Origin of the sequence: Streptomyces yokosukanensis, assembly GCF_001514035.1 — a bacterium.
Lineage (GTDB): Bacteria > Actinomycetota > Actinomycetes > Streptomycetales > Streptomycetaceae > Streptomyces > Streptomyces yokosukanensis.
Genome location: NZ_KQ948215.1, coordinates 1 through 57671 on the forward strand (window position 1 = coordinate 1; position 57671 = coordinate 57671).

Genomic DNA, 57671 nt, shown 5'->3' on the forward strand with positions numbered 1-57671 from the left:
TAGGGTCTTTCTTTCGGATCAGGCCGGCCTTGGGCGACAGTGCCTTCCGGTCGTCCCGAGCGGGGTCTGGTGCGTGCAGCTGCAAGGCGGAGGAGGGAGTCGACGCGGGGCGTCGGCGAGTGACGACAACGCGGCAGATGCGCGTGCCAGGGCCCGCGACCCCGGCAAGATTCGAAAGAGAGGCCCTGAGCGCCCCGTCCGCCTGTCCCGGATGCCCAGGTCTGCGCCGACGGTTTGTCGCCCGGGCCCCGGATCACCGATGATGATCGCGGCAAAGGACGGGGCAGCACCCGTGGGCCGGGCCGTGAACGGCCGGTGAACAAGGGCTCTGGCGCATCCGATAGCCTCTGCCGTCATGCCGCCCGGGTGCCGCACGCAGGGCGCCCCACCATGCAAGAGACCGGCGCCCGCGCGCCGGCACCCAGGGAGTGAGTTCGGTTGCCGACCGCCATCGTCACCGGTCAACCGGTCCCCGGATCGTCCCTCGAGAACGATCTGCGGTCGCTCGGCTTCGACGTCCGGGTGGCTGCGGACGCCACCGAGGCCGAGACCCTGCTCGCCGCCGCTCCGGCGGGCGAGCGCGTGGCCCTGGTCGACGCCCGTTTCGTCGGCCACCCGCACGCCCTGCGCCTCGGCCTGACCGACCCGCGCTTCCCGCTCTCCGCCGTCCCCGGCGCCGTCACCGCCCAGTCGGCCGCCCGGCAGGAGCTGACCCGGGCCGTCGCCCGCGAGACCTCGGCCGGCGGCGGTACGGCGCTCGCCGTGGACAGCCTCGCCGACCGCGTCGCCACCGCCCTCGACTCCGACGACTGCGCGGTGCACCGGCCCGAGCTGGGCAGCCTGGTCGCCGCCGTACCCGCCGACCCGCAGGCCCGCAACGAGGCCCGCCAGGCCGTCGCCGCCGTCGATGACGAGGCCGTACGCCTGAAGTCGGCCGTGAAGTCCCGTGACGGTTTCTTCACCACCTTCTTCATCAGCCCTTACTCGCGCTACATCGCCCGCTGGTGCGCCCGCCGCGGCCTGACCCCGAACCAGGTCACCACGGCCTCGCTGCTCACCGCCCTGATCGCGGCGGGCTGCGCGGCGACGGGCACGCGCGCGGGGTTCATCGCGGCCGGTGTGCTGCTGATCGCCTCCTTCGTGCTGGACTGCACCGACGGCCAGCTCGCCCGCTACTCCCTGCAGTACTCCACGCTCGGCGCCTGGCTCGACGCCACGTTCGACCGAGCCAAGGAGTACGCCTACTACGCGGGCCTCGCCCTCGGCGCGGCCCGCGGCGGCCATGACGACGTATGGGCGCTCGCGCTCGGCGCGATGATCCTGCAGACCTGCCGGCACGTGGTCGACTTCTCCTTCAACGAGGCCAACCACGACGCCACCGCCAACACCAGCCCCACCGCCGCCCTCTCCGACAAGCTGGACAGCGTCGGCTGGACGGTGTGGGTGCGCCGGATGATCGTCCTGCCCATCGGCGAACGCTGGGCGATGATCGCGGTCCTCACCGCCGCCACCACGCCCCGGATCACCTTCTACGTCCTGCTCGTCGGCTGCGCCTTCGCGGCGACGTACACCACGGCCGGCCGGGTGCTGCGCTCTCTGACCCGCAAGGCGCGGCGGACCGACCGGGCCGCGCAGGCCCTCGCCGACCTCGCCGACTCCGGCCCGCTCGCCGAGGCCGTACGACGCGTCCTCGGCCGGGGCCTGCCCGGCCTGGCCGTGCCCGCCGCCTTCCTGGGCGGTGCCGCGGTCGTCGCCTGCTCGGCCCTCACCGGCTACGGCTCGGTGATGCCGGTCATCGGCGCCCTCGTCTACGTCCTCACCTCGGCCCTCGCCACCGCCCGCCCCCTCAAGGGCGCCCTGGACTGGCTGGTCCCGCCCTTCTTCCGGGCCGCCGAGTACGGCACCCTCCTCGCCCTCGCGAGTGAAGCAGGCGTGAACGGTGCCCTCCCTGCGGCTTTCGGCCTGGTGGCCGCCGTCGCCTACCATCACTACGACACGGTGTACCGCATCCGCGGTGACGCCGGGGCGCCCCCGGCTTGGCTGGTGCGCGCCATCGGGGGGCACGAGGGGCGGACGCTGCTCGTCACCGTCCTTGCCGCGGCGCTCACCGCCTCGCAGTTCACGGTCGCGCTCACGGTCCTCGCCGTGGCCGTGGCCCTCGTGGTGCTCGTCGAGAGCATCCGCTTCTGGGTCTCCGCCGGGGCCCCAGCCGTACACGACGAAGGAGAACCCGCATGATCGGCCTCGTGCTGGCGGCCGGCGCCGGACGGCGTCTGCGCCCTTACACCGACAGCCTGCCCAAGGCACTGGTGCCGGTGGGGCCTGCGGGCATAGAGGACTCGATCACGGTGCTCGACCTGACCCTCGGCAATTTCGCCGAGATCGGGCTGAGCGAGGTCGCGATCATCGTCGGCTACCGCAAGGAGGCCGTCTACGAGCGCAAGGCCGCCCTGGAGCAGAAGTACGGCCTCAAGCTCACCCTCATCGACAACGACAAGGCCGAGGAGTGGAACAACGCCTATTCCCTGTGGTGCGGGCGTGACGCCCTCAAGGACGGTGTGATCCTCGCCAACGGCGACACCGTGCACCCGGTCTCCGTCGAGAAGACGCTGCTCGCCGCGCGCGGCGAGGGCAAGAGGATCATCCTCGCCCTGGACACCGTGAAGTCCCTCGCGGACGAGGAGATGAAGGTCGTCGTCGACCCCGGCAAGGGGATGACGAAGATCACCAAGCTGATGGACCCCGCCGAGGCCACCGGCGAGTACATCGGCGTCACCCTGATCGAGGGCGACGCCGCCCCCGAGCTGGCCGACGCGCTGAAGACGGTCTGGGAGACCGACCCGCAGCAGTTCTACGAGCACGGGTACCAGGAGCTGGTCGACCGCGGCTTCCGGATCGACGTGGCGCCGATCGGCGACGTCAGCTGGGTCGAGATCGACAACCACGACGACCTCGCCAAGGGACGGGAGATCGCGTGCCGCTACTGACCCGGCTCATTCCGTCGCCGGTCGTCGTGGACATCCGCCCGGGTGCCCTGGACGACCTGGCCTGTGTCCTCGCCGACGAGCGCATCGCGCACTCCGGCCGGCTCGCCGTCGCCGTCAGCAACGGCTCCGGCAGCAAGCTGCGCGAGCGCATCGCCCCGACACTGCCCGGCGCCAGCTGGTACGAGGTCGGCGGGGGCACCCTCGACGACGCCGTCCGGCTGGCCGGAGAGATGAAATCCGGCCACTACGACGCGGTGGTCGGGCTCGGCGGCGGCAAGATCATCGACTGCGCCAAGTTCGCCGCGGCGCGCATCGGCCTGCCCCTGGTCGCCGTGCCGACGAACCTCGCGCACGACGGCCTGTGCTCGCCGGTCGCCACCCTCGACAACGACGCCGGGCGCGGCTCCTACGGTGTGCCGAACCCGATCGGTGTCGTCATCGACCTGGACGTGATCCGCGAGGCCCCGGCCCGCTTCGTCCGGGCCGGCATCGGCGACGCGATCTCCAACATCAACGCGGTCGCGGACTGGGAGCTGTCCAACCGCGTCAACGGCGAGAAGATCGACGGTCTCGCCGCGGCCATGGCCCGTCAGGCCGGCGAGGCGGTCCTGCGCCACCCCGGCGGCATCGGCGACAACGACTTCCTCCAGGTGCTCGCCGAGGCGCTGGTCCTCAGCGGTATCTCGATGTCGATCTCCGGCGACTCCCGGCCGTCCTCCGGCTCCTGCCACGAGATCAACCACGCCTTCGACCTGCTGTTCCCCCAGCGGGCCGCCGCCCACGGCGAACAGTGCGGACTCGGTGCGGCCTTCGCGACGTATCTGCGCGGAGCCCACGAGGAGGCGGTCCACACCGCCGAAGTGCTGCGCCGGCACGGGCTCCCCGTGCTCCCGGAGGAGATCGGCTTCACCGTGGACGAGTTCGTCCGCGCTGTGGAGTTCGCCCCGGAGACCCGGCCCGGCCGCTACACGATCCTCGAACACCTCGACCTCAAGACGAACCAGATCAAGGACATCTACGCCGACTATGTCAAGGCCATCGGTAGCTGAACTCCGTCCGGTCGTCCACCCCGCGGGGGTGAAGGACCGGCGCAGCGGTGAGCACTGGGCGGGACGCCTCTACATGCGCGAGGTGTCCCTGCGCGTCGACCGCTACCTGGTGAACACCAGGGTCACGCCCAACCAGCTCACGTACCTGATGACTGTCTGCGGCGTGCTCGCGGCCCCGGCGCTGCTGGTGCCGGGGATCTGGGGCGCCGTGCTCGGCGTGGTCGCCACCCAGCTGTATCTGCTGCTGGACTGCGTCGACGGCGAGATCGCCCGCTGGAAGAAGCAGTACTCGCTCGGCGGGGTCTACCTGGACCGCGTCGGTGCCTATCTGACCGACGCGGCCGTCCTGGTGGGCCTTGGCCTGCGCGCCGCCGACCTGTGGGGCAGCGGCCGTATCGACTGGCTGTGGGCCTTCCTCGGCACGCTCGCCGCGCTCGGCGCCATCCTGATCAAGGCCGAGACCGACCTGGTCGGCGTCGCCCGGCACCAGACCGGCAAGCCGCCCGTGCAGGAGGCCGCCTCCGAGCTGCGCTCCTCCGGCATGGCGCTGGCCCGCCGGGCCGCCGCGGCGCTGAAGTTCCACCGCCTCATCCTCGGCATCGAGGCCTCGCTGCTGATCCTGCTCCTCGCGATCGCCGACCAGGTCCGCGGCGACCTGTTCTTCACCCGGCTCGGTACGGCCGTCCTCGCCGGTATCGCCCTGCTGCAGACCCTGCTGCACCTGGTGTCCATCCTCGCCTCCAGCAGGCTGAAGTGAGTGCCGTGAAGGTCGGCGCCGTCATCATCACCATGGGCAACCGGCCCGAGGAGCTGCGCGCCCTGCTCGACTCGGTCGCCAAGCAGGACGGCGACCCGGTCGAGGTGGTGGTCGTCGGCAACGGCTCGCCCGTCCCGGACGTCCCCGACGGGGTGCGGACGGTGGAGCTGCCCGAGAACCTGGGCATCCCCGGCGGCCGCAACGTCGGCACCGAGGCCTTCGGGCCCAGCGGCCGCGATGTCGACATACTGCTCTTCCTCGACGACGACGGCCTGCTCGCCCGGCACGACACCGCCGAGCTGTGCCGCGAGGCCTTCGCCGCGGACTCCCGGCTCGGCATCGTCAGCTTCCGTATCGCCGACCCCGACACCGGCGAGACCCAGCGCCGCCATGTGCCGCGGCTGCGCGCCTCCGACCCGATGCGCTCCTCGCGCGTCACCACCTTCCTCGGCGGCGCCAACGCCGTGCGCACGCGGGTCTTCGCCGAGGTCGGCGGCCTGCCGGACGAGTTCTTCTACGCCCATGAGGAGACCGACCTGGCCTGGCGGGCCCTCGACGCCGGCTGGATGATCGACTACCGGTCGGACATGGTGCTGTACCACCCGACGACCGCGCCCTCGCGGCACGCGGTGTACCACCGCATGGTCGCCCGCAACCGGGTCTGGCTCGCCCGCCGCAATCTCCCCGCCCCCCTGGTCCCGGTCTACCTCGGAGTCTGGATGCTGCTCACGCTGCTGCGCCGCCCGTCCCGGGCGGCCCTGCGGGCGTGGTTCGGCGGATTCCGGGAGGGCTGGACCTCGCCGTGCGGCCCGCGCCGTCCCATGCGCTGGCGGACCGTGTGGCGGCTGACCCGGCTGGGACGGCCTCCGGTGATCTGAGAAGCTTCTCTTACCCGAAGAGAGCAAGCTTCTTACCGAGAGAGTCCGGATTTCCACTCGTGAGTCACATAACGCATGACGGCGGTGTCGCGGTGAGCGCGATGCCGTCGCCCGACGAGGGGCCGACGGCGGCGCAGCTCGCCGCCGCGCACGGGCTCGCCGTGAGCGGCGCCCGGCCCTCGCTGCCCGAGTACGTCCGCCAGCTGTGGGGGCGGCGTCACTTCGTCCTCGCCTTCTCCCAGGCGAAGCTGACGGCGCAGTACAGCCAGGCCAAGCTCGGCCAGCTGTGGCAGGTGGCGACACCGCTGCTCAACGCGGGCGTGTACTACTTCATCTTCGGCGTGATCCTGCACGCGAGCCGTGGCCTGCCCCAGGACGTGTACATCCCGTTCCTGGTCACGGGTGTGTTCGTGTTCACGTTCACGCAGAGTTCCGTCATGTCGGGCGTGCGCGCGATCTCCGGCAACCTGGGCCTGGTGCGCGCCCTGCACTTCCCGCGCGCCGCGCTGCCCATCTCCTTCTCGCTGCAGCAGCTCCAGCAGCTGCTCTTCTCGATGATCGTGATGTTCGTCGTGGCGATCGGCTTCGGCAGCTACCCGAGCCCGGGCTGGCTGCTGATCGTGCCGGTGCTGCTGCTGCAGTTCCTCTTCAACACCGGGCTCGCGCTGATCGTGGCCCGCATGGGCGCCAAGACCCCGGACCTCGCCCAGCTGATGCCGTTCATCCTGCGCACCTGGATGTACACCTCCGGCGTCATGTTCTCCATCAACAAGATGATGGAGGGCCGCTCCGAGATCGCGGTCCGGCTGCTCCAGGTCAACCCCGCCGCGGTCTACATGGACCTGATGCGCTACGCGCTGATCGACGGCTACGGCGCCTCGAACCTGCCCCCGCACGTGTGGGCCATCGCGCTGTTCTGGGCCGTGGCCGTCTTCGTCGGCGGTTTCGTGTACTTCTGGAAGGCGGAGGAGAGGTACGGCCGTGGCTGAGCAGAACGCCGAGCGCGACACCGAGCAGAGCGTCGCGCAGGACGGCGCACAGGACATCGGGCAGGCCGCCGGAGCGGGCGCCGGTGAGCGCCGTCCCACCGTCATCGCCGACGACCTGCACATCGTCTACCGGGTCAACGGTGCCAAGACCGGCAAGGGCAGCGCGACGGCCGCGCTGAGCCGGATCCTGAAGCGCGGCGAGGGGAGCGGGGTGCGCAAGGTGCACGCCGTGCGCGGTGTGTCCTTCGTCGCCTACCGCGGGGAGGCCATCGGCCTGATCGGCTCCAACGGCTCGGGCAAGTCCACGCTGCTGCGCGCCATCGCCGGTCTGCTGCCCGCCGAGAAGGGCAAGGTCTACACCGACGGCCAGCCCTCGCTGCTCGGCGTCAACGCGGCCCTGATGAACGACCTGACCGGCGAGCGGAACGTGATCCTGGGCGGTCTCGCCATGGGCATGTCGCGTGAGCAGGTCAAGGAGCGCTACCAGGACATCGTCGACTTCTCGGGCATCAATGAGAAGGGCGACTTCATCACCCTGCCGATGCGGACGTACTCCTCCGGTATGGCGGCCCGGCTGCGGTTCTCCATCGCCGCCGCCAAGGACCACGACGTCCTCATGATCGACGAGGCGCTCGCCACCGGTGACCGCAAGTTCCAGAAGCGCTCCGAGGAACGCATCCGGGAACTGCGCAAGGAGGCCGGCACGGTGTTTCTCGTCAGTCACAACAACAAGTCCATCCGCGACACCTGCAACCGCGTCCTGTGGCTGGAGCGCGGTGAGCTGCGTATGGACGGACCGACCGAAGAGGTTTTGAAGGAGTACGAGAAGTTCACGGGCAAGTAGTCCGTTTCGGCCAGAGCCCCGCCGGAAGCCGTCCGGCAGGGCTCCGCGTCCGTAAAGGAACTGTCAACTCCGGTCTGAGCCAGGAATCTTGGAACCAATCGGTGTGTTGTTGTGATGTGCAGGACACCCCGACGGACCTTGCTGCGTTGTACAACGTAAGCTGTACCGGTGCCGGAAAGCGGCAAGTGGGGCGATATTGCGCGACACCCTGTGTCAGGGCGACCCCGCGAATTGCCGGGCGGCGTGTCCGAAATAGTGTGTATTGGGTCGGCAGTGTAGAACGGGAGATGTGACGGCAATGGCTACGGAAACTCCCCAGCTCAACGCAGCATGTGCCGTCCCCGCCCCGGGCAGCGCCCGATGACGGCCGGCCTGATGGCGCCCGACCTGGAGAGCGCCACCCTGGACAAAGCCGCGAGCGAGAACTTTCCCGTGGCCCCTTTCTTCCTGCCCCGGGCGTGGCGCGACGACCTCATGGCCGTCTACGGCTTCGCCCGTCTGGTCGACGACATCGGTGACGGCGACCTCGCCCCCGGCGGGGCCGACGCCCGCGCGCTCGGCGTGTCGCCCGACGAGGCGGAGGACCGCCTGGTCCTCCTCGACGCGTTCGAGGCCGATCTGCGCCGTGTCTTCGACGGCACCCCGAGCCATCCGCTGCTGCGCCGGCTGCAGCCCACCGTCCGCCGCCGCTCCCTCACCCCCGAACCCTTCCTCGGCCTGATCGCGGCCAACCGCCAGGACCAGCTCGTCACCCGGTACGAGACCTACGACGACCTCCTCGCCTACTGCGAACTGTCCGCCAACCCCGTCGGCCGCCTCGTCCTCGGCGTCACCGGAACCTCGACCCCCGAGCGGATCCGCCTCTCCGACGCGATCTGCACCGCGCTGCAGATTGTCGAACACCTCCAGGACGTCGCCGAGGACCTCGGCCGGGACCGGATCTACCTCCCGGCCGAGGACATGAAGCGCTTTCACGTCCAGGAAACGGATCTTGGCGCAAAAACCGCAGGCGCATCGGTGCGCGCCCTGGTTGCATACGAAGCACAACGCGCCCGTGATCTGCTGAATGAAGGCGCCCCCCTGGTGGGTAGCGTCCACGGCAGGTTGAAGCTGTTGCTCGCGGGGTTCGTGGCGGGGGGAAGGGCGGCGGTCAGGGCGATCGCCGCAGCCGAATACGACGTACTTCCCGGCCCGCCCAGACCCGGCAAGGTCCAGTTGCTGCGTGAGGCGGGCGTGATCCTGCGAGGAGAGGGGTGATCCGGACCGTGGATTCTCCATCACACGTGTCCGCACCGGTACTCGCCGCCTACAGCTACTGCGAGACCGTCACCGGGCAGCAGGCACGTAACTTCGCCTACGGCATCCGCCTGCTGCCGACGCCCAAGCGCCGCGCCATGTCGGCGCTGTACGCGTTTTCCCGACGCGTGGACGACATCGGCGACGGCGATCTGGTCGACGAGGTGAAGCTGAAGCGGCTCGAGGACACCAGGGCGCTGCTCGCCCGGGTGCGGGAGGGCGAGGTGGAGGAGGACGACACCGATCCGGTCGCGGTCGCTCTCGCCCACGCCGCATGCGCTTTCCCGATCCCGCTCGGCGGCCTCGACGAGCTGATCGACGGCGTCCAGATGGACGTGCGCGGCGAGACGTACGAGACCTGGGACGACCTCAAGGTCTACTGCCGGTGTGTCGCCGGTGCCATCGGCCGCCTCTCGCTCGGCGTGTTCGGCACCGAACCGGGAGCGCGCGGCGCCGAGCGCGCCTCCGAGTACGCCGACACCCTCGGGCTCGCGCTGCAGCTGACCAACATCCTCAGGGACGTCCGCGAGGACGCCGAGGGCGGCCGTACCTATCTGCCCGCCGACGACCTGGCCAAGTTCGGCTGCTCGGCCGGGTTCGACGGGCCCACTCCACCCGAGGGCTCCGACTTCGCGGGCCTCGTGCACTTCGAGGTACGGCGGGCCCGTGCCCTTTTCGCCGAGGGCTACCGGCTGCTGCCCATGCTCGACCGGCGCAGCGGCGCCTGTGTCGCCGCCATGGCCGGCATCTACCGCCGGCTGCTGGACCGCATCGAACGCGATCCGGAGGCGGTGCTGCGCGGCCGGGTCTCGCTGCCCGGGCGCGAGAAGGCCTACGTCGCCGTGCGCGGACTGTCCGGTCTGGACACCCGGCACGTGACCCGCCATGTCTCCCCGCGGTCCGTCAGGAGGCGCGCCTGATGGACCTCGCAGAACCAGGGGACACGCGGCAGGCAACCCTTGTCCGCGGCGTGGCGTCCCTGAGTGCGACAGCCGACCGTGCACCGTTCGATCTGCACGCTCGGCACGCACGGAAGGACGCACGATGAGCGACGGCTCGCGCCCCGCGCAGGCGCACGGCACCGCGGTCGGAGAGCACGCGGCGGGCCGCAGCGCCGTCGTGGTCGGCGGCGGGCTCGCCGGGATCACTGCCGCGCTCGCGCTCGCCGACGCGGGCGTCCGCGTCACCCTGCTCGAAGGCAGGCCCAGGCTGGGCGGCCTCGCCTTCTCCTTCCAGCGCGGCGAGCTGACCGTCGACAACGGCCAGCACGTGTACCTGCGCTGCTGCACCGCCTACCGCTGGTTCCTCGACCGGATCCGGGGCGCGGCACTGGCACCGCTGCAGGAGCGCCTGGACGTGCCCGTCGTCGACGTCGCCAAGCCCGAGGGCAGACGGCTCGGCAGGCTGCGGCGCGACCCACTGCCCGTCCCCCTCCACCTGGGGCGCAGCCTGGCCGCCTATCCGCACCTCTCGCTCGCCGAGCGCGCCGCGGTCGGGCGGGCCGCGCTCGCGCTGAAGGGGCTCGACCTCGCCGATCCGAACCTGGACACGCAGGACTTCGGCAGCTGGCTGGCCGCACACGGCCAGTCGGCGCGTGCTGTCGAGGCCTTGTGGGACCTGGTCGGGGTCGCCACCCTCAACGCGGTCGCGGGCGACGCCTCGCTGGGGCTCGCCGCGATGGTGTTCAAGACCGGTCTGCTGTCCGACCCGGGCGCGGCCGACATCGGCTGGGCCCATGTCCCGCTGGGCGAACTGCACGACCGGCTGGCCCGCAAGGCGCTCGACTCCGCGGGCGTCCGTACCGAGGTCCGTACACGCGTCACCTCCGTCTCTATCAACGAGAACGGCACCTGGAGCGTTCAGGTTCCCGGCGAGCGCCTCGAAACCGACGCCGTCGTCCTCGCCGTACCCCAGCGCGAGGCCCACGATCTCCTGCCGCCCGGTGCCCTCGACGCCCCCGAGCGGCTCTTGGGGATCGGTACCGCGCCGATCCTCAACGTCCATGTCGTCTACGACCGCAAGGTCCTGGCGCGTCCCTTCTTCGCGGCCCTCGGCACCCCCGTGCAGTGGGTCTTCGACCGCACCGACGCCTCCGGGCTCGGCGCGGGCCAGTACCTCGCGCTGTCCCAGTCGGCCGCCCACGAAGAGATCGACCTGCCGGTCGCCGACCTGCGCGAGCGCTATCTGCCCGAGCTGGAGCGACTCATCCCGGGTGCGCGCGGCGCCGAGGTGAGGGACTTCTTCGTGACCCGGGAGCGCACGGCCACGTTCGCCCCCACCCCCGGCGTCGGGCGGCTGCGGCCCGGCGCCCGCACCAAGGCCCCCGGCCTGTATCTGGCCGGAGCGTGGACCGCCACCGGGTGGCCCGCGACCATGGAGAGTGCGGTCCGCAGTGGAGTGAGCGCGGCCGACGCCGCCCTCAGTGCCCTGGGCCGGCCCCGCCCCCGCCATCTCTTCGAGTTCGAGGAGGCGGCCTGATGCCCTCCAGGCATGCGGCGGGCCCCCGCACCCCCGGTACCGCAACAAGAGGAGAGACTGTGCCCACTGTGCCCCCGGCCTCGACGCCCGTCCCACGGGCCGCGGTGGACGTGACCGCGCTGCTGGAGCGCGGCCGGACGCTGGCCACTCCGGTTCTGCGTGCGGCCGTAGACCGGCTGGCGTCTCCCATGGACACCGTCGCCGCCTACCACTTCGGCTGGATCGACGCCGCCGGCAACCCGGCCGACGGCGACGGCGGCAAGGCGGTGCGTCCCGCGCTCGCCGTTCTCTCCGCCGAGGTCACCGGTGCCGCGCCCGAGGTGGGCATCCCCGGCGCGGTCGCCGTCGAACTCGTCCACAACTTCTCCTTGCTGCACGACGACCTGATGGACGGCGACGAGCAGCGCCGCCACCGCGACACGGTCTGGAAGGTGCACGGCCCCGCCCAGGCGATCCTGGTCGGCGACGCCCTCTTCGCCCTCGCCAACGAGGTGCTGCTGGAGCTCGGTTCGGTGGAGGCAGGCCGTGCCACCCGCCGGCTGACCACCGCCACCCGCGCCCTGATCGACGGCCAGGCGCAGGACATCTCCTACGAGCACCGCGACCGCGTCAGCGTCGAGGAGTGCCTGGAGATGGAGGGCAACAAGACCGGCGCGCTGCTCGCGGCCTCCAGTTCCATCGGCGCGGTCCTCGGCGGCGCGAACGACGCCACGGCCGACGCGCTGGAGAAGTACGGCTACCACCTCGGCCTCGCCTTCCAGGCCGTCGACGACCTGCTCGGCATCTGGGGCGACCCGGAGGCCACCGGCAAGCAGACCTGGAGCGATCTGCGCCAGCGCAAGAAGTCCCTGCCGGTCGTCGCCGCGCTCGCGGCCGGCGGCTCCGCCTCCGAGCGACTCGGCGAGATCCTCGCCGCGGACGCCAAGAGCAGCGACTTCGAGAACTTCTCCGAGGAGGAGTTCGCGGCCCGTGCGGCCCTCATCGAGGAGGCCGGCGGTCGCGACTGGACGGCCGAGGAAGCGCGCCGCCAGCACACCATCGCCATCGAGGCCCTCGACGCCGTCGACATGCCCGGCCGGGTACGCGACTCCTTCACGGCGCTGGCCGACTTCGTCGTCGTACGAAAGAGATGATCACTATCGGTCGAACCATCGCGTAGTCGCCGGCCGGTGCCGCAGCGCATGCGGACACCGGCCGACGGCGGACCCACAGCAGCACGACTCGCACGACTGCACGAAGGGGAAGCCATGACAGCGACGACCGACGGAAGCACCGGGGCGACTCTGCCGACCCGCGCTGCCGCGGCCAGCGACACCACTCAGACCACCCCCGAGACGGCCGGGGTGCAAGAAGCCGCCGCACGCGCCGCACGGCGCGCCACCGACTTCCTGCTCGCGAGGCAGGACGACCAGGGCTGGTGGAAGGGCGACCTGGAGACCAACGTCACCATGGACGCCGAAGATCTGCTGCTCCGTCAGTTCCTGGGGATCCGCGACGAGGAGACCACGCAGGCCGCCGCGAAGTTCATCCGCGGCGAGCAGCGCGAGGACGGCACCTGGGCGACCTTCTACGGCGGGCCCGGCGAACTGTCCGCCACCGTCGAGGCGTACGTCGCGCTCCGGCTGGCGGGCGACGCGCCCGAGGCCCCGCACATGGCGAAAGCTTCCGCCTGGATCCGCGAGCGCGGCGGGATCGCCGCCTGCCGTGTCTTCACCCGGATCTGGCTCGCCCTGTTCGGCTGGTGGAAGTGGGAGGACCTGCCCGAACTCCCGCCGGAGCTGATCTACTTCCCGTCCTGGATGCCGCTCAACATCTACGACTTCGGATGCTGGGCCCGGCAGACCATCGTGCCGCTGACCATCGTCTCGGCCAAGCGCCCGGTGCGTCCGGCGCCCTTCCCGCTGGACGAGCTGCACACCGACCCCGCCCGGCCCAACCCGCCCATGTCCTTCGCCCCGGTGGCCAGTTGGGACGGTGCCTTCCAGCGGCTGGACCGGGCCTTGCACCAACTGCGCAAGGTCGTCCCGCGCCGGCTGCGCAAGGCCGCGATGAACTCCGCCGCCCGCTGGATCATCGAGCGGCAGGAGAACGACGGCTGCTGGGGCGGCATCCAGCCCCCGGCCGTGTACTCGGTCATCGCCCTGTACCTGCTCGGCTACGACCTGGAGCATCCGGTGATGCGCGAGGGCCTCGCCTCGCTGGACCGTTTCGCCGTGTGGCGCGAGGACGGCGCCCGGATGATCGAGGCCTGCCAGTCCCCGGTGTGGGACACCTGCCTCGCCGCCATCGCGCTCGTCGACGCCGGGCTGCCCGCCGACCATCCGCAACTGGTCAAGGCGGCCGACTGGATGCTCGGCGAGGAGATCGTGCGGCCCGGTGACTGGGCCGTGAAGCGGCCCGGACTGCCGCCGGGCGGCTGGGCGTTCGAGTTCCACAACGACAACTACCCCGACATCGACGACACCGCCGAGGTCGCCCTCGCACTGCGCCGGGTCCGGCACCACGACCCCGAGCGCGTGGACCGGGCCATCGGGCGCGCCGTGCGCTGGAACTTCGGGATGCAGTCGAAGAACGGCGCGTGGGGCGCCTTCGACGTCGACAACACCAGCCCGTTCCCGAACCGGCTGCCGTTCTGCGACTTCGGCGAGGTCATCGACCCGCCGTCGGCGGACGTCACCGCGCACGTCGTGGAGATGCTCGCCGCCGAGGGACTGGCGCACGACCCGCGCACCCGCCGGGGCATCGACTGGCTGCTCGCCGAACAGGAGGCGGACGGCTCGTGGTTCGGCCGCTGGGGCGTCAACTACATCTACGGCACCGGGTCCGTGGTCCCCGCACTGACCGCCGCCGGGCTGCCCGGCTCGCACCCGGCGATCCGGCGGGCCGTGGTCTGGCTGGAGAGCGTGCAGAACGACGACGGCGGCTGGGGTGAGGATCTGCGCTCCTACAAGCACGTCAAGGAATGGAGCGGCCGGGGTGCCTCGACGGCCTCGCAGACCGCGTGGGCACTGATGGCGCTGCTCGCGGCGGGGGAGCAGGGCTCCAAGGCCGTCGATCGCGGCATCCAGTGGCTGTCCGACACCCAGCGGGAGGACGGCTCCTGGGACGAGCCGTACTTCACCGGCACCGGCTTCCCCTGGGACTTCTCCATCAACTACCACCTGTACCGACAGGTCTTCCCGCTCACCGCGCTCGGACGGTATCTGCACGGCGACCCCTTCGAGCGCGATCTCCTCGCCGGGAAACCGCGGTCAGAGGCGAAGGTGAGCTGAATTGAGCATCCAGCCCGTCCCGCCCCCGCTGCTGATCGCCTGCGCGCTCGGCATCGAGCGTCTGGCCCTGCGCACCGGGGACAGAAGCGGGGCGGACGGGCCGGTCTCCATTCTCCGTACGGGCATGGGCCCCCGTGCGGCGGAACGCTCCGTCACCCGCCGGCTCGCCGGTCCGGCTCAGGTCGACGCCGCCGTGCTGGCCACCGGCTTCTGCGCCGGGCTTGCCCCCGGCATGCATCCCGGCGACCTGGTGGTCGCCGAGGAGACCCGGGACCCACGCTCCACCGTCGCCTGCGTGGGCACCGAACTGCTGGTCAAGGAACTCGTGCGGCTGCTGCCCGGACGCACGGTCCACACCGGCCCGCTCACCGGCGCCGACCATGTCGTACGCGGTCCCGAGCGGTCCCAGCTGCTCGCGACCGGCGCGATCGCGGTCGACATGGAGTCGGCGGCCACGCTCCTGGCCGCCGTCCGCGGCGGCGAGCGCCCGGTTGCGGCCGTACGGGTGGTCGTGGACGCTCCGGAACATGAACTCGTCCGGATCGGCACGCTGCGCGGTGGAATATCTGCTTTCCGCGTTCTTCGTTCTGTTCTTCCCGCATTTTATGAATGGCACCGTTCTTTGTTGCTCCCTCGGAGGTGAGCCAGATGGCCATGCCGCTGCGTCAGTCCATCAAGGTCGCTACATACCTGGCTGAACAGAAGCTCCGCAAGCGGGACAAGTTTCCGCTGATCGTCGAGCTGGAACCGCTCTTCGCCTGCAACCTCAAGTGCGAGGGCTGCGGCAAGATCCAGCACCCGGCCGGGGTGCTGAAGCAGCGCATGCCCGTCGCCCAGGCAGTGGGGGCCGTGTTGGAGTCCGGTGCGCCGATGGTGTCCATCGCCGGCGGCGAGCCCCTGATGCATCCTCAGATCGACGAGATCGTGCGCCAGTTGGTGGCCAAGCGGAAGTACGTCTTCCTGTGCACCAACGCGATGCTCCTGCGCAAGAAGATGGACAAATTCAAGCCCTCGCCCTACTTCGCCTTCGCGGTGCACATCGACGGGCTGCGCGAGCGGCACGACGAGTCCGTGGCGAAGGAGGGTGTGTTCGACGAGGCGGTGGCTGCCATCAAGGAGGCCAAGCGGCGCGGCTTCCGCGTGACCACCAACTCGACCTTCTTCAACACCGACACCCCGCAGACCATCGTCGAGGTGCTCAACTTCCTCAACGACGACCTCAAGGTCGACGAGATGATGATCTCGCCCGCCTACGCCTACGAGAAGGCCCCCGACCAGGACCACTTCCTCGGCGTCGAGCAGACTCGCGAGCTGTTCAGGAAGGCCTTCTCCGGTGGCAACCGCAAGAAGTGGAGGCTCAACCACTCCCCGCTCTTCCTGGACTTCCTGGAGGGCAAGGTCGACTTCCCGTGCACGGCGTGGGCGATCCCGAACTACTCGCTCTTCGGCTGGCAGCGCCCCTGCTATCTGATGTCCGACGGGTATGTGCCGACGTACCGCGAACTCATCGAGAAGACCGACTGGGACAAGTACGGCCGCGGCAAGGACCCGCGCTGCGACAACTGCATGGCGCACTGCGGCTACGAGCCCACCGCCGTCCTCGCCACCATGGGCTCCCTGAAGGAGTCGCTGCGGGCCATGCGCGAGACCGTCTCGGGAAACCGGGAGTGACGCCGTGACCGCCGTTCCCTTGGGCGTGCCCGAGGTGCCGGCCCGGCCGGTCGCGCCGCGGCGGCAGTCGCGGCAGATCCACGTCGGGCCGGTGGCGGTCGGGGGCGGTGCCCCGGTGTCGGTGCAGTCGATGACGACGACCCGGACCTCCGACATCGGTGCCACCCTGCAGCAGATCGCCGAACTGACCGCGTCCGGCTGCCAGATCGTCCGCGTCGCCTGCCCCACGCAGGACGACGCGGACGCCCTCGCCACCATCGCCCGCAAGTCGCAGATCCCGGTGATCGCGGACATCCACTTCCAGCCGAAGTACGTCTTCGCGGCCGTCGAGGCCGGCTGCGCGGCGGTCCGCGTCAATCCGGGCAACATCAAGAAGTTCGACGACCAGGTGAAGGAGATCGCGCGCGCCGCGCGGGACCACGGCACCCCGATCCGCATCGGCGTCAACGCCGGCTCCCTCGACCGGCGGCTGCTGCAGAAGTACGGCAAGGCCACCCCGGAGGCGCTGGTCGAGAGCGCGCTGTGGGAAGCCTCGCTCTTCGAGGAGCACGGCTTCCGGGACATCAAGATCTCCGTGAAGCACAACGACCCGGTCGTGATGATCGAGGCCTACCGCCAGCTCGCCGAGGCGTGCGACTACCCGCTCCACCTGGGGGTCACCGAGGCGGGTCCCGCGTTCCAGGGCACGATCAAGTCGGCCGTGGCCTTCGGGGCGCTGCTGTCCCGGGGCATCGGTGACACGATCCGGGTCTCCCTGTCGGCGCCGCCGGTGGAGGAGGTCAAGGTCGGCATCCAGATCCTCCAGTCGCTGGGCCTGCGGCAACGGCGTCTGGAGATCGTCTCGTGCCCGTCCTGCGGTCGCGCCCAGGTCGACGTCTACAAGCTGGCCGAGGAGGTCACGGCGGGCCTGGACGGCATGGAAGTGCCGCTCAGGGTCGCGGTGATGGGGTGTGTGGTCAACGGTCCGGGCGAGGCCCGCGAGGCCGATCTCGGAGTTGCCTCAGGCAACGGAAAGGGGCAGATCTTCGTGAAGGGCGAGGTCGTCAAGACCGTCCCCGAGTCGAAGATCGTTCAGACCCTCATCGAAGAGGCCCTGAAGCTCGCCGAGCGGACGGGCCCCGCGGACCACGTGAGTTGAGGCAGGACACGGATCGAGAGGGGGCCCAGCGTGACCATGTTGGAGAACATCCGGGGACCACGCGACCTGAAGGCACTGTCCGAGGCGGAACTCGGTGAACTGTCCGAGGAGATACGTGAGTTCCTGGTCCACGCGGTGTCGCGGACCGGTGGCCATCTCGGGCCCAATCTGGGAGTGGTGGAACTGTCCGTCGCACTCCACCGGGTCTTCGAGTCACCGGTCGACCGCATCCTGTGGGACACCGGCCATCAGTCCTATGTCCACAAGCTGCTGACGGGGCGCCAGGACTTCTCCAAGCTGCGCGGCAAGGGCGGGCTGTCCGGATACCCCTCGCGCGAGGAGTCCGAGCACGACGTCATCGAGAACAGCCATGCCTCCACCGTGCTCGGCTGGGCCGACGGCCTGGCCAAGGCCAACCGGGTGCAGGGGGAGAAGGGCCATGTGGTCGCCGTCATCGGCGACGGCGCGCTGACCGGCGGCATGGCCTGGGAGGCGCTGAACAACATCGCGGCCGCCAAGGACCGCCCGCTGATCGTCGTCGTCAACGACAACGAGCGGTCCTACGCCCCGACCATCGGCGGCCTCGCCAACCATCTGGCCGCCCTGCGCACCACCGACGGCTACGAGAAGGTCCTCGCCTGGGGCAAGGACGTACTCCTGCGCACGCCGGTCGTCGGCGGCACGATCTACGAGTCCCTGCACGGCGCGAAGAAGGGCTTCAAGGACGCCTTCGCCCCGCAGGGCATGTTCGAGGACCTGGGGCTGAAGTACGTCGGCCCGATCGACGGGCACGACATCAAGGCCGTCGAGTCGGCGCTGCGCCGCGCGAAACGCTTCCACGGCCCGGTCCTGGTCCACTGCCTCACCGAGAAGGGCCGCGGCTACGAGCCTGCCCTCCTCCACGAGGAGGACCACTTCCACAGCGTCGGCGTGATGGACCCGCTCACCTGCGAACCGCTGGCGCCGTCCGCAGGCCCGTCCTGGACCTCGGTGTTCGGCGACGAGATCGTCCGGATCGGCGAGGAACGCGACGACGTCGTCGCCATCACGGCGGCCATGCTGCATCCGGTCGGGCTCGGCGCGTTCGCCGAGCGCTTCCCCGACCGCGTGTGGGACGTGGGCATCGCCGAGCAGCACGCGGCCGTCTCCGCGGCCGGTCTCGCCACCGGCGGGCTGCATCCGGTCGTCGCCGTCTACGCCACCTTCCTCAACCGCGCCTTCGACCAGTTGCTGATGGACGTCGCCCTGCACCGCTGCGGGGTCACCTTCGTCCTGGACCGGGCCGGTGTCACCGGCGCCGACGGAGCTTCCCACAACGGCATGTGGGACATGTCGATCCTGCAGGTCGTCCCGGGCCTCAGGATCGCCGCCCCGCGCGACGCCGGACAGCTGCGCGCCCAGTTGCGCGAGGCCGTCGCCGTGGACGACGCGCCCACCCTGGTCCGCTTCCCGAAGGAGTCGGTAGGCCCGGAGATCCCGGCGCGGGGCCGGGTCGGCGGCATGGACGTGCTGCACCGCGGTGAACGCCCCGAGGTGCTGCTGGTGGCCGTCGGCGTGATGGCCCCGGTGTGTCTGCAGGCCGCCGATCTGCTGCAGGCGCGCGGCCTCGACTGCACGGTGGTGGACCCGCGCTGGGTCAAGCCCGTCGACCCCGCGCTGCCGGGCCTCGCCGCCGAACACCGTCTGGTGGCCGTCGTGGAGGACAACAGCCGCTCCGGGGGCGTCGGTTCGGCCGTGGCGCTGGCCCTCGGCGACGCCGACGTGGACGTGCCGGTGCGGCGGTTCGGCATCCCCGAACAGTTCCTCGCGCACGCCAAGCGCGCCGAGGTGCTGGCCGACATCGGTCTCACGCCCGTCGAGATCGCCGGGCGGATCAGTGCGAGCCTGGCCGTCAAGGACGCGGACGGCACAGTCAAGGAGAGTGAATGAGCAAGGAGTTCGACCTCGGCGCCCTGCTCGCCGAGCGCGGAGCCGAACGCTACGAGCTGCACACGAAGTACCTCAATCCGCAGCTCCCGCGCATGCTGCACACCATCGGCTTCGACAAGGTCTACGAGCGGGCCGAGGGCGCCCACTTCTTCGACGCGGACGGCAACGACTACCTGGACATGCTCGCCGGGTTCGGGGTGATGGGCCTCGGCCGCCATCACCCGGTCGTCCGCAAGGCGCTGCACGACGTGCTCGACCTGGACCTCGCGGACCTGACCCGGTTCGACTGCCAGCCGCTGCCCGGCCTGCTCGCCGAGCGGCTGCTCGCCCACAGCCCGCACCTGGACCGGGTCTTCTTCGGAAACAGCGGCACGGAGGCCGTCGAGACGGCCCTGAAGTTCGCCCGGTACGCCACCGGGAAGCCCCGTGTCCTCTACTGCGACCACGCCTTCCACGGCCTGACCACCGGCTCGTTGTCGGTCAACGGCGAGGGCGGCTTCCGGGACGGCTTCGCCCCGTTGCTGCCCGACACCGCCGTACCCCTCGGAGACCTTCCCGCCCTCGCCCGGGAGCTGAAGAAGGGCGACGTCGCCGCCCTGATCGTCGAGCCGATCCAGGGCAAGGGCGTGCACGAGGCCCCGCCCGGCTATCTGCGCGCCGCCCAGGAACTGCTGCACAAGCACAAGGCGCTGCTCATCGCCGACGAGGTGCAGACCGGTCTGGGCCGCACCGGCGACTTCTACGCCTATCAGCACGAGGAGGGCGTCGAGCCGGACCTGGTGTGCGTGGCCAAGGCGCTCTCCGGGGGGTACGTCCCGGTCGGTGCCACACTCGGCAAGGACTGGATCTTCAAGAAGGTCTACTCGTCGATGGACCGTGTGCTGGTGCACTCGGCGAGCTTCGGGTCCAACGCCCCGGCGATGGCGTGCGGGCTCGCCGTGCTGTCGGTGATGGAGAACGAGCAGATCGTCGCGGGCGTGCGCACCAGCGGTGAGCTGCTGAAGTCCCGGCTGACCGCGCTGATCGACACGTACGAGCTGCTCGCCGACGTCCGCGGCCGTGGCCTGATGATCGGCATCGAGTTCGGCAGGCCGTCCTCGCTGAAGCTGCGCAGCCGCTGGACCATGCTGCAGGCGGCGCGCAAGGGCCTGTTCGCGCAGATGGTCGTCGTACCGCTGCTGCAGCGGCACCGGATCCTCACCCAGGTCTCCGGCGACCACCTGGAGGTGATCAAGCTGATCCCGCCCCTGGTCGTGGACGAGGCCGACGTCGACCGGTTCATCGACGCCTTCACCGCCGTGATGGACGACGCGCACAGCGGCGGCGGCCTGATGTGGGACTTCGGCAAGACCCTGATCAAGCAGGCGGTGGCCAATCGCTGAGCGTCACCGAGGGCCCCGGCCCTCACCAGAAGAGCGGCAGGAAGAGGACGAAGGGATAGACGAATCCGATCGCACCCAGCACGGTTCCCGTGGTGGCGGTCCACAGCCGGCCGATGCCGCGGCGGGCGTAGTGGATCCCCGTGAGCCCGAACGTGACGGCGAGCCCGCCGCAGATGAGCATCACGGGGAGCAGGCCGAACGTGAGCAAGGGGCACAGGCCCGCCGCGGCCGCGAGTCCCAGCCCGAGTGCGGTGGGGCCGAGCAGGGTGGCGGGTGCGTCGGCCCCTTCGGGCGTACTGGTCCTCGACATGACATCCCCCAGGCATTTTGAACGTGTTCAAATCCTGAGTTTGATCGTAGCAGGGCGGTAGCCGACCGTCGGTCTCTGATGGTCTTTGCCTCAGAGGCAAGAAAATTGCCGCAGGGGCAAGCTTCGGGCTGAATGGAGGCATGAACGCCTCAGATGCCGGGCCACCGGTGAGCCCGGACGACGAGCTGCCCGCCGTCGCACCGCAGTTGCGGGCACTGCGCCGAAGCGCGGGCCTCACCCTGGAGGCCGCGGCCCGCGCCGCCGGGCTCTCACCGGCCCATCTGTCCCGCCTCGAAACGGGACGGCGGCAGCCGTCGCTGCCGATGCTGCTGGCTCTCGCCCGCATCTACGGTACGACCGTCTCCGAACTGCTGGGTGAGACGGTCGCCGACCGGGACGCCATCGTGCGGGCCGGCGACATGGAGCCGACCCGGGCCGGCGGCTGGACGTACGTACAGGCCGGGGCCTCCGGGCGGGGCATGCAGGCCCTGCGCGTGCAGGTGCCCTACGGCTCGCAGGGCGACATCGTGCGCGTCCACCCCGGCGAGGAGTGGCTGTACGTCCTCCGGGGCCGGCTGCGGCTGCGCCTCGGTGACACCGCGCACCGGCTCGGGCCCGGTGACAGCGCGCACTTCGACTCGCTCACCCCGCACCGCATCGCCGCCGAGGACCAGGACGGCGTCGAGCTGCTGTTCGTCCACACCCTGCTGCAGAGCCCCACGGCCACGCTGTGCCTGGGGCCGCTGACCGGAGAGCTGCCATGAGCAACTACGAGACGAAGTTCCCCCGCTCCCTGTGGATCCGCCTGATCATCTACATCGCCCTCGGCCATGTGCTCGCCGGCTTTCTGTACCTGCTGTTCGCGGTGGGTGCGAAGAGCTGAGCCGGCGGGCCCGGAGAGTCGGCCGGTCAGTCCAGCAGGCGTTCGCGCAGGTGGTCGCGGGCGGCCGGGGTCAGGCCCAGGCCCTGCTCCAGGTAGGTGTCCACGCCGCCCCAGGTCTGCTCGGCGGTGTCGAACGCTGCCTGCAGATACTCGGCGCGGGCGTCGAAGAGCGGGCTCAGCAGCTCCATGACCTCCGGGGTGTAGGCGGTCTCCGTACTGCCGCTGCGACGGACCTTGTAGCGCCGGTGCTTGGCGTTGGACTCCAGGTAGTCGGCGACGATCGCGTCGCGCTCCACGCCCAGGGCGAGGAGCGTCACGGCTATGGATATGCCCGCGCGGTCCTTGCCCGCCGCGCAGTGCATCAGGGCGGGCACGCTGTCCTCGGTGAGCGCGCGCAGCACCTGGGAGTGCTCGGCGGTGCGTTCCTTGACGATCGACCGGTACGAGGCGACCATCCGGGCCGCGCCCTTGCCGTCGGCGAGGATTTCGCGCAGCTGGTCGAGGTCGCCGTCGCGGACCATCTTCCAGAACTCGGCGCCGTCCGCCGGGTCGCTCAGCGGGAGGTTCACATTCCGCACGCCGGGCAGCTCGACGTCCGGGCCCTCCAGCTTCTGGTCGGCCGCGTTGCGGAAGTCGAAGATCGTGTGCAGGCCCAGGGTGGCGAGGAACGCCGCGTCGCCCTCGGTCGCGTGCGCGAGGTGCCCGCTGCGGAACAACACTCCCTGCCGAACCCGCCGTCCGTCCACGGTCGGCAGTCCGCCCACGTCGCGGAAATTGCGGACTCCGGCCAGTTCCGGCTCGGTCGACGGGACCTGCTGCGTCACGGGGGCTCCTCCCGGTAGGACCCCGCCGTCGCGTCTCGTCGGCGGGCGCTCCGTCGACCATACGACATCGGTTTCCTCGGGCAAGGAGTTGTCCACAGCCATTGTCACCAGGAGGCGCGGGCCCGATGATGTTGGCACTTGAGCGAATCTGTTGGCACCTGTGAGGTCTTACGTGGTGGACATCGCCGTAGACGGTCGTACCTGGCTCCTCTCGGGGCCCACCAGCAGTTATGCCCTGCATCTCACCGACGCGGACGAGCTGCTCCATCTGCACTGGGGGCCACGGATCGCCCTCGCGGACGCGGAGGCCCTGGCCACTGACCCGCTGCCCGGCTACTGGCCCTTCGAGTCCCCGCTCGACGGCCGCGAGGAGTACCCGGTCGAGGGCGGCCCCCGCTTCGTCCGCCCCGCCCTGTCCGTGCGCACGGACGAACGGCGCGGCACCCAGTGGAGCTTCCGGGCGCATGAGACGGAGGCCGGCGAGCTGCGGCTGCGCTTCGACGACGACGGCCTCGCCGTCACCCTGCACTACCGGATGCGCGGCGACGTCGTCGAACGCTGGGTCACCGTGGCGAACGGCGCGCACGCGCGCGTGGAGCTGCTGCGCGCCGACGCGGCCACCTGGACGCTGCCCGACCGCGACGGCTGGCGGCTGTCCCAGCTGCACGGCCGCTGGGCCGCCGAGTCCCGCCTCACCACCGCCCCGCTCACCTACGGCGAGCACGTCATCGGCAGCCGCCGCGGCCACACCGGCCACCAGCATCTGCCCTGGGCGGCGCTGGACACCGACGCCACCGAGGAGCACGGCGAGGTCTACGGCTGCGCGCTCGGCTGGTCCGGTTCCTGGCGCATCGCGGTCGCTCAACTCCCGGACGCGCGCGTGCAGATCACCGGCGGCGCCGGCTACGACGACTCGGGCCTGCTGTCCCTTCGGCCGGGGGAGTCGTACACCACCCCCGTCTTCGCGGGCCTGTGGAGCGACGGCGGCTTCGGCGGCGCAAGCCGCACCTGGCACGCCTACCAGCGCGCGCACGTGATCCCGGACGCCGAGCGGGACCGCCCGGTGCTCTTCAACTCCTGGGAGGCGACGAACTTCGCCATCTCCGAGGAACAGCAGCTCGCGCTCGCCCGCCGAGCCGCCGAGATCGGCGTGGAGCTGTTCGTGGTGGACGACGGCTGGTTCGGCGCCCGCACCAGCGACCGCGCCGGCCTCGGCGACTGGGCGCCCAACCCCGATCGCTTCCCGCAGGGCCTGAAGCCCCTCGCCGACCAGGTGCATGGCCTCGGCATGCGGTTCGGCATCTGGGTCGAACCCGAGATGGTCAATCCGGACAGCGACCTGTACCGGGCGCACCCCGACTGGGTGCAGTACCAGGCGGGACGCAAGCGGACGGAACTGCGCCATCAGCTCGTCCTCAACCTGGCCCGCGAGGACGTCCAGGAGTATCTGTGGGAGCAGCTCGACACGCTGCTGTCCGGTGCCCCGATCGACTACGTGAAGTGGGACTTCAACCGCTGCTTCACCGACGCCGGCTGGCCCGGCGAGCCGTACCCGCAGCGCCTGTGGGTGGACCACGTCCGCGCCCTCTACGCGCTGCTGGACCGGCTCCGCGCGGCCCATCCGCAGGTCGCCTTCGAGTCCTGCTCGGGCGGCGGCGGGCGGATCGACCTCGGGGTGCTGAGCCGCACCGACCAGGTGTGGACCTCCGACAACACCGACCCGCTGGACCGGCTCGCCATCCAGCACGGCTTCACCCAGATCCATCCCGCCAGGGTCATGGCCGCCTGGGTCACCGACAGCCCGAACACCCAGCTCAACGGCCGGGTCAGCTCCCTGCGGTTCCGCTTCGTCAGCGCCATGGCCGGCGTGCTCGGCGTCGGCGGCGACCTCACCGAGTGGTCGGGGGAGGAGCTGGCCGAGGCCCGGCAGTGGGTCCAGCTCTACAAAGAGATCCGCCCGCTCGTCCAGCACGGCGAGCTGTACCGGCTCCGGCCCCCTGCGGGCGCTCTGAGCGCCGTCCAGTACGTACGGGGACAGGAGACGGTGGTCCTCGCCTGGCTGCAGGCGCAGAGCCACGGCGAGCCGGTGCCGGCGCTGCGGCTGCGCGGGCTCGACCCGGCGGCGTCGTACGAGTGCCGTGAAACGGGCGAAGTTCACCGGGGTGCCGTCCTGCTGCACCACGGGCTGCGCACCGGACTCAAGGGTGACCTGGATGCCACGGTCGTCCGGCTGCGCCGCATCTGAGCTTTCCGCCCGGCCCGCCGCAGGCACCGTCGAACGTCGACCCGGCGCCCACTTGTGCCGATCACACGCTCAACCGCCCCCGGGCCGGTCCTATTCCTGATTGGCAAACTATTTAAGGGTGTCTCTTCTCACCGTTCGTCAACCCCTCCTTACGGTCGCGTAGGTCACATCCGAAGGTGAATCATGGTCCGACGTGGCAGACGATTCGAAGAATGACAACAGATCAGTGATCGGGTCGTACGTGGCGGTGGGGGACAGCTTCACCGAGGGCGTCGGCGATCTCGGGCCCGACGGGGCGTTCGTGGGCTGGGCCGACCGGTTTGCGGTGCTGCTCGCCGACCGGCGCCCCGAGGGCGACTTCAAGTACACCAATCTCGCGGTACGCGGGAAGCTGCTCGACCAGATCGTGCAGGACCAGCTCCCGCAGGCCGTCGAACTGGCCCCGGACCTGGTCTCCTTCTGTGCGGGCGGCAACGACATCATCCGCCCCGGCACCGACCCCGACGAGGTGGCCGAGCGCTTCGAGCGGGCCGTGGCCCAACTGGCCGAGGTCGCGGGCACGGTCATGGTGACGACCGGCTTCGACACCCGTGGCGTTCTCGTGCTGAAGCATCTGCGCGGCAAGATCGCCACGTACAACGGACACGTCCGCGCCATCGCGGACCGATACGGCTGTCCGGTGCTCGACCTGTGGTCCCTGAAGTCCGTGCAGGACCGGCGGGCCTGGGACAGCGACCGGCTCCACCTCTCGCCCGAGGGGCACACGCGCGTGGCGCTCCGTGCCGGCCAGGCCCTCGGCCTCGAGATCCCGGCCGACCCCGAGCAGCCGTGGCCGCCGCTGCCGCCCCGGGGCACCCTGGACATCCGCCGCGACGACGTCCAGTGGGCCCGTGAGTACCTCGTCCCATGGATCGGCCGCCGACTGCGCGGCGAGTCCTCCGGCGACCATGTGACGGCGAAGGGCACCCTGTCGCCCGACGACATCAAGATGCGCATCGCCTCGGTGGCCTGACCGCACCCCGTGCCCCGCACCGCCCTGCTCGGCTCGCGGTGCGGGGCACGGAGGCGTTCCTGGCGTGTGCCGGGCGGGAGTCGGGGGTGGCGTCGCGGGGCCGGGGCCCCGCTGGGAGGGGGAGTGTGAACAGGGCCTAGCGTGCGGTCAACGCCTTCCGGTCCAGGCCCAGTTCCCTCGCGAGGGCGTCTTCTGCCCACTCCTGCGCGCGCGTCCGCGGTACCGCGCCCGGGTACGACGTCAGCTGCACGGCCAGTCCGTCCAGCAGGGCCGTCAGACGCAGCGCGGCCCCCGTGGGGTCGGCGCAGGCGAACTCGCCGGCGGCCACGCCCTCGGCGATGACCTCGGTGATCGCCGCCTTCCACTGCCGGTCCAGGTCCCGGGTGACCTCCCGCAGGGCGGGCTCACGCAGGGCCACGGCCCAGCCCTCGATCCACAGCCGCCAGCCCTTGGCCTGTCCGGTCGGCGCGTACCAGCGCACCGCGGTCCGCAGTCGGCGCAGCGCGGACGTCCGCCGGCCCAGCAACTTGCGCAGATGCGCGAGGTCGTCCTCGGCCGCGAAGGTGAACGCGGCCGCGACCAGCTTCTCCTTCGTCGAGAAGTGGTACAGCACCAGCGCGTTGCTCACCCCGAGCACCGCGGCCACGTCGGCGATCCTGACCGCCGCCACGCCCCGCGCCTCGATCTGCCCGATGGCGGCCCGCAGCAGTTCCTCCCGCCGCTCGGCCACGCTCAACCGCACTCTCGCCACGCGGTCACCCTACACAGCCGCCCGGACACGCGCCGCCGCCCTCTCGGCGCCCGGTTCGGCCGGGGCGACGGCAACGTACTACTGACTGCTCGTTCAGTCAGTAGGCGTTCTGCCGCAGCCGTCGGTGACCGTGCCACCGCCACCTCCGTCGGCTGGACGGGCTGTTCCACGTCGACGTCACGTTCGTCGAAAGACTCCGGCGAACCCTGGCGTGCGCCTCGGTGATCCACCACGAGCCGCCGAGCTGTGCTACCGTTTTCGTGTTGCAGTTGTGGTACCCATGAACCTATGTGCGCCTGACGGGAATGTTTCTCTTTCAGGCGCATTAGTTGTTTTACCGGCATCTCCGGATGGGGCCTCTGCCTACAGATCGGAGAAGGTCATGGCACAGGGAACCGTGAAGTGGTTCAACGCCGAAAAGGGTTTCGGCTTCATCGCGCAGGACGGCGGCGGCCCCGACGTCTTCGCCCACTACTCGAACATCGCGACCCAGGGCTTCCGTGAGCTGCAGGAGGGCCAGCGGGTCTCCTTCGACGTCACGCAGGGCCAGAAGGGCCCGCAGGCGGAGAACATCGTCCCCGCCTGATCGCCGGACGCGTATCCGCTCACCGGGGTCCGCACCGTCAAGGTGCGGACCCCGGTTTGTGCTGTTTCCAGGAAGGCAGACAACCGCATGCCCCGCAGGCCCCAGAAGCCGAACCGGCGCACCTCCTCCCCCTCACGGTCCGCGTCGTCGCCGAGGGATTTCCGACTGCCGGAAAGCACGACGCCCGCACTTCCCGCCGTCGAGGACTTCGCCGGTCTGGACATGCCCGAGGCGCTGCTGAAGACCCTCACCGCACAAGGTGTGACCACCCCCTTCCCCATTCAGGCCGCCACGCTGCCCAACTCGCTCGCCGGCCGTGACCTGCTGGGACGGGGACGCACCGGCTCCGGCAAGACCCTCGCGTTCGGGCTGGCGCTCCTGGCCCGCACGGCCGGGCTGCGCGCGGAGCCCAAGGCACCCCTCGCCCTCGTGCTGGTGCCCACCCGTGAACTCGCGCAGCAGGTGACGGACGCCCTGACCCCTTACGCGACGGCGGTGAACCTCCGGCTGACCACCGTGGTCGGCGGGCTGTCCATCACCAAGCAGGCCGGTGCGCTCCGGCGCGGCGCCGAGGTGCTCGTGGCGACTCCCGGCAGGCTCAACGACCTCGTGGAACGCGGGGACTGCGTGCTGGAGCACGTACGCATCACGGTGCTGGACGAAGCCGACCAGATGACCGACATGGGCTTCCTGCCGCAGATCACCAAGGTGATCCAGCACGTACGGCCCGACGGGCAGCGCATGCTCTTCTCGGCCACGCTGGACCGCAACATCGACCGCCTGGTGCAGCGGTTCCTGACCGACCCCGTGGTGCACTCCGTGGACCCGTCCGCGGGAGCGGTGGTCACCATGGAGCACCATGTGCTCCACGTCCAGGACGAGACCGACAAGAAGGCCGTCACCACGCGCATCGCGGCCCGTGACGGCCGGGTCATCCTCTTCCTCGACACCAAGAGATCCGCCGACCGGCTCGCCAAGCGGCTCCTGGCCGTCGGTGTCCGCGCGGCGGCACTGCACGGAGGCCGCTCCCAGCCGCAGCGCAACCGCACTCTGGAGCAGTTCAAGAACGGTCAGGTCACCGCCCTGGTGGCGACGAACGTCGCGGCCCGGGGCATACACGTCGACGATCTCGACCTCGTCGTGAACGTCGATCCCCCCGCCGATCACAAGGACTACCTCCACCGGGGCGGCCGCACGGCCCGCGCCGGTGGCTCCGGCAGCGTCGTCACGCTGGTCCTGCCCGAGCAGAAGCGCGATGTCACCCGACTCATGTCGGACGCGGGCATCCGCCCCCGGACGGCCCGCGTCACGTCGAGCGACGAGGAACTGGCCACGATCACCGGCGCCCGTGAGCCCTCCGGCGTGGCCGTCACCATCGAGGTCCCCCAGCCGGCGACTCCGACGGAGGCCCGCTCGGACCGGAATGGCGGAGCCAAGCCCGGCAGGCGATCCGGCCACCGACGCCGAAGCGGCGGCGGGGCCACGGCGGCGACGGGGGCCGCCAACGGGACGGGGGGCCGCAGCTCCGACCGCCGGGCGGCATCCGGCGCGGCCACGGGCGGTGCCGCCGGCACGGGCGGCCGCAGCTCCGGCCGCACGTCCGCATCCGGTGCGGCGACCGGCGCCGCCTCCGGCACGGGTGGCCGCGGATCCGGCCGACGGACGGCGGCCGGCGGAGCGACGGGTGGGGCTGGTCGACGGACGGCGGCCGGCGGAGCCACGGGCGGCGCTGCCGGGACCGGCGGCCGCAGCTCCGACCGCCGAGGCGGCCGCCGCACCTCTGCCACGTAGCGCCGCACCAGGCCACGTCGGGCCCGGTGACGACCTTTCGCAGGCGGTCGTCCCGGGCGTGCTCGTTCCGCCGGGTGACGTAGCGGCGTTCGCCGATGCGGCACTGGCCACCGCCCGCCGTTTCGACGGCCACCTGGCGGCGTCTCGCCGTCGGCCCGGTCGCCCCATTTCTGGACTTGCGAGTCCATTTTTGCCGCCGCACAGTGGCACTGCCCGGGCCGATCCTGCTGCCCGGGGCCCTGTGCGGCCGGCTGCGGTGTGCTGTCCGGTCGCTCGGGTTCGGCGGAAACGATCTGGCAGTGGAGTGGACCATGTCGAAGCGGCTTGCGGGCAAGACGGCCCTGGTGACCGGCGCGACCAGCAACATCGGACGGGCGATCGCGGAGGTGTTCGCGGCCGAGGGGGCGCACGTCGCCGTCTCGGGCCGAAGCGCCGAGCGGGGCGGGGAGGTGGTCGACGGGATCCGCGCACGGGGCGGGCGCGCCGACTTCGTGCGGGCCGACCTGGACGGAACCGCCGCCGCCTCCCGGGCGCTGGCCGAGGAGGCCGCACGGGTCCTCGGCGGCCGTATCGACGTCCTGGTCAACAATGCCGGCATCTACCCCGGCGACACCACGGCGGCGACCGACGAGAAGACCTTCGACCGGGTCTACGCGGTCAATGTGAAGGCCCCCTTCTTCCTGACCGCCGCGATCGCTCCGGCCATGGCGCAGGCCGGCGGCGGGGCGATCATCAACCTGGGGTCGTGGATCGCGCCCCTGGGCATTCCGATCGGTGCCCTCTACAGCTCCACCAAGGGGGCCGTCGAGACTCTGACCCGGGCCTGGGCGGCGGAGTTCGGTCCCTCGGGTGTGCGCGTGAACGCGATCTCGCCGGGCGTGGTGCAGGCGTTCGCCCCCGGCGATGAGCACCCCGCCGAGGCCATGATGAAGGGCACTCCGGCGGGCCGGACGGGCACGCCCGACGCCATCGCGGACGCCGCGGTGTACCTGGCCGGGGACGAGTCCTCCTTCGTGCACGGCATCGTGCTCGACGTCGACGGCGGCCGCACCACCACGGCCGTCATCGCCGCCTGACGCCGGGCACCGGCCGGCCGCGGCTCCGGCGGGGCGGACGGGAGGCGGGCGGCGGCCTCATGCGCGCGCTCGCCGCTCCGCGAGGGGGTCACCCGGGAGCCTGGCCCGCGCGGCGCAGGTCAGCGATCCCCTGGTCGACAGCGGCACGCAAGTGGGCCGAACGGCCCGTGGACAGCAGGATCGACACGCCGCCCTGGACCGCGGCCAGCAAAGACGCGGCCCGCGTCTCGACATCGAGGTCGGCCGGAAGCTCGCCGGCGGCCTGCAGCGCCCGGACGCCCGCCGCCAGGCTCTCCTGCCAGCGGTGCAGCATCCCGGTCACGATCGCCCGCGCGCCGGGAGTCGAACGCCCGATCTGAAGGAAGAGCGAGCCGAGCGGGCATGTGTCGCCCTGCTTCTCGTAACGCTCGATCACCACGTCCCGCCACTGCTCCCAGGCCTCCCACGAGTCCAGGCGGCCCAGATAGGGCTGCTGGTCCTCCAGGACCTGATCCGCCTCGAACCGGGCCACCGCGAGGAGCAGTTCGTCCTTGCCGGTCGGGAAGTAGTGGAACAGCTGGCTCTTGCTGGTGCTGGTCCGCGCCATGATGTCGTCCAGCGTCGCCGCGGCGATGCCCCTCTCCCGCAGGACCTCCGCGGCGCCCTCGACGATCCGGCTCCGGGTCGCCCTCCCCTTCGCCGTCAGCTTCGTGCCCATGACCGACCTCCGCACAATGGACTGATGGGTCCACTGTAGTCGGGGCCGCTCAGCCGCTCCGGACGACCGCGTGCATCCCGCCAGGGCCACGCCGTACGGCGTCCGCGTCGGCGAAGCCCAGTGCCGCCCCGCCGGTTCACCAGGTGCACCTCCTGCCGCCCCCGCCCCGCCGGCGCCCCCCAGGGCCCGTCACCGGTACCACCCGAAGCGGTCCGCGATCACCGGCAGCCGGTCGGCCACCAAGGCGTGGGCCGCCGCGCGCGGGGTCGTGCCGTCGGCGTCCGCACGGTCGAGCATCAGGGCCACCAGGGCGCGCATGGAGCGCCGGATGTGAGCGAACGCCTCGTCGGCGTCGGCGCCGATGTCGCCGAACAGGGTCCACCACCACCAGGCGTTCGTACCGGAGTTGACCACCACGTCGGGCAGCACGGTCACCCCGCGCGCGGCCAGCAGTTCCTCCGCCCGCGGCAGCACGGGCATGTTCGCGGCCTCCACGATCCAGCGGGCGGAGATCCGGGCCTGGTCGGCGGCGTCGATCGCGTACGACACGGCCGCCGGCACGAGCACCTCGGCCTCGGCGGACAGCCAGGCGCCGCCGGGCAGTTCCCGGTCGCCGGGGCGCAGCACACGGCGGTCGACCGTGCCGTAACCGTCCCGCGCGGCCAGCAGCGTCTCGACGTCGAGCCCCGCCGGATTGGCGATTGTGCCCTTGATGTCGGCGACCGCCACCACCGTCAGTCCGGCACGCGCCAGGAACCGTACGGTGGCCCCGCCCATCGTGCCGAGCCCCTGCACGGCGACCCGGGTGCCCGGGTACGGCACGCCCGCCCGGTCCAGCGCCGTGAGCACCGACTCGGCCACCCCGCAGCCGCCGGCCAGCTCGTCCAGGCCGATGCCGTCCACCTCGACGGCGAAGGCGTCCGCGAGCCGCTTGCGGGCCGTCGCCTCGTCGTCCAGCAGCGGATACACCGCCTGGACGGAGGAGACCAGGCCCGCCTCGGCCGCCGCGCGGTCGATCAGGTCCTGGGTGAGTCCGAGGTCCTCGCCGGTGGTCCAGAGACTCTCGATGTACGGCCGCATGGCGCGCAGATAGCGCACCAGCAGCCCGTACGCCGTCGGGTCCCGGGGATCGCAGTCGATGCCGCCCTTGGCGCCGCCGAGGGGGACGTAACGGGCCTCGGGGTCGTAGTGCAGGGCCTCCTTCATCGTCATGCCGCGGGCGAGCCCCGTCACCTCCTCCAGGGTGCAGCCCGGGCGCATCCGCAGCCCTCCGCTGGCCACGCCGCGCACCAGCCGGTCCACGACCAGGAAACCCTGGCGGCCGGTGACGTGGTCGGTCCACACGAGCGACATCAGGGGAGCGGGGGCGGTCATGAGGTCTCCTCGGGGACGGTGATCAGGGTGGGGCCGGGCCGGTCCAGGGTCTCGGTGGCTGCGGGTACGCACGCGTGCGGCGCTTTTCGGGATACACGCGTGTGCCGGTCGACCGGGTCTGCCGTCGGCAGCGGTGCGAGCAGGGCCTCTGGCGGGACGGTCCGGAAGTCGGACTCCGACAGCTCCGGGCCGTGCCACAGGTCCCAGGGTGTCTCCACGTCCGCCCCGTCCACGGCACGCGCGCGTGGCCGTATCTCCGCACCGGCGAAGACGCGGGCGAGATCGACGACGTCGCGCTGTTCGGGACGGAGCGGGGCCAGCTCGGTGGGGAGGTCGGTCATGGCGCCTCCCAGTGGGCCGCGGGACGGAGGTCGGCGCAAGCGGCCGGGCGGATCGCTGCATCGTTCTACTGAACTGTGAGTCAGTATCTGGAGCCGGTGCGCACCCTGTCAACGCGCTGAACGGTCATTCAGTAGTGTGCGGCGGGTGAGGAGTGGCACCCCGGCGGTCCCGGAGTGTCGGAGGGGCCGACCATAATGGGGAGCCTCACCCACTTCACCGGGAGGTACCGTGACCGGATTGCGTTCCTCGAGCTCCGGGCTCCGCGCGCTGCGGCCGACGGCGTTCGGCGCGGACCCGGGCGGTGAGCGCCTGGCACGCATCCGCCGCTCCCCCCACTTCAAGGACGGTGTCTTCCAGAACCCGGGCGGTACTGCCCGTACCCGGCCCTCCGGCTCCACGCTGGACCTGGCCAAGGTGTTCCTCGACAAGGAGACCCGGCCCCTGCGTGCCCCGAAGGGCGCCATCCCGGTCCACCCCACGACCTTCGCCGACCTGGCCAAGCCGCCCGCCACCGGACTGCGGCTGACCTGGATGGGCCATTCCAGCGTCCTCGCGGAGATCGACGGCCACCGTGTTCTGTTCGACCCGGTCTGGGGCGAGCGCTGCTCCCCGTTCCCCTTCGCCGGACCCAAGCGGCTGCACCCGGTGCCGCTGCCGCTGGCCGCGCTCGGCGAGGTCGACGTGGTCGTCATCTCCCACGATCATTACGACCACCTGGACCTGCCCACCATCAAGGCGCTGGCGGGCACGGACACCCTGTTCGCCGTGCCGCTCGGCGTCGGCGCCCACCTGGAGCACTGGGGTGTCTCGTCGGACCGGCTGCGCGAGCTGGACTGGCACGAGTCCACCAGGATCGGCGGGCTCACCCTGACCGCCACCCCGGCCCGCCACTTCTGCGGCCGCGGCCTGCGCAACACGCAGCACACCCTGTGGGCGTCCTGGGTCGTCGCCGGCGAGGAGCACCGGATCTACCACAGCGGTGACACGGGCTACTTCGAGGGTTTCAAGGAGATCGGGGCGACCCACGGCCCGTTCGACGCCACCATGATCCAGATCGGCGCGTACAGCGAGTTCTGGCCCAAGGGCCACACGGACCGTACGCCGCTGCCCGGCGCATGGCCGGACATTCACATGTCGCCCGCTCAGGGGGTGCAGAGCCAGCTCGACCTGCAAGGAGGCCAGCCGGGCGGCGTCATGCTGCCGATCCACTGGGCCACCTTCAATCTCGCCCCGCACGCCTGGGCCGAGCCGGGGGAGTGGACCAAGGACGCGGCCGAGGAAGTCGGCCAGGCGGTGGCGCTGCCCAGACCGGGCGAGCCCTTCGAGCCCGCGGGCAAACTGCCGGTGGAGCCCTGGTGGAGGTCCGTGTCCCACCCCATCAAGCATCCCTGGCGGCGGCCCAAGATCGCCGAAGTGGTTTCGGACGAGACGCTCAGCGGCGATCTCGACATGGCAGGTGAGCGGTGACGCCGCATGCTGACCTGGCACAGATCACGCGCTCATGGGGCAGCCTGGCGCCGACGCACCGAGAACGGGCCCCCGAGTAATCGACGGGCCGCACGAGTAATCGCCGGACCCGCTCGCCCCGAGGCAAGAGAGCGGCCCAAGGGATTCACGCCAGTGCCGTCTTCGAAGGGATCCTCCCGCGTCCTTGTGCGCACGCGCGAAATCCCAGACCGGTATTTCGCATCGCAACCATGGTCGTATTCTGGATAGGCTCCGTGAAGTGCGCAAAGAAGCTGCTTCCCTGGCGGCATCCTCGATCGTACGGGCGTCCCCTGCCTTTTCGGGGGCGGGGGCGAGTCATTCCTCTGGCCATAGAATGTTCGCCATGGCACAGAAAACCGTAACCATCTACACGGATGACCTCACCGGCGAAGAGTCGTCGGAGGCCGCCAACCACACCTTCAGCCTTGACGGTGTGCAGTACGAGATCGACCTGGGGCCCGACAGCTACGACCAATTGCTCGAGGCCCTTGCTCCCTTCACCCGCGCGGGGCGAAAGATCGGCAGGACGCGCAAGCCTGTGAAGGCCACGGCCGCTTCTGGCGGCGAAGACAGTGCTGCCATCCGCGCGTGGGCCAAGGAGGCCGGCTACGAGATCAGCAGCCGCGGCAGGGTGCCGGCCGAAGTTCGCGAGGCGTACGCCAAGGCCCACTGACCCAGTCACACACCGAGAAGCCCCCCACCGAAGTGAGGGGCTTCTTCGTGTGACCGGCCGACATGGGAGCGGCCCATCGCGCCGGTCCGGCGCCGACCCCGGTGACCTACTTGCCGAGGACGATGGTGTTGTTGCACCCCAGGTTTGCGCCGATATTGGTGTTCTGCGTGCCAGGTGAGCCCTTGCTGTTGGGCTGGTAGCCCGTTTGGCCGTTCCCGACCCCGGACTCGCCCTGGACGTCGACGTTCTCTTCGGCCGTCGTGCATGAGGTGTTCTGACTGATGAGGGTCGTCTGCTTGTCCCGGCCCTGGTGCTCGCGTTCGTGGCTCTGTCCGTGTTTGTGCCCATCCCCGTGGGCGTAGGCGGTGCCGGCGCCGAGGAAGCCGACGGTGCCGAGGAGGACGGCCACGACAGCGGTCTTGCGAGGCTTGCGCATGTCTTCTCCGAGTGTTGAAGCGAAACGCGTACGTGATCCGCCACGTCATTACGCGATCCGCCAAGTCATAAGGTGACCAGAGGTTAATGCGCAAATGTCCTATATCCGGTAGTCGGCACGCCGGATCGTCCGATCGGCGAGCACGGGCGTCGGTTCGGCGATCGACTCAAGTTCCCTGTGCGGTCAAGGCGTCACGAGGCCCAACGCCGGGCGCGGGTGCTTCGCGCAGAACCACCCGTGTGGCCGCGTCGCGAGCGCGAGGCGGCATGGCTCATTCGGCGCCGGACTACCTGGCGTGCCAATCTGTCGGCGACGCCTGAAGTCATTCCGGCGGGAGTTCTGCACCAACTGGAGAAGGGGTCTTCATGAGGAGGCTCTACGTGAGTGTATATATGACCCCTCGCACGAAATATGTACCTATTATCCACGTCGAAGCGTAACGCCGAGTCCGCAAAGCGGGATCGAGGTCACTCTGAGGTGGCCTAAGGTCAGGCCAATGCGGATACTCTCCGTGACGGCCGGGCTGATCGGTGTCTCCGTTCGAGGTGCGCGGCATGGTGGAGGGCGGCTCGACCGCTGTCGAAAATCGGGCGCGCGGCGAGAACTGGGCGGCCGTCGACCGCGGCCCGGCACGTTCCGTTCGTGACCGGTTTTGACCAGGTCTTATCGGTGTCTTTCGGTCCGGTCGTGCGGAGTCCTGCTGGGTTATCGGTCTGTCGTACGACGGTTCATACCAGAGCGGGACGCTCCTCGGGGGAGTTTGTCAACTGCCCACCGCACATGATGCGCAGGCGACTACTGTGAGTGGCCGTCGCGTCAGGTGGCCGGGTTCGCCGGTGCCGCCGACCGACACCGCGATGACGCATGCCCGCCTCGCGCACCGCGTGAGAAACAGGCCCGACGGACCAGTACGAGGACGCAGATGTCTCACCTCCGAGCACCGGCCACCCGCGCCGACCGCCGCGAGGGCGGCCGGCACGGGCGACCGGTCGCCCGACCCGCTCCCGCACTGCCCGAGATGCACATACGGCCCCAGCTCATGCGGCTCGCCGTGCTGCCGCCCCTCGCGGTCGCGCTCAGCGCCAGCGCCGCGGTCCTCTTCAGTATCCGTGCCACCGGCACCCGCACCGGACCCACGCTCTGGGCGGTCCTCGCCGGAGCGGTCACCGTGACCGTCGCCGGCATCCTCATCGCCGTCGTGGCCGCCGACCGTGCTGCCCGCGCGGTCGCCGACCGCGTCGACGGACTACGCCGTAGCGCCGCGCGCGGTGAGGCCGACCTGCATGCGCTGGTCGACGCGTTGCGCCAGGGGGAGACCCCGCCGCAGCCCGCATCGCGCCGCCGGCCGCCCGCGGACGCCGACGACTTCGAGCTGCTCGCCGCCGACCTGGCCCGCGCGCACGACGGCGCCGTCACCGCCGTCGTGCGCGCGGCACAGCTCTCCAGCCAGGCGGGCAGCGAGCAGAAACTGGAGGTCTTCGTCAACCTCGCGCGCCGGCTTCAGTCGCTCGTGCACCGGGAGATCTCCATCCTCGACGAGCTGGAGAACGAGATCGAGGATCCCGATCTGCTCAAGGGCCTCTTCCATGTGGACCACCTGGCCACCCGCATCCGGCGCCACGCGGAGAACCTCGCCGTGCTCGGCGGCGCCGTCTCCCGGCGGCAGTGGAGCAACCCGGTCAGCATGACCGAGGTGCTGCGGTCCGCCATCGCCGAGGTCGAGCAGTACTCCCGGGTGAAGCTGGTACCGCCGATCGACGGCGAACTGCGCGGCCACGCCGTCGCCGACGTCATCCATCTCCTCGCCGAACTCATCGAGAACGCCTCGGTGTTCTCCGCCCCGCAGACGCAGGTGCTGCTCCGTGCCAACCTCGTCACCTCCGGGCTCGCCGTGGAGGTCGAGGACCGCGGGCTCGGCATGCCGGTCGGCGAACAGAACCGGATGAACGCGCTGCTCGCCGACCCCGACCAGGTCAACGTCGCCAGCCTGCTGGCCGACGGCCGCATCGGCCTCTACGTCGTCTCCCAGCTCGCCCGTCGGCACGGCATTCACGTACGGCTGCAGACCAACATCTACGGTGGTGTGCAGGCCGTACTCGTCGTCCCGCAGGCGTTGTTGGGGACGGCGCCCGGGGTGCCCGGCGCGGCCACGGGGGCCGGGGCGGGCGTACCGCAGCAGCAGGGGCCGGCGGACACCGGCGCGTCGCCGCAGGCACGGCTCCAGGGCCAGGACCCCGCCTACGCCCCGGCGCCCACGCCTGCCTCTGACCATGCGCAGGGGCAGGGGCAGGGGCAGGGATACGGGTCAGGGCAGATGCGGGGGCCCGTGTCGGTCTCCTCTGCCGTGCCTCCGCCGTTCCCCTCGCCGCCCCCGTCCCCCACGCCGTCCCCCTCGCTCGGAGTGTGGCCCGCCGATGCCGGCGCCGCTCACGGTGGTACGCGGCCGGAAGCCGGTGCCCCGTCCGCCGCCGGGGCCGCCGACGCCACGGCCGGGTCCGTGGCCGCCTCCGGGAGCGAGGCCGGTACCGAGGTCGGACAGGCTCCGGCGACCGGGCGCAGGCGGCGCGCCCAGCATGGGAACGGGCGGCAGGATGCCGACACCGGGGGCGGGCGCAGCGGTGCGGAGAGCGAAGAGGGCGGGCGCGGCGCGGACGCCCCGGCACCGCTTCCCGTGCGGGGCACCCGGCAGGAACGGCCCACCCCCGCCGACGCCGTGCCCGGCATCAGCGCCGAGGACCGGGCGGCGATCGAGGCCCACGCAGGCATCCTGCCCACGCCGCGTGTCGGCACCGTGCGCGGCACCATGGGCAAGCCCCAACTGCCCCGGCGCCGCGCCCAGCAGCACATCGTCCCCCAGCTGCGTGGCGGCCCCGTACCGCGTCAGGACGACGACACCGTTCCCGGCCACGACCCAGGGCTGATGGCGGCCTTCCAGCGGGGGATCGGACTCGCCGAGGCGGCGCAGCACTTGGAGAGCCACGAGCTGGATCCCCTGAACTCAAGCCACTTGGACTCAAGCTACTTGGACTCCGGTCATCTGTTGGACTCCGGCCACATGGGCGCCTCCCATGTGGAGTCCTTCATGGAGCCCTCCCACATGGGCTCAGCCCACACGGACGCGGCCCACCCGGCCTCCGCACACATGGATGCCCCCCACATGAGGGACCCCCATCTCCGGCCTTCCGCAACGGAGTTCACCGACCCCGTGCGTATGCAGCAGGACCACATGGGCTCTGACCACACCGGCTCACCCCATACGACCGCAGACCACATGGGGCCGGACCACACGGATCCCGGCCCCATATCCCAAGGGCGCGCCCACGCGCCCGCATCCGACGGTGACCGTGGCGTCGGCCGGCCCGACGGGAGCGCCCCGGCCGGCTGACCGCCCGCACCGTACCCACCCCACCATCGACCACACACCCCCAGCCCCAGCGCTCCCGCATACACCCCAAGGAGTCGATCCACCATGGCGAGCGACGCGCCGACCGCCCACGCCTCCGACCTCGACTGGCTGCTGAGCGGCCTTGTGCAGCGCGTACCACACACCACCAGCGCGGTACTCCTGTCCTGCGACGGGCTGGTGAAGTCCGTACACGGCCTCGACATCGACAGCGCCGACCACATGGCGGCCCTCGCCTCCGGCCTGTACTCCCTCGGCCGCAGCGCCGGCATCCGGTTCGGTGACGGCGGGGACGTCCGCCAGGTCGTCGTCGAGCTCGACTCGACCCTGCTGTTCGTCACCACCGCCGGTTCCGGCACCTGTCTCGCGGTGCTCGCGGGGCGTGAGGCCGACGCGGCCGTCCTCGGCTACGAGATGGCGATGCTGGTCAAGAGCGTTCGGCCCTACTTGGTGACCGCGCCGCGGCAACACGCCGTCGAACCCACGGCGACGAGGCCTTGAGCGTGGCCGCAGCCGGCGACGGGCCCTGGCTGGACGACGCGGCCGGACGGCTGGTGCGCCCGTTCACGGTCAGCAACGGACGTACCAAGCCCAGCATCGCCCTGGACCTGATGTCGCAGGTGATGGCCACCGGCGTCACCCCGCTCGGCTATCTCGGCCCCGAGCACGCCCAGGCGCTGGACCTGTGCCGGGCGCCCGTCTCGGTCGCCGAGGTCGCCGCGCATCTGAAACTGCCCGCGGTCGTCACCAAGGTGCTGCTCTCGGACCTCGTCGACGGCGGGGCGCTGACCACCAAGCCCCCCGTGTTCCACCACACACCCACTGACCGGTCTCTGCTGGAGGCAGTGCTCGATGGACTACGACGACAGCTCTGACCCGTTCCCGACCGCGCTGAAGATCTTGGTGGCGGGCGGGTTCGGGGTCGGCAAGACGACCTTCGTGGGCGCGGTCAGCGAGATCGCGCCGCTCAGTACGGAAGAGCTGCTCACGACGGTCAGCGTCGGCACGGACAGCCTCGACGGCGTCGAGAACAAGATGGAGACGACGGTCGCCATGGACTTCGGCCGGATCACCCTCGATCCGGACCATGTGCTGTACCTGTTCGGCACACCGGGCCAGGAGCGGTTCTGGTTCATGTGGGACGAGCTGTCCGAGGGCGCGCTCGGCGCGGTGATCCTCGCCGACACCCGCCGGCTGCAGGACTGTTTCGCCGCCGTGGACTTCTTCGAGGAACGCGGGCTCGCCTTCATCATCGCCCTCAACGAGTTCGACGGCTCCTACCGCTACGACCCCGACGAGGTGCGCGCCGCCATCGACCTCGACCCCGAGGGCCCCGTGGTCCGCTGCGACGCCCGGATCTCCAGCTCCGGCGTGCAGACCCTGCTCACCCTCGTACGCCACCTCCTCGCCCACGCCCCGGCGCACGCGCCGAGCCACGGTGCCCACATGTGATCCCGCCCTATTGCCCACGGAGCCGCCATATGAGGTACGCCCACAGAGCTGGAGCCCGGCCATGACGTACGAGCCGCCCCGTCCGGTCCGGGGTCTGCTGCTCACTCCCGAGGACAAGGAGGCCCCCGCCCGTGTCCACCGGTTGCGTCTGCTCGGCCTGGTGGACCGTCCCGACCCGGCGCTGGACTCCTTCGCCGACCATCTCGCCCGGCTCACCGGAGCCCCCTACGCGATGGTCAACTTCATCGGTCAGGGCCACCAGTTCTTCGCGGGCCTGTGTGTACCGGCCATCGCGCCGGTCCTGAGGGAGGACGGCAGCAGACCGGAGTTCGGCCGGGTACTGCCGCGGGACCATGGGTTCTGCCCCCATGTGGTGGTCCGCCGTAAGGCGCTCGTCCTCGAGGACGTCCGGGACTATCCGCGGTTCGCCGGGAATCCGGTCGTGGACGAGTACGGCATCCGCTCCTATCTCGGTGCCCCGCTCATCGACAGCTCCGGCATGGCGCTCGGCACCGTGTGCGCGGCCGACACCGAGCCCCGGGCCTGGGGCAGATCCGGTCTGGAGACCATCAAGGCGCTGGCCGCCGATCTCGTCGTACGACTCGAACGGAGCGCCGAGGACGGTCTGCCTCTGTGACGGGCGACGGCATGCTTCCAGGTCCGGTACCTGGGGCGTGAAGGAAAGCTGAGGCGGCGGTTAAGAAAAGCTCGATGGACCCGCGGCCCACGGATACGGCAGATTGCAGGGTGATTCCACCCCTCTGACCCGGTGCGGGCCCCTCACGTCTGCCCGCGGGCCGGGACCTCACCCACAGGAGCCGCACTCGTGAAGGCGCTGGTCAAGGAGAAGGCGGAGCCCGGGCTCTGGCTGACGGACGTCCCGGAGCCCGAGATCGGCCCCGGTGACGTACTGATCAAGGTCATGCGGACCGGTATCTGCGGCACCGACCTGCACATCCGGGCCTGGGACGGCTGGGCGCAGCAGGCGATCCGTACGCCGCTCGTGGTCGGGCACGAGTTCGTGGGGCAGGTCGTCGAGGTCGGCCGCGACGTGACCGACATCCGCATAGGGGATCGAGCCAGCGGTGAGGGCCATCTGGTGTGCGGCAAGTGCCGCAACTGCCTGGCCGGCCGCCGTCACCTGTGTCGGGCCACCATCGGCCTCGGTGTCGGCCGCGACGGAGCGTTCGCCGAGTACGTCGCCCTGCCCGCGAGCAACGTCTGGGTGCACCGCGTACCCGTCGACCTCGACGTCGCCGCGATCTTCGACCCGTTCGGCAACGCCGTGCACACCGCGCTGTCCTTCCCGCTGGTCGGCGAGGACGTCCTGATCACCGGCGCGGGCCCGATCGGCCTGATGGCCGCCGCCGTGGCCCGGCATGCCGGCGCCCGCAACGTCGTGATCACCGACGTCAGCGAGGAGCGCCTGGAACTGGCCCGCAAGATCGGTGCGAGCCTCGCCCTGAACGTCGCGCGGACCACCATCGCCGACGGCCAGCGCGAGCTGGGCCTGCGCGAGGGCTTCGACATCGGCCTGGAGATGTCCGGCCGCCCCGAGGCCATGCGGGACATGATCGCCAACATGACGCACGGCGGCCGTATCGCCATGCTCGGCCTGCCCTCCGAGGAGTTCTCGGTCGACTGGTCCCGGATCGTCACCTCGATGATCACCGTCAAGGGCATCTACGGCCGGGAGATGTTCGAGACCTGGTACGCGATGTCGGTGCTGCTGGAGGGTGGTCTGGACCTCGCCCCCGTGATCACCGGCAGGTACGGCTACCGCGACTTCGAGGCGGCCTTCGCCGACGCCGCGAGCGGCAAGGGCGGCAAGGTCATCCTGGACTGGACCGCGTAAACCGGACCGCGTAGCCGGACCGCGCGATCCGGACCGTGTGAGACGGACGGCGTCAGCCGAAGCACGCGCAACTCCCCAGCCCAGCACGCACCTTCAGGAGAGACCCCCATGTTCGAGACCGTCCGCGACGATCTGCGCGCCACCCTCGACGAGATCCGCGCCGCCGGCCTGCACAAGCCCGAGCGGGTCATCGGCACCCCGCAGTCCGCGACCGTCGGCGTCACCGCAGGCGGCCGCCCCGGCGAGGTCCTCAACTTCTGCGCCAACAACTACCTCGGCCTCGCCGACCACCCCGAGGTGATCGCCGCCGCCCACGAGGCCCTGGACCGCTGGGGCTACGGCATGGCCTCCGTCCGCTTCATCTGCGGCACCCAGGAGGTGCACAAGGAGCTGGAGGCCCGGCTGTCGTCCTTCCTCGGCCAGGAGGACACGATCCTGTACTCCTCCTGCTTCGACGCCAACGGCGGTGTCTTCGAGACCCTGCTCGGCGAGGAGGACGCGGTGATCTCCGACGCCCTCAACCACGCCTCCATCATCGACGGCATCCGCCTGTCCAAGGCCCGCCGCTTCCGCTACGCCAACCGCGACCTCGCCGACCTCGAGGCCAAGCTCAAGGAGGCCACCGAGGGCGGCGCCCGGCGCAAGCTGATCGTCACCGACGGCGTCTTCTCCATGGACGGCTACGTCGCCCCGCTGCGCGAGATCTGCGACCTCGCCGACCGCCACGACGCGATGGTCATGGTCGACGACTCGCACGCCGTCGGCTTCGTCGGCCCGTCGGGCCGCGGCACCCCGGAGCTGCACGGCGTCATGGACCGCGTCGACATCATCACCGGCACCCTCGGCAAGGCCCTCGGCGGCGCCTCCGGCGGCTATGTCGCCGCCCGCGCCGAGATCGTCGCCCTGCTGCGCCAGCGCTCGCGGCCGTACCTGTTCTCCAACACCCTGGCCCCGGTGATCGCCGCCGCCTCCCTGAAGGTCCTCGACTTGCTGGAGTCCGCCGACGACCTGCGCGTCCGCCTGAACGAGAACACCGCGCTCTTCCGCCGCCGGATGACCGAGGAGGGCTTCGACATCCTCCCCGGCGACCACGCCATCGCCCCCGTGATGATCGGCGACGCGGCCGAGGCGGGCCGGATGGCCGAGCTGCTGCTGGAGCGCGGCGTGTACGTGATCGGCTTCTCCTACCCGGTCGTCCCGCAGGGCCAGGCCCGCATCCGCGTCCAGCTCTCCGCCGCCCACTCCACGGACGACGTCAACCGCGCGGTCGACGCGTTCATCGCGGCGCGCGCCGAGCTGGCGGTCTGACCAGCACCGACGCCTTGCGATAATTGAGGGCATGATCGAGGCACGGCGGCTCCACATCCTCCGTGCGGTGGCCGACCACCGCACGGTCACCGCGGCAGCCGCCGCGCTCTACCTCACCCCCTCGGCCGTCTCCCAGCAGCTGACGGCCCTGGAGCAGGAGACCGGCCACCGTCTGGTCGAGCGCGGCGCCAAGGGCGTACGGCTCACCCCGGCCGGCGAGATCCTGCTCAGCCACACCAACGCGGTCCTCGCCCAGCTGGAGCGTGCCGAGGCCGAGCTGGCGGCCTACGGCTCCGGCGAGGCCGGCACGGTCACCGTCGCGGCCTTCGCGACCGGCATCGCCCAGGTCGTGGCCCCGGCGGTGGCCCGGCTCGCGCACACCGCGCCCGGCATCCGCATCCGCGTCCAGGACGCGGAGGGCGATGCGAGCCTGCCGATGGTGCTGGACCGGCAGGTCGATGTGGCGGTCGCCGTGGAGTACCGCGGCGCCCCGCCCGCCGACGACCCCCGGCTCACCCATGTCCCGCTGTACGCCGAGCCGTTCGACGCGGTCGTCCCCGTCGGTCACCGCCTCGCGGACAGCGCGGAGGTGCCCCTCGCCGAGCTGGCCAAGGACCCCTGGATCGGGCCGTACCCCGGCAACCCGTGCCACGACGTGGTCGTACTCGCGTGTGAGAGCGCCGGCTTCCAGCCCCGCCTGGAGCACTCCTCGGACGACTTCCGCGCCGTCGTCGCCCTCGCGTCGGCCGGCGCGGGCGTGGCCCTCGTACCGCGCTCCGCGCTGAACGGCATGGACCTCACCGGCGTCGTCGTACGCCCCGTCGACGGCGTGGCCCCGACCCGCCGCGTCTTCGCCGCCGTACGGCGCGGAGCCGAGGGGCACCCGCTGATCCGCCCGGTGCTTCAAGCGCTGGGACGGGCCGCGCAGCAGCCGTGAGGCCTGCGTCGTCCGTCGAGCGCCTGGGCGGGTGGCTGTCAGTGGCAGGGGCTACGGTGCGTTGCATGCCGGATGCCGAAGACGTACGCCGTATCGCCCTGTCCCTGCCGGACACCACGGAGAAGACCGCCTGGAGCATGCCCACGTTCCGGGTGGCGGGGAAGATGTTCGCGACCCTGCCCGAGGACGAGACGTCCATCGCCGTGCGCTGCCCCAAGGAGGAGCGCGACGAACTGGTGAGGGCCGAGCCCGAGAAGTTCTGGATCGCGGACCACGAGGTCCAGTTCGCCTGGGTCAGAGCCCGGCTCGCCGCGCTGGACGGCGAGGACGAGCTGCGTGACATCCTCGCCGACTCCTGGCGGCAGGCCGCCTCGCCCCGACTCCTGGACGCCTACCCCGAGTTGGGGCTGCCGTCCGGGGAGTGAAATTCCCCGTGCGCGCGAGCCGCGCGTGGCATGATCCCGCGCGGCGCGCCGCGAGTGGGACGGGGCGGGACACCACGTGGGTCGGTGGGAGGGGGCATCCGCGGTGACAGGCACGGACGCACGGGACGACACCACCACGCGGGCGGCGCGCGGGACCGAGGCCGGCGGGCGAGCCCTCTGGTCACGCGACTTCGCGCTGTTCTTCGTGGCCCGGGCTGTCGCCCGCCTCGGCGACACCATGCTGCCCGTGGCCCTCGCCGCGGGCCTGCTGGAGCACGGGTACGGCGCGGGAGCGGTCGGCCTCGCCATGGCCTCGACCGCGGCGGCGTTCGCCGGGCTCGTCGTCCTCGGTGGGGTCGTCGCCGACCGGATCAGCACCCGCAGGCTGATGATCGGCGCCGATCTCGTCCGGCTCGTCACCCAGTCCCTCGCCGCGTGCCTGTTCTTCACCGGGCACGTGGTGCTGTGGCAGATCTGTGCGATCGGCTTCGTCAACGGCGTGGCGGGAGCGGTCTTCCAACCCGGCGTGGCAAGCACGGTGCCCCGGCTGGCCGCCGACATCCAGGGCGCGAACGGCGCGATCCGCACAGCCGAGTCCGCCGCCCAGCTCGCCGGCCCGGCCGTCGCCGGCCTCCTGGTCGGCTTCGCCTCGCCCGGCGGGGTGTTCGCCGCGCACGCCGCCACCTACGCGACGAGCGCCCTGTGCCTGCTGCTGCTCCGGCTGCCGCCGCTCCCCGAGGGCGTCCGCGCCGTCTCCGGCCGTGGGATGCGTGCCTTCCGGGTGGATCTGGTCCAGGGCTGGCGGGAGTTCCGGTCCCGGAGCTGGCTGTGGGGCGTGATCGCCGTCTGGTGTCTGTACATGATCGCCGTCTGGGGTCCGACCGTCCCGCTCGTGGCCACCGAGGTCGTCCAGCAGCATGGCCCGCGCGCCTACGGCCTGATCAACTCCGCCCTCGGCGCGGGCACGGTCGTCGGCGGCCTGATGGCCCTGCGGCTGCGCCCCCGCCGCATGCTCCGCGCGGGCGCACTCGCGCTGTTCGCCTTCGTCGGCTTCCCCGCCGCTGTCGGTGCGGGCCTGGGGGTGTCGGCGATGGCGGCCGGAGCGGCCGTGGCGGGCGCCGGGATGTCGTTCTGGGGCGTGATGTGGGCGACCAGCGTGCAGACGCAGGTCCCCGCCGACGTCCTCAACCGTATCCACGCCTACGACGTGGCGGGCTCCCTCGCGATGATGCCGGTGGGCCAGGCGCTGGCGGGCCCGGCGGCGGACGCGCTCGGCGTCGGCCACGTCCTGCTGATCTCCGCCGCGACCAGCCTGGTGGTGGCCGCGACCCTGCTCGCGATCCCCGCGATACGCAACCTGGTCAGAGCCGACATCAGCCTGGTCAGAGCCGACATCGACGTGGTCGGAGCTGATCCGAGCGCGCCCGCCCGCTGACGGCTCCCCACCGTGGTCGGCGACCGGCCCGGGGCCGGGCCATTGGGCGTACACGCAGGCCCGCCCCGCACGCCCGACACGCACGGACACCCCGCGCTCACACCCCGGCACCCACCTGCTCCGCCGCCCCCACGAACCGCCCGATCCGCTCGCGCAGTCCGGCCGGGTCCAGCCCGTGTGCGGCGGTGTGCTCCTCGACGGTTCCGTAGCGGCGCAGTTCGCGGCGGCCGACGCCGAGGCCCAGGACCCGGTGCGGTACGTCCGCGAGCGCCTCGCTCACCGCGGCCGTCGAGGTGCCCGCGAGATACGGCTCGATCAGCACGACATCGGTGCCCGCCGCTCGGGTGGCCCGGCGCAGGCCCGCCGCGTCGAAGGGCCGTACGGTCGTCGCGTACAGCACGGTCACGTCCAGGCCCTGCGTGGCGGCGAGGACCGCGTCGAGCACCGGGCCCACGGCGACGACCACGCCGCGACGGCCCTCGCGGACCGTGACGAAGTGCCTGCCGTCGATCACCCGACCCTGCCGGTTGGACTGCGCGGACAGCCGCACGTACACCTTGTCGTCGCCCGCGGCGACCGCGTGGTGCAGCAGGGTCTCGGCCTCGTCCGGATGGCCGGGCACATGCACGGTCCAGCCGTCCAGCGTGTCGAGGAGGGCCACGTCGCCCGGCGCCATATGGGTGTAGCCGCCGGCCGGCCAGTCGAAGGAGGCGGCCGCGCTCACCAGCACGGCCCCCGCGTTCTGGTGCCCGAGATCCAGCTTGACCTGCTCGAACGGCCGCTCCACGAGGAAGCTGGCGAAGGTGTGCACCACGGGGCGCAGTCCGGTCAGCGCTAGCCCCGCCGCCGCTCCGACCAGCAGCTGCTCGCGGATGCCGACATTGACGACCCGGTCGGGATGCCGGGCCATGGTCTCGCGGAAGCCGTCCTTGCCGATCTCGGCGAGGACCACCGCGACGCGCGGGTCCTCGTCCAGCAGCCGGGAGACGACGGGGGCGAAACGGTCACGCATGGTTTCCATGAAGGGGGCCCCTTCCAGAGCATCGGTGGGAGTCAGGCGTTCTTCGGCTCGACGCGGGCCACGACGACGTGCGGCCGGCCCGGGTGCGCAGCGGTGAACGCGGCGTGCAGGGCCTCGTGATCGCGCCCGTCGACGGTCACCGCCGACCAGCCCGCCGCCTCGAACCGGGCGGCGATCCCGCCGGGCCGGGCATGGCTGGCGGAGGAGTTGTCGATCACGACGGTGTGCAGCCGCTCCAGACCGGCGGGCCCGGCGAAGGCGATCGCCTCGTGGTTGCTGCCCTCGTCCAGCTCGGCGTCTCCGATCAGCACCCACACCGCCGGGTCGTGCAGCCCCTGCGCCCGCAGCCCCAGCGCGCTGCCCACCGCGATCGGCAGCCCGTGCCCGAGCGACCCGCTGCCGATCTCGGCCCCCGGCACCAGTACCCGGTCCGGGTGATGCCCGAGCGGGGAGTCGTACGACCCGAAGCCGGGCAGCCAGTCGGCCGGGAGGAAGCCCTTCGCCGCCAGGACCGCGTAGTACGCCATGGGCCCGTGCCCCTTGCTCAGCAGGAACCTGTCGCGGCCCGGGTCCGCGCGGCGCTCCGGAGCGACCCTGAGCACCCGGTCGTAGAGCACCCAGAGCACGTCCAGGGTGGAGGTGGCCGCCGGTCCGTGCTTCTCGTCGCCCGTCATGAGACTCATCAGTCCGGGCAGGTCGTCGTAGCCGTACGTCCGGCTGTGGTCCGTTGCGATCGTCATGTCGATGATCGTGCAACCTCAACCAAACTTGAGGTCAACCGGGAAAGCGGGGCGCGACCACCGAGTGGAGTGCGGTATTGTTTCCCTGCGCGTTTGAGCCGGGGAAACCCCAGGTCAAACGGCACCGGGACGTGGCGCAGCTTGGTAGCGCACTTGACTGGGGGTCAAGGGGTCGCAGGTTCAAATCCTGTCGTCCCGACTGTTCGATTGATCGAACGTCACAGGTGAGAGGCCGTTTTTCAACGGCCTCTTTGCTGTTTTCGGGCCACTTCCCGGGACCATGTGGTGTCGGCCGCGGTGTGGACAAGAGCGTCGGTGAAGGACTGGTCCGGCGGCGGGTGACCGTCTTGAACGCCTACGCGCCCGTCGCGGGGAACGACTGCTACACCACCTACGCGCGGCTACCGGATCCGCCGCGCGTTCGACAGGCCTGGGAGGTCCGTCACCGATGAACCGCACTCCCACGGAAGACCGCGCCCACTGGGAACGGACCGCCGACCGGATGCTGCTCGCCGTCCGTCCGTACGCCGCCGCCGACCATGCCCTGATCCACCTGCCCGGTGTGCCGAGCCACAACGGCGCGCACAGCGACGGACTGGAAGGGTTCGCCCGGACCCTGCTGCTGGCCGCCTTCCGGCTCGCCGGAGCCGCCGGGGACGATCCGCACGACCTCGCCGGCTGGTACGCGGCCGGTCTCGCCGCGGGCACCGATCCGAACCACCCCGGGCGCTGGCCCACGTTCGCCGAGTCCAACCAGGCCAAGGTCGAGGCCGCGTCCGTCGCGCTCGCGCTGCACGAGACCCGGCCGTGGATCTGGGACCGGCTCGACGACCGTGTCCGGCAGAACGTGCTCCACTGGCTCGCGCCGATGGTCGGCGACGCGATGCCCGGCAACAACTGGATCTGGTTCCAGGGCGTCACCGAGGCGTTCGCCCGTACGGTGGGCGGCAGTTGGCTCCGGCAGGATCTCGACCGGATCATCGCGCTGACCGACGCCTGGTACGCGGGCGAAGGATGGTACTCCGACGGCCTGACCGGCGCCGAGCACCGCAACTTCGACCACTACAACGGCTGGGCGATGCACCTGTACCCACTGTGGTTCTGCCGCATCCTCGGCGATGCCGCACCGCACGGACTGCTCGACCGCTACCGGGCACGGCTGCACCGCTTCCTGGCGGACCAGCGGCTGCTGGTCGGCGCCAACGGTTCGCCCCTGATCCAGGGCCGCTCGCTCACCTACCGCCACGCAGCCCTCGCGTCGGTGTGGACGGGCGCGCTCTTCGACGCCACGCCGCTGGCACCGGGGGAGACCCGCGCGCTCGCGACCCGCATGCTGGACCACTTCGGCGGCCACGGAGCCCTGGACACGCGGGGCCTGCTCACCCTCGGCTGGCACCGGCCCTTCCGCGGCATCCTCCAGGGGTACTCGGGGCCTGCCTCGCCGTACTGGGCGAGCAAGGGCTTCATCGGCCTCGCGCTGCCGCCCCACCACCCCGTGTGGTCCGAGGGCGATGCCCAACTCGCCGTCGAGAGAAGCGATTTCACGACCTCGCTGGCCACGCCCGGCTGGCTGGTCTCCGGCACCGCCGCCGACGGTGTCGTCCGCGTCGTCAACCATGGCGGCGACCACACGGACCCGACCCGCCCGCACGCCGACGACCCCGGATACGCGCGCTTCGCGTACTCCACGCACACCGCGCCCGAAACACCCGGCGACCCGACCGTGGCCGGCGGCAGCGCGGACGCCGACCCGCTCGACAACGCGGTGGTGCTGCTCGACGCCGCAGGCCGTGCCTCGCACCGGCGCCCGGCCACCCGGGTCAGCATCGGTGACACCACGGCCGTCTCCCGCAGCCGCGCCCACTGGATGAAGGACGCGACCTGGGACGTGTTCGGCGGGCCCGACACCCGCTATGCCCTCGGCCCGTGGATCACGGTCGGCTCCGCGCTGCGCGGATCGGTCGAGGTGCGCGCCGTGCGCGTCGACCCCGGGGACGGGGACGACGCGGCCGGGCAGGTGTTGCGGATCGGCGGGTGGGCGGTGGCCGTCGGAACGGACCGGGCCGGGTCCGTCGACGGCTCGGCCGCTCGGGCGGAAGGCGCGGGCGGGCTGGTGTCGTCCGTCGTCGGTACGTGCGGGCTGCCCCGAGCCGGCCTGGTACCCGGCGCCGACAGCAACGCCCTCGGAACCGCCTCCATGACCCCCGTCGTACAGACCGAGGGTCCGCCCGTCCGGGGCGCCGTCCATGTCGCCCTGATCCACCTCGGCGGCGGCGATCCCCTCGCCCTGCCCGAGGTGGCCACCGGGCGGGAGGGCACCGACCTCGTCGCCCACGTCACCTGGCCCGGCGGTGTCCGCGACACCATCCGGCTCCCCGCACCGGACCCCGCGTACGACCCCTGGAAGGACCACGCTCGTGCATGACGACGGCCGGATCGTCGAGGACCGGATCCGCAGACTCCCCGACGGGGGCGGCGGCCGAAGGCACGACGTCCGCCGCGACACCCGCGACGCCGACGGAGGCGCCACGGTCGGACGTGGACACCACTGCCTAGGTCGGGGCGCGCGTCACGGGGACCGCATCACTTCTGGCCCAGGTGGAACGTGAGGCCGGAGAAGTCCCGGCCCTGGACGACCGGAGCGTTCTGGACGCCTCCGCTGATCGTGTTGTGCGCGTCTCCGTCGGCAGAGGCCGGCGCGGCGCCCTGCCACCACTCCTCCAGCAGCACCCTGAACTCGCCGTCGAGAGCCGCCCGTACGCCGAGCGCGGTGGCCAGGGCCTGGGCGTGTGCGGCGTTGTCCGGGTCGCCCCGCAGTGCGGCCAGTTCCGCCTCGCCCGAGCCGATCCCGGGGAGGTCGCCGGACTCCTCGCCCGCCGCGCGGCGGAAGGGGCGGCGGACCAGCTCGGCCAGTCCCTGCCAGGCGTTCCGTCCGGCTTCGCCGCCGAGGCTGCCGGCCAGCGAGGTGAGCGCCGCCGCGGTGATCGGGTCCATCGACGTACCCCCTGGTCGGTGTCTGCAGCCCCACGATACGGCGACGAGCGCCGCCCCCGCGTGGCGTACCGCGGGTTTGGCGCGTTCGGGCCGTGCCTGATGTGCCGTCAACAGGCCATCGGGAGAAGGGTGTTGCCGGAGGAACGGAACCGGGCGGAATTCGGGGGGCCGGGGAATCGGCCCCCCGTCAGGTCGGACCGCTTCAGTGGGCCGGCTCGGTGTCCCGTCGCGACAGCGCCAGGAACACCACGAAGCCGACGATCGCCGCGGTCCAGGACAGGGTCACCGGTCCCAGCCCCCAGGCCAGGCCGCCCCGCCTGCCCGGCAGGGCCATCCAGTCGGCGAGGGACGCGCCGAGCGGGCGCGTGATGACGTATGCCGTCCAGAACGCGGCGACCGCGCCCAGCAGGCGCATGCGGTGGGCGACGGCCGGGACGCAGATCGCGACGGCGAACAGGACGACCGAGCCGAGGTAGCCGAGACCGATGGTGGCGGTGAGGTCACCGGCGGCGGTGCCCAGGGCGAACGTGGCGAGGACGGCGCCCCAGTAGAAGAACTCGCGGCGGCGCGTGCGGATGGAGTGGATGGACAGGGTGCGCTCGCTGGCGTACCAGAGGGCGAAGACGGCCGCGAGGGCGATGAGGAAGAGCGGGGTGGACAGGGTGTACGGGACGCCGAGGCCCACGTGCAGCACGTCGGCGGCCATCGTGCCGAACACGCTGACCATGACGACGGCCGTCCAGTAGATCCAGGCCATGTACCGGCGGACGGCGAACTGGAGGACCAGGGACGCCGCGAGGGCGAGGCCCCCGAGGCCGACCGCCGGGATCGGGCCCAGCAGGTGGGCCAGGAAGTCGGAGGCGGTCTCGCCCATGCCGGTGGTGAGAACCTTGATGATCCAGAAGTAGACGGTCACCTCCGGCACCTTGTTCGCACTCTCGCGTATGCGCGCGCGAGTGTGCGAGCGGGGCCGGTCGTCCAGGACGTGCTCTGCGCTCATGGCTCGCACCCTCGCATGCGCGAGTGCTGATCACCCAGCCCTCTTTGCCGTTGTTTTGGGGCTTCTGGTGCAGGTGTTGCCACACGGGCCGACGAGCCTGAACGCAACCTGAACGCCTGCCGGGAAGTCCTGGTCGCATGCGGTGCGACCTGGAAGAATGTGTGAGCCGGGTGCGCCACCCGGGGGTGTACGCCCCTCGGTGTACGGTGGGGTGGCCGTCGCGGCCACCCCGGTGCGGACTCCTATGGCAGATGCTGATGTGTCAGATGGTGATGTGTCAGATGATGATGCATCTGTCCGCGCTCACCATGGCGATGGACGGCGGCTTGCCGGCCGGGTTGTCCGGCGTCGACAGGTACAGCTGACCCACTGCTGCGAGAAGTGCGATACCGCCCACCAGCAGGCGCGTTCTGTTCACGGAACGTGCGGTCCTTCCAGTGATCGTTGATCTTCACCGGGAGGATAGCGCAGGAAATCGGATCGTGTGAAAAGTCATACGTCGATCGCGAAGTGGTCGATGGATGACTTCTGTTGATCGAATTTGATCACCTACTTGTCCGTAACATTCTCTCCTTGCTCAATCCTTGTCTCCCGGAGGGCGTGTTGCGCCGCCGCCAGCTCGCCCGCGTCATGGGTGCGGTCGGCGAGACGGACGGCTGTGCTCAGGTGTTCCACGGCATCCGCGAATCGGCCCAGGGTGCGGTAGGTCTCGCCGAGGCAGCGCGCTGCCTGGGCCTCCTGGTGGGCGGCGCCGAGTCCGTGGGCGATGTCCAGGGCGGCGCGCAGGTGGCGGACGGACCTTTCGGGGTCGCCCGACTTCTGGAGGGCTTGTCCCAGCCCGATCAGCGTGTCGGCCTGGCTCTTGGGATCTCCGAGCGCCCGGAATTCGGCGAGCGTCTCCTGGTAGAGCCGGAGCGCCGCAGTGATGTCCCCCGAGGTGGTGAGCGCGTCGGCCAGACTGCCCTTGACCGTCGCCCGGTCGTACCGGTTTCCGGAGGAATCGAGAATGGACAGTGCTTCTTCGAGGGATCGCCGTGCCGATTCGATGGCGCCGGTTCGCATGTGCAGATCGCCGATATTGTTCAGGGTCTTTCCCAGCGAGGTGTGGTCATGCGTCGCGGTGAATCCGTGGACCGCCTTCTCGAAGTGCTCCAGCGCTCTGCCGTGTTCGCCGAGGAAGAGCAAGGTCACGGCTATGTTGTTGTGGCCACGCGCGTATTCCCAGCTGTCCCCGGAAATCATCTTGAGCGCGAAGGACCGCTGAAAGAGGGACAGCGCCGCTCGGTGGTCTCCCTCGTGCCATTTCAGGGTGCCCAGCGTGCGCAGTGTCTCGGCCTCCGCCTCCGTGTCTTTGGTCAGCCGGGCGATGTTCCGGGCCTGTTCGCCGATTCGCGCGGCTTCCGGGTACTGACCGGTGTGTGCGTGTACGGCGCTCAGGTGGCCGAGGGTGCGGCACAGGGCGGATTCGTTCCCGGTCCGGCTCCAATGGGCGGCCGCGGGTTCGAGGACGGTCCGTGCCTCCTGCCAGTGGCATTCGGAGTCGAGGAACTCCGTGATGGAATAGGCGAGTCGGGCGCCCTCCTCCGCGCGGCCGTGGGTGCGGCAATGCCGCTCCACCGCCAGCAGGTTCGGCCGCTCCACGGACAGCCACGCCCGTGCCGCCACGGCGTCGTTCAGCCGCGGGAGCTGCCACCGCGCGGCCCGCGCCGGACCCGGTCGGCTGCGGCGGGGATAGGCCATCCGGTCGGCGTGGTCGGCGGCCGCGAGGTGGAAGTCCGTCAGCCGGCGCAAGACGTCCGCACGGTCCTCCTCGCTGTCGTCCGCCATAGCCCGGGACAGACCGTATTCCCGCAGCAGGTCGTGGTACTGGTACCGCTCCGGCACGGGTTCGCGCAGCACATGGCAGGCCAGCAGGGACTCCAGCATGCGTTCCGCCCGAGCCGTCGGCAGGTCCAGGGCGGCGGCTGCGGCCTCCGCGGTGAAGTCCGGGCCGGGGTGGAGGCTGAGGCGGCGGAACGCCGTGCGCTGCTCCTCGGACAGCGCCTGATAGGTGAGGTCGAAGGCCACCCGGACCATGTCCTGGTCGGCGTCCCGCAGCTCGCTCAGCCGGCTGTCGGTGCGCAGCAGCCGGTCGGTCAACGTCGCCGGCGTCCACGCGGGGCGCATCCGGAACCGGCTCGCGACCAGCTCGATCGCGAGCGGCAGATGGCCGCAGAGGCGCACGATCCGAGTGATCTCCTGGACGTCCTGAGCGCGCTCCTCACCGGCGAAGGCGCGGAACAGCGCGATCGCGTCGTCGGTCGGCAGCACGTCCAGCGGGATGTGCCGGACCTGGGTGAGACCGGTGAGATGGCGTCGGCTGGTGATGATCGTCAAGGACGGCGAGTGGCCCGGCAGCAGGGGCAGGACCTGCTCTGCGTCCGCGGCGTCGTCCAGCACGATCACGGCCCGGCGCTCGGCCAGCACGGTGCGCCACAGTGCCGTGCGGCCCTCCAGCTCGGCCGGAATGGTCTCCGTGGGCGTGCCCAGCAGCCGAAGCAGCGCGGCCAGCGCCTCCCCGGCGCCGAGCGGCTCCTGCGCCGGGTCATGTCCCCTGAGGTTCAGATACAGCTGGCCGTCGGGGAACCCCCGCGCCAGCAGATGCGCGCTGTGCACGGCGAGGGCCGTCTTGCCGACCCCCGGCATGCCGCTGACGGTGCTGACCGTTTCCAGGCTGACGACGGCTCCCCGCGCGGGCGCGGATTCGACGGCCGTGGTGAGCAGCCGCAGCTGCTCGCGCCGGCCGATCAGCAGTGGCTGCCGGGGGAGGTTGCGCGGAGCCGCGGTCGCCGCAGGACGCCCCGGCGCCGCCGTCGTCGGCGAGGCGGGAGTCGACGGGCCGTGAACGATGTCGGCGGCGGGCAGCCGCTCGAGGATTGCGTGGTGGACACGGTTCAGCTCGGCGCCGGGCCGTGAACCGTACTGTGCGAGCAGAAACCCCCGCACCTCCTGGTGCACCCGCAGGGCGTCGGCGTAGCGATGCGTGCCGTAGTACGCCAGCATCAGCTGGCCGGCCAGGGTCTCGTCGCCCGGATGCCGGTCCACGAGCGCCGACAGTTCGCCGACGGTCTCCGCGAAGCGGCCGAGGCGCAGCAGCGCGGCCGTCCGGGACACGGTGGCGGCGAGCCGCCGCTCGGCCATGGTCCTGCGCATGCTCCGCGCCCACGGTCCGGGCAGCCCGGCGAGGGCGTCGCCCCGCCACAGGTGCTCCGCCCGGTCGAGCAGGCCGACCGCCCGACGGTCGTCGCCCTCGGCCGCCACCGTGCCCGCCTGGCTCACGAACCGCTGGAACACATGCCAGTCCACGGACTCCCGGGTGACCTCCAGCGTGTAGGTGTGGGCCCGGCCGACGATCCGGGCCGTGTCCGGCGCTCCCGCGCTCGCTCTGAGCCGACGGCGGATCCGGGACACGTACGTGTGGGTGTTCGCGCGGCCGTGCGGCGGCGGATCTCCGTCCCAGAGCCGGTCGATGAGCGTCTCCAGGGCCAGCGGCCGTCCCGTTTCCAGGGCGAGCGAGGCCAGCAGGATCCGTTCCTTGTCCGATCCGATCTCCATCCGCGTGCCGTCCACCCGCAGACCCACCGGGCCGAGTAGCTCAACCTCCACCGGCGCCTCCCGTTGATCCGCCGATTCGATGAACAGGACAGGGAGCAAGGTGTCACGTGGGGCGAAGAGCATGACAGGAAGTGGTGTACACCGCCAGACGAGATGTCACCCCTGGCCGAATTGCCTTCCTCAGGAGACGAACCCGCGCGGTCGGCCGAATGGCGGGCGCCGCCGCCGGGGTAGGGGGTGGGCGACGGATACGGCGGCGGGCGGGGGGCGCGGATGGGAGCGGCCGGCGACGGGGGTCGGGGCGAGGCGGTCCACAACACCATCTCGGGGGCGGCCCGGTTGTCCGGGCCGACGGTGCAGGCCCGGGACGTCCATGGCGGCATCCATGTGCACATGGCCCAAGCGGAATCGATGCCTATTCCCCGCCAACTTCTGCGTGTGCCTGCCCATTTCACCAATCGAAGATCCGAACTCGACGAACTGGACGCCTTGTTCGGAGCGGATCCGGACGGTGCCACGTCACCGCGCCTGATCGTGGTCAACGGCGCGGCCGGAATCGGCAAGACGACCCTGGTGTCCCATTGGCTGCACACCCGTGAACCCGCCTTCCCGGACGGTCAGTTGTACGCGGACCTCGCCGGTCACTCGGCGGACGGGCCGACCGATCCGGACGCGGTCCTCGGTCAGTTCCTGCGGGCCCTGGGCCTTGCTTCCCCGCCCGTCGGCATGGCCGAGAAGGCCTCGTTGTGGCGGACCGTCACGGCCGGGCTGAGGCTCGCCGTCATGCTGGACAGCGCGTTCACGGCCGCGCAGATCAGGCCGTTGCTGCCGGGCGGATCCGGTGGGCTCGTGGTCGTCACGAGCCGGCAGCGGCTGACCGGACTGCGCCTCGACGGAGCCGCGTTCTTCCGGCTGGAGGCACTGGGACAGGCCGCCGGGATGGAACTGCTCACGCGCGGTGTCGGCGAGGAACGGGTGGCCGGTGAACTGTCCGCGGTGCGTCGGGTGGTGTCGCTGTGCGCCGGACTGCCGCTCGCGGTGTGCCTGGCGTCCGCGCGGCTCGCCTCCCGCCCGCGCCAGCCCATCGCCGCCCTGGCCGATTCCCTCGCGCAGGACACCGACCGCCTGGCCGCCCTGGAGATCGAGGGGGAGAACACCGTGAGCAAGGCCCTGGACGCCTCGTACGCCGTACTGGACCCGCCGGCCGCCCACCTCTATCGCACTCTGGGCATGCTCCCCCTGCCCACCTTCGACGCCCGTACGGCGGCCGCCGCCTGCGCGGAGTCCGAGCAGTGGGCGCAGCGCCGGCTGGACGAGCTGACCGAGGCCAACCTCGTGGAGGACATCGGCCCGGACACCTTCCGCTTCCACGATCTCGTACGGGTCCACGCCCGAGCCTGTGCGCACAGCGCCGAGAGCGAGGACGGCCGGGACCGGACGCTGCGGCGCGTGACCGACTGGTATCTGCGGACGGCCACCGCGGCCGAACAGCTCATCACCCCCGCCCAGTTCACTCTTCCCAGGACCTATGCTCATCCGTCCCCGCTGCCCGCGCCCTTCACCGACGAGCACGGTGCCCTCGACTGGCTCGACGCACACCGCAACCACCTCATGTCCCTGCTGCGCGCCGCTGCCGACTGGGGCTGGCACGCCACAGCCTGGCAACTCGTCGACGCCATGTGGCCGTTGTTCCTCCGGCTGCGCCACTACGACCTGTGGATCGAGGCGCACCGCATCGGCCTGGCGGCGGCACGCGGCGACGCCCACGCCGAGGCCGAGCGCCAGATGCTGAACTCGGGCGCGATCGGCCTGGCCGCGGCGGGCCGGACCGACGAGGCGGCCGACTGGTACGCGAGGTCCTTGGCGGCCGCCCGCGCCGCCGGTGACACCCGGGACGAGGGCCAGGCACTGCACGGGCTCGGCGGCTGCGCACTCGACGCCGGCCGCCCGGACGAGGCTCTGAGCCATCTGAACCTGGCCGTACGCGCGTGGGAGGAGTGCGGCTATCCGCGCGGAGTCGCGCTCGCCCGCATCCTTCTCGGCGAGATCGCCCTGGGGCAGCAGGAACCCGGCCGGGCCGTCCCGCTCTTCGCCCAGGCCCATGACGCGCTGGTCGACGTGGCCGATCCGCACGACGCGGCCCGGGCCCTGGCCTTCCTCGGCCGGGCCCGGGCCCAGGGCGGCGACCACTCCCGCGGCACCCGGCAGATGCTTGAGGCCCTTGAGGTGTTCCGTGCCTCGGGTGCCCTCCACTGGCAGGCGCGCACCCTGGAGATGCTGGGGCAGAGCGCGTACGCGCACGGGAACCGGGAGCAGGCCCGCGCCCATGTCGCGCAGGCCCGCTCCCTG

The 57671-nt window shown here is 71.3% G+C and carries 52 protein-coding genes and 1 tRNA gene (1 of these 53 running past the window's edge); 40 read left to right on the forward strand and 13 right to left on the reverse strand.

Annotation, left to right across the window (positions count from 1 at the left end; genetic code table 11):
* The first annotated feature begins 438 nt into the window (after positions 1-438).
* The 18 genes from AQI95_RS24240 (at position 439) to AQI95_RS24320 (ending at position 20670) form a co-directional block, all read left to right on the forward strand.
* Complete coding sequence (locus tag AQI95_RS24240) at positions 439-2238, forward strand: DUF5941 domain-containing protein (RefSeq protein ID WP_067127568.1); 1800 nt, start codon at positions 439-441, stop codon at positions 2236-2238.
* On the forward strand, positions 2235-2987 hold the full coding sequence (locus AQI95_RS24245) for a phosphocholine cytidylyltransferase family protein (protein ID WP_067127571.1): 753 nt from the start codon (positions 2235-2237) through the stop codon (positions 2985-2987). Before AQI95_RS24240 ends, AQI95_RS24245 begins: the two co-directional genes overlap by 4 nt.
* Positions 2975-4036, forward strand: coding sequence for an iron-containing alcohol dehydrogenase family protein (locus AQI95_RS24250; RefSeq protein WP_067127574.1), 1062 nt, complete (start codon positions 2975-2977; stop codon positions 4034-4036). The genes AQI95_RS24245 and AQI95_RS24250 overlap by 13 nt, the downstream gene beginning before the upstream one ends.
* A complete protein-coding gene (locus tag AQI95_RS24255) occupies positions 4014-4793 on the forward strand; it encodes a CDP-alcohol phosphatidyltransferase family protein (protein ID WP_079071473.1) in 780 nt (259 codons plus the stop codon). Before AQI95_RS24250 ends, AQI95_RS24255 begins: the two co-directional genes overlap by 23 nt.
* A 5-nt stretch (positions 4794-4798) precedes the next feature.
* A complete protein-coding gene (locus tag AQI95_RS24260) occupies positions 4799-5671 on the forward strand; it encodes a glycosyltransferase family 2 protein (protein WP_067127578.1) in 873 nt (290 codons plus the stop codon).
* Positions 5672-5730: 59 nt separating this feature from the next.
* Complete coding sequence (locus AQI95_RS24265; protein ID WP_079071443.1) at positions 5731-6660, forward strand: ABC transporter permease; 930 nt, start codon at positions 5731-5733, stop codon at positions 6658-6660.
* A 55-nt stretch (positions 6661-6715) separates the two neighbouring features.
* A complete protein-coding gene (locus AQI95_RS24270; RefSeq protein ID WP_067128533.1) occupies positions 6716-7504 on the forward strand; it encodes an ABC transporter ATP-binding protein in 789 nt (262 codons plus the stop codon).
* Between the two features lie 360 nt (positions 7505-7864).
* Positions 7865-8761: a squalene synthase HpnC gene (hpnC, locus tag AQI95_RS24275; protein WP_067127583.1), complete on the forward strand. Its 897-nt coding sequence runs from the start codon at positions 7865-7867 to the stop codon at positions 8759-8761.
* On the forward strand, positions 8758-9720 hold the full coding sequence (hpnD, locus tag AQI95_RS24280; RefSeq protein WP_067127586.1) for a presqualene diphosphate synthase HpnD: 963 nt from the start codon (positions 8758-8760) through the stop codon (positions 9718-9720). Before hpnC ends, hpnD begins: the two co-directional genes overlap by 4 nt.
* Positions 9720-9848, forward strand: a complete 129-nt coding sequence (locus AQI95_RS50395) for a DUF6380 family protein (RefSeq protein WP_362613059.1) — start codon at positions 9720-9722, stop codon at positions 9846-9848. The genes hpnD and AQI95_RS50395 overlap by 1 nt, the downstream gene beginning before the upstream one ends.
* Positions 9845-11278, forward strand: a complete 1434-nt coding sequence (gene hpnE, locus AQI95_RS24285) for a hydroxysqualene dehydroxylase HpnE (RefSeq protein WP_067127589.1) — start codon at positions 9845-9847, stop codon at positions 11276-11278. Before AQI95_RS50395 ends, hpnE begins: the two co-directional genes overlap by 4 nt.
* Before the next feature lie 68 nt (positions 11279-11346).
* On the forward strand, positions 11347-12411 hold the full coding sequence (locus AQI95_RS24290; protein ID WP_067127593.1) for a polyprenyl synthetase family protein: 1065 nt from the start codon (positions 11347-11349) through the stop codon (positions 12409-12411).
* Between the two features lie 114 nt (positions 12412-12525).
* Positions 12526-14550, forward strand: coding sequence for a squalene--hopene cyclase (gene shc, locus AQI95_RS24295; protein WP_067127596.1), 2025 nt, complete (start codon positions 12526-12528; stop codon positions 14548-14550).
* A gap of 1 nt (position 14551) precedes the next feature.
* Positions 14552-15193: a phosphorylase family protein gene (locus AQI95_RS24300; protein WP_067127599.1), complete on the forward strand. Its 642-nt coding sequence runs from the start codon at positions 14552-14554 to the stop codon at positions 15191-15193.
* Between the two features lie 5 nt (positions 15194-15198).
* On the forward strand, positions 15199-16221 hold the full coding sequence (gene hpnH / locus AQI95_RS24305) for an adenosyl-hopene transferase HpnH (RefSeq protein WP_067127603.1): 1023 nt from the start codon (positions 15199-15201) through the stop codon (positions 16219-16221).
* A 4-nt stretch (positions 16222-16225) separates the two neighbouring features.
* Positions 16226-17359, forward strand: coding sequence for a flavodoxin-dependent (E)-4-hydroxy-3-methylbut-2-enyl-diphosphate synthase (gene ispG, locus AQI95_RS24310; RefSeq protein ID WP_067127605.1), 1134 nt, complete (start codon positions 16226-16228; stop codon positions 17357-17359).
* 30 nt (positions 17360-17389) lie between these two features.
* Positions 17390-19288 (forward strand): 1-deoxy-D-xylulose-5-phosphate synthase, encoded by a 1899-nt coding sequence (gene dxs, locus AQI95_RS24315; protein WP_067127608.1) that lies wholly within the window; start codon positions 17390-17392, stop codon positions 19286-19288.
* Positions 19285-20670, forward strand: a complete 1386-nt coding sequence (locus AQI95_RS24320) for an aspartate aminotransferase family protein (RefSeq protein ID WP_067127611.1) — start codon at positions 19285-19287, stop codon at positions 20668-20670. The genes dxs and AQI95_RS24320 overlap by 4 nt, the downstream gene beginning before the upstream one ends.
* 22 nt (positions 20671-20692) lie before the next feature.
* Here AQI95_RS24320 and AQI95_RS24325 read toward each other — a convergent pair whose 3' ends face one another.
* On the reverse strand, positions 20693-20980 hold the full coding sequence (locus tag AQI95_RS24325; protein ID WP_067127614.1) for a hypothetical protein: 288 nt from the start codon (positions 20978-20980) through the stop codon (positions 20693-20695).
* A 140-nt stretch (positions 20981-21120) separates the two neighbouring features.
* Between AQI95_RS24325 and AQI95_RS24330 the strand changes: the two genes are divergently transcribed.
* Together AQI95_RS24330 and AQI95_RS24335 are read left to right on the forward strand one after the other, a co-directional pair.
* Positions 21121-21744, forward strand: coding sequence for a helix-turn-helix domain-containing protein (locus AQI95_RS24330; protein WP_067127617.1), 624 nt, complete (start codon positions 21121-21123; stop codon positions 21742-21744).
* Positions 21741-21863: a DUF6126 family protein gene (locus AQI95_RS24335; protein WP_067127620.1), complete on the forward strand. Its 123-nt coding sequence runs from the start codon at positions 21741-21743 to the stop codon at positions 21861-21863. Before AQI95_RS24330 ends, AQI95_RS24335 begins: the two co-directional genes overlap by 4 nt.
* A gap of 26 nt (positions 21864-21889) precedes the next feature.
* Here the strand turns inward: AQI95_RS24335 and AQI95_RS24340 are convergent, their stop codons facing one another.
* Positions 21890-22687, reverse strand: coding sequence for a tyrosine-protein phosphatase (locus AQI95_RS24340; RefSeq protein ID WP_067127623.1), 798 nt, complete (start codon positions 22685-22687; stop codon positions 21890-21892).
* 172 nt (positions 22688-22859) lie between these two features.
* Here AQI95_RS24340 and AQI95_RS24345 point away from each other — a divergent pair, with 172 nt between their 5' ends.
* Both AQI95_RS24345 and AQI95_RS24350 read left to right on the forward strand, forming a co-directional pair.
* A complete protein-coding gene (locus AQI95_RS24345) occupies positions 22860-24932 on the forward strand; it encodes an alpha-galactosidase (RefSeq protein WP_067127626.1) in 2073 nt (690 codons plus the stop codon).
* 226 nt (positions 24933-25158) lie between these two features.
* Positions 25159-25944 carry an SGNH/GDSL hydrolase family protein gene (locus AQI95_RS24350; RefSeq protein ID WP_067127629.1) on the forward strand — a complete coding sequence of 262 codons (786 nt, stop codon included), beginning with the start codon at positions 25159-25161 and terminating at the stop codon, positions 25942-25944.
* Positions 25945-26080: 136 nt separating this feature from the next.
* Here AQI95_RS24350 and AQI95_RS24355 read toward each other — a convergent pair whose 3' ends face one another.
* On the reverse strand, positions 26081-26695 hold the full coding sequence (locus AQI95_RS24355; RefSeq protein ID WP_107121731.1) for a TetR/AcrR family transcriptional regulator: 615 nt from the start codon (positions 26693-26695) through the stop codon (positions 26081-26083).
* Positions 26696-27077: 382 nt separating this feature from the next.
* Here AQI95_RS24355 and AQI95_RS24360 point away from each other — a divergent pair, with 382 nt between their 5' ends.
* The 3 genes from AQI95_RS24360 (at position 27078) to AQI95_RS24370 (ending at position 30148) form a co-directional block, all read left to right on the forward strand.
* A complete protein-coding gene (locus AQI95_RS24360) occupies positions 27078-27281 on the forward strand; it encodes a cold-shock protein (protein ID WP_031161015.1) in 204 nt (67 codons plus the stop codon).
* Positions 27282-27368: 87 nt separating this feature from the next.
* The gene (locus AQI95_RS24365; RefSeq protein WP_067127635.1) at positions 27369-29072 is read left to right on the forward strand and encodes a DEAD/DEAH box helicase; all 1704 of its coding nucleotides are present in this window, start codon (positions 27369-27371) and stop codon (positions 29070-29072) included.
* A 311-nt stretch (positions 29073-29383) separates the two neighbouring features.
* A complete protein-coding gene (locus AQI95_RS24370) occupies positions 29384-30148 on the forward strand; it encodes an SDR family NAD(P)-dependent oxidoreductase (protein WP_067128536.1) in 765 nt (254 codons plus the stop codon).
* 88 nt (positions 30149-30236) lie between these two features.
* Here the strand turns inward: AQI95_RS24370 and AQI95_RS24375 are convergent, their stop codons facing one another.
* The 3 genes from AQI95_RS24375 to AQI95_RS49145 form a co-directional block, all read right to left on the reverse strand.
* The gene (locus tag AQI95_RS24375) at positions 30237-30845 is read right to left on the reverse strand and encodes a TetR/AcrR family transcriptional regulator (protein WP_067127638.1); all 609 of its coding nucleotides are present in this window, start codon (positions 30843-30845) and stop codon (positions 30237-30239) included.
* A gap of 189 nt (positions 30846-31034) precedes the next feature.
* Positions 31035-32219: a Glu/Leu/Phe/Val dehydrogenase dimerization domain-containing protein gene (locus AQI95_RS24380; RefSeq protein ID WP_067127641.1), complete on the reverse strand. Its 1185-nt coding sequence runs from the start codon at positions 32217-32219 to the stop codon at positions 31035-31037.
* Complete coding sequence (locus AQI95_RS49145) at positions 32216-32560, reverse strand: hypothetical protein (RefSeq protein ID WP_067127644.1); 345 nt, start codon at positions 32558-32560, stop codon at positions 32216-32218. The genes AQI95_RS24380 and AQI95_RS49145 overlap by 4 nt, the downstream gene beginning before the upstream one ends.
* Before the next feature lie 229 nt (positions 32561-32789).
* Between AQI95_RS49145 and AQI95_RS24390 the strand changes: the two genes are divergently transcribed.
* Together AQI95_RS24390 and AQI95_RS24395 are read left to right on the forward strand one after the other, a co-directional pair.
* Positions 32790-34028, forward strand: a complete 1239-nt coding sequence (locus tag AQI95_RS24390) for an MBL fold metallo-hydrolase (protein WP_067127647.1) — start codon at positions 32790-32792, stop codon at positions 34026-34028.
* A 364-nt stretch (positions 34029-34392) separates the two neighbouring features.
* Positions 34393-34722 carry a histone-like nucleoid-structuring protein Lsr2 gene (locus AQI95_RS24395; protein WP_067128539.1) on the forward strand — a complete coding sequence of 110 codons (330 nt, stop codon included), beginning with the start codon at positions 34393-34395 and terminating at the stop codon, positions 34720-34722.
* A gap of 106 nt (positions 34723-34828) precedes the next feature.
* On the opposite strand, the gene AQI95_RS24400 is transcribed toward AQI95_RS24395, so the two are convergent.
* Positions 34829-35158, reverse strand: coding sequence for a hypothetical protein (locus tag AQI95_RS24400; protein WP_067127650.1), 330 nt, complete (start codon positions 35156-35158; stop codon positions 34829-34831).
* A 922-nt stretch (positions 35159-36080) separates the two neighbouring features.
* Here AQI95_RS24400 and AQI95_RS24405 point away from each other — a divergent pair.
* The 10 genes from AQI95_RS24405 (at position 36081) to AQI95_RS24450 (ending at position 45973) form a co-directional block, all read left to right on the forward strand.
* On the forward strand, positions 36081-38543 hold the full coding sequence (locus AQI95_RS24405; protein ID WP_244188833.1) for a sensor histidine kinase: 2463 nt from the start codon (positions 36081-36083) through the stop codon (positions 38541-38543).
* An 84-nt stretch (positions 38544-38627) separates the two neighbouring features.
* Entirely contained in the window at positions 38628-39062 is a 435-nt protein-coding gene (locus AQI95_RS24410) for a roadblock/LC7 domain-containing protein (RefSeq protein WP_067127653.1), read from the forward strand.
* A 2-nt stretch (positions 39063-39064) separates the two neighbouring features.
* Positions 39065-39436, forward strand: a complete 372-nt coding sequence (locus tag AQI95_RS24415; RefSeq protein WP_067127656.1) for a DUF742 domain-containing protein — start codon at positions 39065-39067, stop codon at positions 39434-39436.
* Complete coding sequence (locus AQI95_RS24420) at positions 39414-40013, forward strand: GTP-binding protein (protein WP_067127659.1); 600 nt, start codon at positions 39414-39416, stop codon at positions 40011-40013. Before AQI95_RS24415 ends, AQI95_RS24420 begins: the two co-directional genes overlap by 23 nt.
* Positions 40014-40074: 61 nt before the next feature.
* Positions 40075-40650 (forward strand): GAF domain-containing protein, encoded by a 576-nt coding sequence (locus AQI95_RS24425; RefSeq protein ID WP_067127662.1) that lies wholly within the window; start codon positions 40075-40077, stop codon positions 40648-40650.
* Between the two features lie 189 nt (positions 40651-40839).
* On the forward strand, positions 40840-41868 hold the full coding sequence (gene tdh, locus AQI95_RS24430) for an L-threonine 3-dehydrogenase (protein ID WP_067127665.1): 1029 nt from the start codon (positions 40840-40842) through the stop codon (positions 41866-41868).
* A gap of 108 nt (positions 41869-41976) precedes the next feature.
* The gene (locus AQI95_RS24435; RefSeq protein WP_067127668.1) at positions 41977-43176 is read left to right on the forward strand and encodes a glycine C-acetyltransferase; all 1200 of its coding nucleotides are present in this window, start codon (positions 41977-41979) and stop codon (positions 43174-43176) included.
* 31 nt (positions 43177-43207) lie between these two features.
* Entirely contained in the window at positions 43208-44113 is a 906-nt protein-coding gene (locus AQI95_RS24440) for a LysR family transcriptional regulator (protein ID WP_067127671.1), read from the forward strand.
* Positions 44114-44178: 65 nt separating this feature from the next.
* Positions 44179-44538, forward strand: coding sequence for an MmcQ/YjbR family DNA-binding protein (locus tag AQI95_RS24445; RefSeq protein ID WP_067127674.1), 360 nt, complete (start codon positions 44179-44181; stop codon positions 44536-44538).
* Positions 44539-44641: 103 nt separating this feature from the next.
* Positions 44642-45973, forward strand: a complete 1332-nt coding sequence (locus AQI95_RS24450) for an MFS transporter (protein ID WP_067127677.1) — start codon at positions 44642-44644, stop codon at positions 45971-45973.
* Positions 45974-46070: 97 nt separating this feature from the next.
* Here AQI95_RS24450 and AQI95_RS24455 read toward each other — a convergent pair whose 3' ends face one another.
* Positions 46071-46994: a transketolase family protein gene (locus AQI95_RS24455; protein WP_067127680.1), complete on the reverse strand. Its 924-nt coding sequence runs from the start codon at positions 46992-46994 to the stop codon at positions 46071-46073.
* A 32-nt stretch (positions 46995-47026) separates the two neighbouring features.
* Positions 47027-47734, reverse strand: coding sequence for a thiamine pyrophosphate-dependent enzyme (locus AQI95_RS24460; protein ID WP_067127683.1), 708 nt, complete (start codon positions 47732-47734; stop codon positions 47027-47029).
* Positions 47735-47859: 125 nt separating this feature from the next.
* Between AQI95_RS24460 and AQI95_RS24465 the strand changes: the two genes are divergently transcribed.
* Both AQI95_RS24465 and AQI95_RS24470 read left to right on the forward strand, forming a co-directional pair.
* Positions 47860-47933: transfer RNA gene (locus AQI95_RS24465), tRNA-Pro, on the forward strand.
* Between the two features lie 249 nt (positions 47934-48182).
* Entirely contained in the window at positions 48183-50159 is a 1977-nt protein-coding gene (locus tag AQI95_RS24470; RefSeq protein ID WP_067127685.1) for a DUF2264 domain-containing protein, read from the forward strand.
* Positions 50160-50317: 158 nt separating this feature from the next.
* Here the strand turns inward: AQI95_RS24470 and AQI95_RS24475 are convergent, their stop codons facing one another.
* The 4 genes from AQI95_RS24475 to AQI95_RS24485 all read right to left on the reverse strand — a co-directional run bounded on the left by AQI95_RS24475 (position 50318) and on the right by AQI95_RS24485 (position 55373).
* Positions 50318-50728: a hypothetical protein gene (locus tag AQI95_RS24475; RefSeq protein ID WP_067127688.1), complete on the reverse strand. Its 411-nt coding sequence runs from the start codon at positions 50726-50728 to the stop codon at positions 50318-50320.
* 202 nt (positions 50729-50930) lie between these two features.
* A complete protein-coding gene (locus AQI95_RS24480) occupies positions 50931-51728 on the reverse strand; it encodes a COG4705 family protein (protein WP_067127691.1) in 798 nt (265 codons plus the stop codon).
* 277 nt (positions 51729-52005) lie between these two features.
* Positions 52006-52146: a hypothetical protein gene (locus AQI95_RS47410; RefSeq protein WP_159056563.1), complete on the reverse strand. Its 141-nt coding sequence runs from the start codon at positions 52144-52146 to the stop codon at positions 52006-52008.
* Positions 52147-52277: 131 nt separating this feature from the next.
* Positions 52278-55373, reverse strand: a complete 3096-nt coding sequence (locus AQI95_RS24485; protein ID WP_244188834.1) for an AfsR/SARP family transcriptional regulator — start codon at positions 55371-55373, stop codon at positions 52278-52280.
* Positions 55374-55760: 387 nt separating this feature from the next.
* On the opposite strand from AQI95_RS24485, the gene AQI95_RS24490 reads away from it, so the two are divergent.
* On the forward strand, positions 55761-57671 hold the 5' portion of the coding sequence (locus AQI95_RS24490) for a tetratricopeptide repeat protein (protein ID WP_067127694.1). Its footprint extends 60 nt past the window's final position; only the first 1911 of its 1971 coding nucleotides appear in the window; its start codon is at positions 55761-55763; the stop codon falls past the right edge of the window.

Coding starts and splice junctions, on each gene's coding strand:
- shc (WP_067127596.1), top strand. CDS start 12,526: ATGACAGCGACGACCGACGGAAGCACCGGGGCGACTCTGCCGACCCGC.
- AQI95_RS24440 (WP_067127671.1), top strand. CDS start 43,208: ATGATCGAGGCACGGCGGCTCCACATCCTCCGTGCGGTGGCCGACCAC.
- AQI95_RS24335 (WP_067127620.1), top strand. CDS start 21,741: ATGAGCAACTACGAGACGAAGTTCCCCCGCTCCCTGTGGATCCGCCTG.
- AQI95_RS50395 (WP_362613059.1), top strand. CDS start 9,720: ATGGACCTCGCAGAACCAGGGGACACGCGGCAGGCAACCCTTGTCCGC.
- AQI95_RS24425 (WP_067127662.1), top strand. CDS start 40,075: ATGACGTACGAGCCGCCCCGTCCGGTCCGGGGTCTGCTGCTCACTCCC.
- AQI95_RS24445 (WP_067127674.1), top strand. CDS start 44,179: ATGCCGGATGCCGAAGACGTACGCCGTATCGCCCTGTCCCTGCCGGAC.
- AQI95_RS24245 (WP_067127571.1), top strand. CDS start 2,235: ATGATCGGCCTCGTGCTGGCGGCCGGCGCCGGACGGCGTCTGCGCCCT.
- AQI95_RS24255 (WP_079071473.1), top strand. CDS start 4,014: ATGTCAAGGCCATCGGTAGCTGAACTCCGTCCGGTCGTCCACCCCGCG.
- hpnH (WP_067127603.1), top strand. CDS start 15,199: ATGGCCATGCCGCTGCGTCAGTCCATCAAGGTCGCTACATACCTGGCT.
- AQI95_RS24365 (WP_067127635.1), top strand. CDS start 27,369: ATGCCCCGCAGGCCCCAGAAGCCGAACCGGCGCACCTCCTCCCCCTCA.
- AQI95_RS24320 (WP_067127611.1), top strand. CDS start 19,285: ATGAGCAAGGAGTTCGACCTCGGCGCCCTGCTCGCCGAGCGCGGAGCC.
- AQI95_RS24360 (WP_031161015.1), top strand. CDS start 27,078: ATGGCACAGGGAACCGTGAAGTGGTTCAACGCCGAAAAGGGTTTCGGC.
- AQI95_RS24435 (WP_067127668.1), top strand. CDS start 41,977: ATGTTCGAGACCGTCCGCGACGATCTGCGCGCCACCCTCGACGAGATC.
- AQI95_RS24370 (WP_067128536.1), top strand. CDS start 29,384: ATGTCGAAGCGGCTTGCGGGCAAGACGGCCCTGGTGACCGGCGCGACC.
- AQI95_RS24455 (WP_067127680.1), bottom strand. CDS start 46,994: ATGGAAACCATGCGTGACCGTTTCGCCCCCGTCGTCTCCCGGCTGCTG.
- AQI95_RS24410 (WP_067127653.1), top strand. CDS start 38,628: ATGGCGAGCGACGCGCCGACCGCCCACGCCTCCGACCTCGACTGGCTG.
- AQI95_RS24470 (WP_067127685.1), top strand. CDS start 48,183: ATGAACCGCACTCCCACGGAAGACCGCGCCCACTGGGAACGGACCGCC.
- AQI95_RS49145 (WP_067127644.1), bottom strand. CDS start 32,560: ATGACCGACCTCCCCACCGAGCTGGCCCCGCTCCGTCCCGAACAGCGC.
- AQI95_RS24400 (WP_067127650.1), bottom strand. CDS start 35,158: ATGCGCAAGCCTCGCAAGACCGCTGTCGTGGCCGTCCTCCTCGGCACC.
- AQI95_RS24330 (WP_067127617.1), top strand. CDS start 21,121: ATGAACGCCTCAGATGCCGGGCCACCGGTGAGCCCGGACGACGAGCTG.
- AQI95_RS24420 (WP_067127659.1), top strand. CDS start 39,414: ATGGACTACGACGACAGCTCTGACCCGTTCCCGACCGCGCTGAAGATC.
- hpnE (WP_067127589.1), top strand. CDS start 9,845: ATGAGCGACGGCTCGCGCCCCGCGCAGGCGCACGGCACCGCGGTCGGA.
- AQI95_RS24380 (WP_067127641.1), bottom strand. CDS start 32,219: ATGACCGCCCCCGCTCCCCTGATGTCGCTCGTGTGGACCGACCACGTC.
- AQI95_RS24405 (WP_244188833.1), top strand. CDS start 36,081: ATGTCTCACCTCCGAGCACCGGCCACCCGCGCCGACCGCCGCGAGGGC.
- AQI95_RS24395 (WP_067128539.1), top strand. CDS start 34,393: ATGGCACAGAAAACCGTAACCATCTACACGGATGACCTCACCGGCGAA.
- AQI95_RS24325 (WP_067127614.1), bottom strand. CDS start 20,980: ATGTCGAGGACCAGTACGCCCGAAGGGGCCGACGCACCCGCCACCCTG.
- AQI95_RS24375 (WP_067127638.1), bottom strand. CDS start 30,845: ATGGGCACGAAGCTGACGGCGAAGGGGAGGGCGACCCGGAGCCGGATC.
- AQI95_RS24460 (WP_067127683.1), bottom strand. CDS start 47,734: ATGACGATCGCAACGGACCACAGCCGGACGTACGGCTACGACGACCTG.
- hpnC (WP_067127583.1), top strand. CDS start 7,865: ATGACGGCCGGCCTGATGGCGCCCGACCTGGAGAGCGCCACCCTGGAC.
- AQI95_RS24480 (WP_067127691.1), bottom strand. CDS start 51,728: ATGAGCGCAGAGCACGTCCTGGACGACCGGCCCCGCTCGCACACTCGC.
- AQI95_RS24475 (WP_067127688.1), bottom strand. CDS start 50,728: ATGGACCCGATCACCGCGGCGGCGCTCACCTCGCTGGCCGGCAGCCTC.